The organism is Lysinibacillus sp. BS3 (assembly GCF_039614735.1).
Lineage (GTDB): Bacteria > Bacillota > Bacilli > Bacillales_A > Planococcaceae > Lysinibacillus > Lysinibacillus capsici.
In genome coordinates this window covers 4,478,251-4,535,921 of record NZ_CP154860.1, presented here as the reverse complement: position 1 = coordinate 4,535,921, position 57,671 = coordinate 4,478,251, and the positions used below count along the sequence as shown (strand labels likewise).

At 36.8% G+C, this 57,671-nt stretch carries 60 protein-coding genes and 2 riboswitches (2 of these 62 only partly in view); of the genes, 6 read left to right on the top strand and 54 right to left on the bottom strand.

Annotated elements, in window-relative coordinates:
• From dxs to nusB, 7 genes are all read right to left on the bottom strand, one after another.
• On the bottom strand, nt 1-1,202 hold the 5' portion of the coding sequence (dxs, locus tag AAJG31_RS22685) for a 1-deoxy-D-xylulose-5-phosphate synthase (protein ID WP_048392297.1). It extends 700 nt beyond the left edge of the window; only the first 1,202 of its 1,902 coding nucleotides appear in the window; it begins with the start codon at nt 1,200-1,202; its stop codon lies beyond the left edge, outside the window.
• Between the two features lie 163 nt (nt 1,203-1,365).
• The gene (locus AAJG31_RS22680; RefSeq protein ID WP_054549165.1) at nt 1,366-2,247 is read right to left on the bottom strand and encodes a polyprenyl synthetase family protein; all 882 of its coding nucleotides are present in this window, start codon (nt 2,245-2,247) and stop codon (nt 1,366-1,368) included.
• A gap of 3 nt (nt 2,248-2,250) precedes the next feature.
• The gene (gene xseB / locus AAJG31_RS22675) at nt 2,251-2,484 is read right to left on the bottom strand and encodes an exodeoxyribonuclease VII small subunit (RefSeq protein ID WP_008179899.1); all 234 of its coding nucleotides are present in this window, start codon (nt 2,482-2,484) and stop codon (nt 2,251-2,253) included.
• Nucleotides 2,481-3,839 (bottom strand): exodeoxyribonuclease VII large subunit, encoded by a 1,359-nt coding sequence (gene xseA / locus AAJG31_RS22670; protein ID WP_279495476.1) that lies wholly within the window; start codon nt 3,837-3,839, stop codon nt 2,481-2,483. The genes xseB and xseA overlap by 4 nt, the downstream gene beginning before the upstream one ends.
• A 230-nt stretch (nt 3,840-4,069) precedes the next feature.
• Nucleotides 4,070-4,885, bottom strand: coding sequence for an undecaprenyl-diphosphate phosphatase (locus tag AAJG31_RS22665; RefSeq protein WP_048392294.1), 816 nt, complete (start codon nt 4,883-4,885; stop codon nt 4,070-4,072).
• 129 nt (nt 4,886-5,014) lie between these two features.
• Nucleotides 5,015-5,869, bottom strand: coding sequence for a bifunctional methylenetetrahydrofolate dehydrogenase/methenyltetrahydrofolate cyclohydrolase FolD (gene folD / locus AAJG31_RS22660; RefSeq protein ID WP_054549163.1), 855 nt, complete (start codon nt 5,867-5,869; stop codon nt 5,015-5,017).
• A gap of 31 nt (nt 5,870-5,900) precedes the next feature.
• Nucleotides 5,901-6,284, bottom strand: coding sequence for a transcription antitermination factor NusB (gene nusB, locus AAJG31_RS22655; protein ID WP_004231146.1), 384 nt, complete (start codon nt 6,282-6,284; stop codon nt 5,901-5,903).
• 385 nt (nt 6,285-6,669) lie between these two features.
• Between nusB and AAJG31_RS22650 the strand changes: the two genes are divergently transcribed.
• Together AAJG31_RS22650 and AAJG31_RS22645 are read left to right on the top strand one after the other, a co-directional pair.
• Nucleotides 6,670-7,572, top strand: a complete 903-nt coding sequence (locus AAJG31_RS22650) for a MerR family transcriptional regulator (RefSeq protein WP_115673384.1) — start codon at nt 6,670-6,672, stop codon at nt 7,570-7,572.
• 124 nt (nt 7,573-7,696) lie between these two features.
• Nucleotides 7,697-8,866, top strand: coding sequence for an MFS transporter (locus AAJG31_RS22645; RefSeq protein WP_048392291.1), 1,170 nt, complete (start codon nt 7,697-7,699; stop codon nt 8,864-8,866).
• Between the two features lie 95 nt (nt 8,867-8,961).
• Here AAJG31_RS22645 and AAJG31_RS22640 read toward each other — a convergent pair whose 3' ends face one another.
• Both AAJG31_RS22640 and AAJG31_RS22635 read right to left on the bottom strand, forming a co-directional pair.
• Nucleotides 8,962-9,372, bottom strand: a complete 411-nt coding sequence (locus AAJG31_RS22640; protein WP_004231142.1) for an Asp23/Gls24 family envelope stress response protein — start codon at nt 9,370-9,372, stop codon at nt 8,962-8,964.
• Between the two features lie 111 nt (nt 9,373-9,483).
• On the bottom strand, nt 9,484-9,732 hold the full coding sequence (locus AAJG31_RS22635; RefSeq protein WP_279496363.1) for a nucleoside triphosphate pyrophosphohydrolase: 249 nt from the start codon (nt 9,730-9,732) through the stop codon (nt 9,484-9,486).
• A gap of 124 nt (nt 9,733-9,856) precedes the next feature.
• On the opposite strand from AAJG31_RS22635, the gene AAJG31_RS22630 reads away from it, so the two are divergent.
• Nucleotides 9,857-10,264 (top strand): hypothetical protein, encoded by a 408-nt coding sequence (locus AAJG31_RS22630; RefSeq protein ID WP_279495483.1) that lies wholly within the window; start codon nt 9,857-9,859, stop codon nt 10,262-10,264.
• Between the two features lie 172 nt (nt 10,265-10,436).
• Here AAJG31_RS22630 and accC read toward each other — a convergent pair whose 3' ends face one another.
• The 13 genes from accC to AAJG31_RS22565 all read right to left on the bottom strand — a co-directional run bounded on the left by accC (nt 10,437) and on the right by AAJG31_RS22565 (nt 19,138).
• A complete protein-coding gene (accC, locus tag AAJG31_RS22625) occupies nt 10,437-11,804 on the bottom strand; it encodes an acetyl-CoA carboxylase biotin carboxylase subunit (RefSeq protein WP_004231135.1) in 1,368 nt (455 codons plus the stop codon).
• Between the two features lie 14 nt (nt 11,805-11,818).
• Complete coding sequence (accB, locus tag AAJG31_RS22620; RefSeq protein WP_279495485.1) at nt 11,819-12,325, bottom strand: acetyl-CoA carboxylase biotin carboxyl carrier protein; 507 nt, start codon at nt 12,323-12,325, stop codon at nt 11,819-11,821.
• A gap of 200 nt (nt 12,326-12,525) precedes the next feature.
• On the bottom strand, nt 12,526-13,080 hold the full coding sequence (locus tag AAJG31_RS22615; RefSeq protein ID WP_004231131.1) for a SpoIIIAH-like family protein: 555 nt from the start codon (nt 13,078-13,080) through the stop codon (nt 12,526-12,528).
• The gene (locus AAJG31_RS22610; protein ID WP_048392288.1) at nt 13,081-13,500 is read right to left on the bottom strand and encodes a hypothetical protein; all 420 of its coding nucleotides are present in this window, start codon (nt 13,498-13,500) and stop codon (nt 13,081-13,083) included.
• Nucleotides 13,501-13,562: 62 nt separating this feature from the next.
• On the bottom strand, nt 13,563-13,706 hold the full coding sequence (locus AAJG31_RS22605; protein ID WP_004231124.1) for a hypothetical protein: 144 nt from the start codon (nt 13,704-13,706) through the stop codon (nt 13,563-13,565).
• Between the two features lies 1 nt (nt 13,707).
• On the bottom strand, nt 13,708-14,619 hold the full coding sequence (locus AAJG31_RS22600) for a stage III sporulation protein AE (protein ID WP_004231121.1): 912 nt from the start codon (nt 14,617-14,619) through the stop codon (nt 13,708-13,710).
• A 12-nt stretch (nt 14,620-14,631) separates the two neighbouring features.
• Nucleotides 14,632-15,009: a hypothetical protein gene (locus tag AAJG31_RS22595; protein WP_016994741.1), complete on the bottom strand. Its 378-nt coding sequence runs from the start codon at nt 15,007-15,009 to the stop codon at nt 14,632-14,634.
• A 5-nt stretch (nt 15,010-15,014) separates the two neighbouring features.
• Nucleotides 15,015-15,224, bottom strand: coding sequence for a hypothetical protein (locus AAJG31_RS22590; RefSeq protein WP_012295089.1), 210 nt, complete (start codon nt 15,222-15,224; stop codon nt 15,015-15,017).
• 90 nt (nt 15,225-15,314) lie between these two features.
• Nucleotides 15,315-16,322 carry a nitronate monooxygenase gene (locus AAJG31_RS22585; RefSeq protein ID WP_048392287.1) on the bottom strand — a complete coding sequence of 336 codons (1,008 nt, stop codon included), beginning with the start codon at nt 16,320-16,322 and terminating at the stop codon, nt 15,315-15,317.
• A 194-nt stretch (nt 16,323-16,516) separates the two neighbouring features.
• The gene (efp, locus tag AAJG31_RS22580; RefSeq protein WP_004231115.1) at nt 16,517-17,074 is read right to left on the bottom strand and encodes an elongation factor P; all 558 of its coding nucleotides are present in this window, start codon (nt 17,072-17,074) and stop codon (nt 16,517-16,519) included.
• A 17-nt stretch (nt 17,075-17,091) separates the two neighbouring features.
• Nucleotides 17,092-18,153 carry a Xaa-Pro peptidase family protein gene (locus AAJG31_RS22575; protein WP_279495491.1) on the bottom strand — a complete coding sequence of 354 codons (1,062 nt, stop codon included), beginning with the start codon at nt 18,151-18,153 and terminating at the stop codon, nt 17,092-17,094.
• A gap of 2 nt (nt 18,154-18,155) precedes the next feature.
• Nucleotides 18,156-18,590: a type II 3-dehydroquinate dehydratase gene (gene aroQ / locus AAJG31_RS22570; RefSeq protein WP_004231111.1), complete on the bottom strand. Its 435-nt coding sequence runs from the start codon at nt 18,588-18,590 to the stop codon at nt 18,156-18,158.
• 122 nt (nt 18,591-18,712) lie between these two features.
• Entirely contained in the window at nt 18,713-19,138 is a 426-nt protein-coding gene (locus AAJG31_RS22565) for a hypothetical protein (RefSeq protein ID WP_048392286.1), read from the bottom strand.
• Nucleotides 19,139-19,289: 151 nt separating this feature from the next.
• On the opposite strand from AAJG31_RS22565, the gene AAJG31_RS22560 reads away from it, so the two are divergent.
• Complete coding sequence (locus AAJG31_RS22560) at nt 19,290-20,222, top strand: DUF1385 domain-containing protein (RefSeq protein ID WP_016994746.1); 933 nt, start codon at nt 19,290-19,292, stop codon at nt 20,220-20,222.
• 36 nt (nt 20,223-20,258) lie between these two features.
• Here AAJG31_RS22560 and AAJG31_RS22555 read toward each other — a convergent pair whose 3' ends face one another.
• The 9 genes from AAJG31_RS22555 to AAJG31_RS22515 form a co-directional block, all read right to left on the bottom strand.
• Nucleotides 20,259-20,993, bottom strand: coding sequence for an ABC transporter permease (locus AAJG31_RS22555; protein WP_279495495.1), 735 nt, complete (start codon nt 20,991-20,993; stop codon nt 20,259-20,261).
• Nucleotides 20,990-21,712, bottom strand: coding sequence for an ABC transporter A family member (locus AAJG31_RS22550; protein ID WP_066036343.1), 723 nt, complete (start codon nt 21,710-21,712; stop codon nt 20,990-20,992). The genes AAJG31_RS22555 and AAJG31_RS22550 overlap by 4 nt, the downstream gene beginning before the upstream one ends.
• Nucleotides 21,705-22,172 (bottom strand): DUF3021 domain-containing protein, encoded by a 468-nt coding sequence (locus AAJG31_RS22545; RefSeq protein ID WP_048392282.1) that lies wholly within the window; start codon nt 22,170-22,172, stop codon nt 21,705-21,707. Before AAJG31_RS22545 ends, AAJG31_RS22550 begins: the two co-directional genes overlap by 8 nt.
• 10 nt (nt 22,173-22,182) lie before the next feature.
• Nucleotides 22,183-22,623: a LytTR family DNA-binding domain-containing protein gene (locus tag AAJG31_RS22540; protein WP_048392281.1), complete on the bottom strand. Its 441-nt coding sequence runs from the start codon at nt 22,621-22,623 to the stop codon at nt 22,183-22,185.
• Nucleotides 22,624-23,047: 424 nt separating this feature from the next.
• Nucleotides 23,048-23,974, bottom strand: a complete 927-nt coding sequence (locus AAJG31_RS22535) for an alpha/beta hydrolase (RefSeq protein WP_048392280.1) — start codon at nt 23,972-23,974, stop codon at nt 23,048-23,050.
• A 1,111-nt stretch (nt 23,975-25,085) separates the two neighbouring features.
• Nucleotides 25,086-25,562, bottom strand: coding sequence for a hypothetical protein (locus AAJG31_RS22530; RefSeq protein ID WP_279495498.1), 477 nt, complete (start codon nt 25,560-25,562; stop codon nt 25,086-25,088).
• Complete coding sequence (locus tag AAJG31_RS22525; RefSeq protein ID WP_279495501.1) at nt 25,559-26,344, bottom strand: Nif3-like dinuclear metal center hexameric protein; 786 nt, start codon at nt 26,342-26,344, stop codon at nt 25,559-25,561. Before AAJG31_RS22525 ends, AAJG31_RS22530 begins: the two co-directional genes overlap by 4 nt.
• Before the next feature lie 144 nt (nt 26,345-26,488).
• Complete coding sequence (locus AAJG31_RS22520) at nt 26,489-29,059, bottom strand: vitamin B12-dependent ribonucleotide reductase (RefSeq protein ID WP_259950873.1); 2,571 nt, start codon at nt 29,057-29,059, stop codon at nt 26,489-26,491.
• 200 nt (nt 29,060-29,259) lie between these two features.
• Entirely contained in the window at nt 29,260-30,039 is a 780-nt protein-coding gene (locus AAJG31_RS22515; RefSeq protein WP_279496366.1) for a biotin/lipoate A/B protein ligase family protein, read from the bottom strand.
• 263 nt (nt 30,040-30,302) lie between these two features.
• On the opposite strand from AAJG31_RS22515, the gene AAJG31_RS22510 reads away from it, so the two are divergent.
• Nucleotides 30,303-30,689, top strand: a complete 387-nt coding sequence (locus AAJG31_RS22510; protein ID WP_004231073.1) for a rhodanese-like domain-containing protein — start codon at nt 30,303-30,305, stop codon at nt 30,687-30,689.
• A 523-nt stretch (nt 30,690-31,212) separates the two neighbouring features.
• A riboswitch (glycine riboswitch) is annotated at nt 31,213-31,289 on the top strand.
• 152 nt (nt 31,290-31,441) lie between these two features.
• On the top strand, nt 31,442-32,779 hold the full coding sequence (locus AAJG31_RS22505; RefSeq protein ID WP_279495503.1) for an amino acid permease: 1,338 nt from the start codon (nt 31,442-31,444) through the stop codon (nt 32,777-32,779).
• Between the two features lie 34 nt (nt 32,780-32,813).
• Here the strand turns inward: AAJG31_RS22505 and AAJG31_RS22500 are convergent, their stop codons facing one another.
• From AAJG31_RS22500 to AAJG31_RS22390, 23 genes are all read right to left on the bottom strand, one after another.
• Nucleotides 32,814-33,779: a glutaminase gene (locus tag AAJG31_RS22500; RefSeq protein ID WP_048392274.1), complete on the bottom strand. Its 966-nt coding sequence runs from the start codon at nt 33,777-33,779 to the stop codon at nt 32,814-32,816.
• Between the two features lie 69 nt (nt 33,780-33,848).
• On the bottom strand, nt 33,849-35,264 hold the full coding sequence (locus tag AAJG31_RS22495) for a M20 family metallopeptidase (protein WP_279495504.1): 1,416 nt from the start codon (nt 35,262-35,264) through the stop codon (nt 33,849-33,851).
• A gap of 19 nt (nt 35,265-35,283) precedes the next feature.
• Nucleotides 35,284-36,504, bottom strand: a complete 1,221-nt coding sequence (locus AAJG31_RS22490; RefSeq protein ID WP_054549150.1) for an MFS transporter — start codon at nt 36,502-36,504, stop codon at nt 35,284-35,286.
• A 298-nt stretch (nt 36,505-36,802) separates the two neighbouring features.
• Nucleotides 36,803-38,104: a hypothetical protein gene (locus AAJG31_RS22485; protein WP_279495505.1), complete on the bottom strand. Its 1,302-nt coding sequence runs from the start codon at nt 38,102-38,104 to the stop codon at nt 36,803-36,805.
• 153 nt (nt 38,105-38,257) lie between these two features.
• Nucleotides 38,258-41,107: a hypothetical protein gene (locus AAJG31_RS22480; RefSeq protein ID WP_279495506.1), complete on the bottom strand. Its 2,850-nt coding sequence runs from the start codon at nt 41,105-41,107 to the stop codon at nt 38,258-38,260.
• 264 nt (nt 41,108-41,371) lie between these two features.
• Nucleotides 41,372-43,726, bottom strand: a complete 2,355-nt coding sequence (locus AAJG31_RS22475) for an ATP-binding protein (RefSeq protein ID WP_279495507.1) — start codon at nt 43,724-43,726, stop codon at nt 41,372-41,374.
• Nucleotides 43,699-43,857: a competence pheromone ComX gene (comX, locus tag AAJG31_RS22470; RefSeq protein ID WP_131522431.1), complete on the bottom strand. Its 159-nt coding sequence runs from the start codon at nt 43,855-43,857 to the stop codon at nt 43,699-43,701. The genes AAJG31_RS22475 and comX overlap by 28 nt, the downstream gene beginning before the upstream one ends.
• Before the next feature lie 276 nt (nt 43,858-44,133).
• Nucleotides 44,134-44,517, bottom strand: a complete 384-nt coding sequence (locus AAJG31_RS22465; RefSeq protein WP_054549147.1) for an SMI1/KNR4 family protein — start codon at nt 44,515-44,517, stop codon at nt 44,134-44,136.
• A 29-nt stretch (nt 44,518-44,546) separates the two neighbouring features.
• Nucleotides 44,547-45,494, bottom strand: coding sequence for an ADP-ribosylglycohydrolase family protein (locus tag AAJG31_RS22460; protein ID WP_048392267.1), 948 nt, complete (start codon nt 45,492-45,494; stop codon nt 44,547-44,549).
• Nucleotides 45,495-45,524: 30 nt separating this feature from the next.
• A complete protein-coding gene (locus AAJG31_RS22455; RefSeq protein WP_048392266.1) occupies nt 45,525-46,292 on the bottom strand; it encodes a macro domain-containing protein in 768 nt (255 codons plus the stop codon).
• A 397-nt stretch (nt 46,293-46,689) separates the two neighbouring features.
• Nucleotides 46,690-48,153 carry an aminomethyl-transferring glycine dehydrogenase subunit GcvPB gene (gene gcvPB, locus AAJG31_RS22450; RefSeq protein ID WP_279495513.1) on the bottom strand — a complete coding sequence of 488 codons (1,464 nt, stop codon included), beginning with the start codon at nt 48,151-48,153 and terminating at the stop codon, nt 46,690-46,692.
• Nucleotides 48,146-49,492 (bottom strand): aminomethyl-transferring glycine dehydrogenase subunit GcvPA, encoded by a 1,347-nt coding sequence (gcvPA, locus tag AAJG31_RS22445; protein WP_004231057.1) that lies wholly within the window; start codon nt 49,490-49,492, stop codon nt 48,146-48,148. Before gcvPA ends, gcvPB begins: the two co-directional genes overlap by 8 nt.
• Nucleotides 49,493-49,517: 25 nt before the next feature.
• Complete coding sequence (gcvT, locus tag AAJG31_RS22440; RefSeq protein ID WP_279495515.1) at nt 49,518-50,621, bottom strand: glycine cleavage system aminomethyltransferase GcvT; 1,104 nt, start codon at nt 50,619-50,621, stop codon at nt 49,518-49,520.
• A 248-nt stretch (nt 50,622-50,869) separates the two neighbouring features.
• Nucleotides 50,870-50,962, bottom strand: a riboswitch (glycine riboswitch).
• Nucleotides 50,963-51,106: 144 nt separating this feature from the next.
• On the bottom strand, nt 51,107-51,622 hold the full coding sequence (locus AAJG31_RS22435; protein WP_004231053.1) for a shikimate kinase: 516 nt from the start codon (nt 51,620-51,622) through the stop codon (nt 51,107-51,109).
• A 20-nt stretch (nt 51,623-51,642) separates the two neighbouring features.
• Nucleotides 51,643-51,804 carry a hypothetical protein gene (locus tag AAJG31_RS22430; protein WP_225340350.1) on the bottom strand — a complete coding sequence of 54 codons (162 nt, stop codon included), beginning with the start codon at nt 51,802-51,804 and terminating at the stop codon, nt 51,643-51,645.
• Between the two features lie 16 nt (nt 51,805-51,820).
• The gene (comGF, locus tag AAJG31_RS22425) at nt 51,821-52,246 is read right to left on the bottom strand and encodes a competence type IV pilus minor pilin ComGF (protein WP_048392263.1); all 426 of its coding nucleotides are present in this window, start codon (nt 52,244-52,246) and stop codon (nt 51,821-51,823) included.
• Nucleotides 52,239-52,556, bottom strand: coding sequence for a hypothetical protein (locus AAJG31_RS22420; RefSeq protein ID WP_112118304.1), 318 nt, complete (start codon nt 52,554-52,556; stop codon nt 52,239-52,241). Before AAJG31_RS22420 ends, comGF begins: the two co-directional genes overlap by 8 nt.
• Complete coding sequence (comGD, locus tag AAJG31_RS22415) at nt 52,549-52,986, bottom strand: competence type IV pilus minor pilin ComGD (protein WP_048392261.1); 438 nt, start codon at nt 52,984-52,986, stop codon at nt 52,549-52,551. Before comGD ends, AAJG31_RS22420 begins: the two co-directional genes overlap by 8 nt.
• Nucleotides 52,986-53,306, bottom strand: coding sequence for a competence protein ComG (locus AAJG31_RS22410; protein WP_279496367.1), 321 nt, complete (start codon nt 53,304-53,306; stop codon nt 52,986-52,988). Before AAJG31_RS22410 ends, comGD begins: the two co-directional genes overlap by 1 nt.
• Before the next feature lie 117 nt (nt 53,307-53,423).
• Entirely contained in the window at nt 53,424-54,677 is a 1,254-nt protein-coding gene (locus AAJG31_RS22405; RefSeq protein ID WP_279495520.1) for a hypothetical protein, read from the bottom strand.
• 1 nt (nt 54,678) lies between these two features.
• A complete protein-coding gene (locus AAJG31_RS22400) occupies nt 54,679-56,307 on the bottom strand; it encodes an AAA family ATPase (protein WP_279495522.1) in 1,629 nt (542 codons plus the stop codon).
• 86 nt (nt 56,308-56,393) lie between these two features.
• Nucleotides 56,394-57,446, bottom strand: a complete 1,053-nt coding sequence (locus AAJG31_RS22395) for a GTP-binding protein (RefSeq protein WP_279495523.1) — start codon at nt 57,444-57,446, stop codon at nt 56,394-56,396.
• 136 nt (nt 57,447-57,582) lie between these two features.
• Nucleotides 57,583-57,671, bottom strand: the 3' portion of a protein-coding gene (locus AAJG31_RS22390) for an HNH endonuclease (protein ID WP_279495524.1). The gene runs 883 nt beyond the window's last position; 89 of the gene's 972 nt are visible here — the last part of the coding sequence; its start codon lies beyond the right edge, outside the window; its stop codon occupies nt 57,583-57,585.

The following is a 57,671-nucleotide window of genomic DNA, read 5'->3' as shown; positions in this document are numbered from 1 at the left end:
AATACTTGGTCATATGCACGTTGCAGGAACGTAGAATAAATCGCTAAAAATGGCTTCATCTTTTGCGTAGCTAATCCTGCAGCCATCGTTGCCGCATGCTGCTCCGCAATCCCTACATCAAAGAAACGATTTGGGAAGTCCTTTTGAATACCTTGTAGCTTTGAACCTACAGGCATGGCAGGTGTAATCGTTACCACTCGCTCATTTTCATGAGCAATTTTACGAACCGTCTCAGCAATTAAACTACTCCAAGCTGGTCCAGTAGTCTCAGACTTCACAAAGGCACCATTTTCAATTTTATAAGGACCTGTTCCATGCCAATTTCCGATTGTATCATCCTCGGCTGGTTTATAGCCCTTTCCTTTTTTCGTAATAACATGAACAAGGACTGGCCCTTTTACTTTTTTCGCATGTGATAATGTCATTTCAAGCGCTTCAAAATCATGTCCATCAATTGGACCAAGATATTTAAAACCTAGCTCCTCAAAAAACACACCAGATACTACTAAATATTTTAAGCTATCCTTTACGCGTTCAACAGTAGAGGCAAGCTTTCCACCTAATACTGGAATCTTATTAATAAGTGATTCCAGCTCTTCCTTGGCTTTTGAATACTCCTTGGCTGTACGTAGACGACCTAAAACATTGTGTAATGCGCCAACATTTGGTGCAATCGACATTTCATTATCATTGAGGATGACAATCATATTTGTTTTTGCATGGCCAATATGATTTAATGCCTCAAGTGCCATACCACCTGTTAAAGCCCCATCACCAATAATAGGGATAACAAAGTTGTTTTCTTTTTTTATATCACGTGCTGCTGCCATACCCATGGCTGCTGATAAAGATGTCGAGCTATGACCTGTTTCCCACTCATCATGTTCACTCTCCACGCGCTTCGGAAATCCACAAAGCCCTTTGAACTGACGTAGTGTGTCAAATTGACTCGCACGACCTGTTAAAATTTTATGCACGTAAGCTTGGTGGCCAACATCCCACAAAAACTTATCTTTAGGACTGTCAAACATTTTATGCAGCATCATCGTTAACTCAACTACGCCTAAATTTGGCCCGATATGCCCACCTGTGACAGAACATTTTTCGATTAAGAAGGTACGAATTTCTTGGGCAAGCTGCTCAAGCTCCTTCTTATTTAAGTTTTTTAAAAAGGATGGACTAGTTATTTTATTTAAATCCACCTTTCTCACACACCTTTTCAATAAAATATTCACCGCAATTGTGTTTCCACCATTATAGCAGTGTTATCAATATGCTAAAAGTACGAGCACTTCATTGTTTACATATTGCAAACGTTCCCACCTATTCTAGCATATTCTTTTCCTTCAACGCCTTGATTTTCTCTTAGTTTTTACGATGAACTATATAAGCAGCAAAGTCACGTAATAGGCTGACATCTATTGGTAATTGATCGAGTGCGTTAATGGCATGTTGATAATGCTCAGCAAGCTTTTCTTTTGCTCCCTCTAGGGTTAAGAGTGCTGGATAAGTGCTTTTATCACTAGCGACATCTTTTCCAGCTGTTTTTCCTAGTTCTTCAGTCGTTCCCTCAATATCTAAAATATCGTCTTGAATTTGGAAAGCTAAACCAATATGGTGCGCATATTCTTTCAATGTAGCACGGTCTTGTGCTGATACATCTGCAAGTACGGCTCCCGCTTCAATACTAAAACGCAATAAAGCACCTGTTTTATTGACATGGACTTGTTCCAATTCAGCTAAATTAAGCTGACGTTGCTCCCCTTCCATATCTAGTACTTGACCACCAACCATGCCTTCTGCACCTGCTGCAACGCTTAGCAACTGGACAAGCTCAATACGCTTTTCAGCAGAGATATCCATGCGTGCTAAAATGCCAAATGCCAGTGTGTTTAATGCATCACCAGCAAGCGTAGCCAGCGCTTCTCCATAAACTTTATGATTTGTTGGCTTGCCTCTTCTAAAATCATCATTATCCATGCTTGGTAGATCATCATGGATTAAAGAATATGTGTGAATGATTTCAATAACCGAACCGACAATCAAACCGTCCTGAAGATTTTTACGGTAAAGCTCTAGTACCGCTAACACAAAAAGCGGACGAATTCGTTTACCCCCTGCCTTTAATGAATAAAGCATGGATTCCTTTAAATCTGCTGGTGCATCAATTTGTTCAACAAGTGCAAACATCATCTCTTCAATTTGTGGTGTATTGCTTTCAATAAAGTACTTTAATGGCTCATTCATTTCCTAATTCTCTCCCTTTAGTGGATCAAATGCTGTTGTTTCACCAGTCTCTTGGACAATTGATACAAGCTGCTCCTCAGCATGTTGCAGCTTACTATGGCAAAACTTTGATAGCTCCATTCCTTGCTTGTATAAATCAATCGCATTTTCCAATGGCACATCACCCTGTTCTAACTGGCGAACGATTTCTTCTAGTGCCGTCATGGCTTCTGCAAATGTTTGTTGTTTTTCAGTCACAACAATTCCCCCTCATTCTTTGGCAAGATATTCGTCACGTTAGCCACAACCTTTCCATCATGGAAAGTCAGTGTCAGTTGATCTTGCTTTTGCACCTCAGTGGATGATTTGATCATTTGCTGATCTTTATATGCTACTGTAAATCCTCTTGTTAGAATGGACAGTGGATTTAAAGCTTCTAATGTTCTAACGGTTGACTCAAATTGTTGTTGCTTTTTTGCCACATAATACGTTGTAGCACGTGATAATTGTTGAACGCGCGCTTCAAGCTCTCTCTGATGAAAAGCAAGTGCCTTTTTGGGTGAATGTTGCTCCACCGTACTATGTAATTGTTGAAGTTGGGCAGCTTTTTTCATCAAGCTCACTTGCATTGCTGCCTGTAATCCTGACTCAAGCTGTGCCAATCTTTCTGTAAAAGGTCGATAAAGTCTTTCTGGCATTGACAATGGATAAGACTGCTGGAGCTTATTTAGACGTTGTCGCTCTGCCATAAGTTGCGACCTAACCATTTGATGTAGCTGTGATTTCTGCGTAAGCACGCGTTGGTAGAGATCCGCTTGATCGGGCACAGCCAACTCAGCAGCAGCTGTTGGAGTAGGTGCACGTAAATCGGCTACATAATCGGCAATCGTTGTATCTGTTTCATGGCCAACCGCACTAATAATAGGAATTCGGCTTTCAAAAATAGCTCTTGCCACAATTTCTTCATTAAAAGCCCATAAATCCTCGATGGAGCCTCCTCCTCGCCCGACAATCAACACATCACAGCTTGCCTCTTGATTAGCACGTTGAATATTTTGCACAATATTCGGTGCAGCCTGAGCTCCTTGTACAAGGGTTGGATAAATCAAAATTTCAGCAAGTGGGTAACGCCTCTTTAAGGTTGAACAAATATCCCGTATAGCTGCACCAGTTGTTGACGTGAGCACACCAATTTTTTCAGGAAATTTTGGTATCGGTTGCTTCCACTCAGGTTTAAAAAGACCTTCTTTTTGTAATTGCTCTTTTAATTGATTGAAGGCAACAAATAAGCTACCAATGCCATCTGGTTGCATTTCCTGTACATATAGCTGATAGGTTCCATAGCCTTCGTAAACGTTTACATCCCCTCGGATAAATACTTGCATACCTTCCTTTGGTTCAAACGCTAATTTGGTAGCCGCTGCTTTAAACATCGTCGCAGCTATTCGGGCACCATCATCCTTTAATGTAAAGTAAATATGGCAGGATTGATGAATTTTCACATTTGATAATTCACCTTTTACATACACTTCACGCAAATGTGGATCTGCATCGAATTTTCGTTTAATATATTTTGTTAACGCTTTTACTGTTAAATAAGAAGCAGAGGACATGTTTTCGGCTCCTTTACTAAAATCAAGTTTTTCACAAAACTACACCTATCATAACATTTTTTGCAGTCGTTGACGTGCCAAAATGCAGTTTCGATAGAAAAAATGACTGTCTTTCTTCTATCGAAAAACAACTATAACACATTCCTACACGTTCTCACTATTAGAAATCGTATATTATGACAAATAACAAACAAAGCCCCATAACTTCATACGTTATGAGACTTTATATTTTAATAAAATAGTAATAAAAGAGTTCCTACAATAAAACAATAATACGTAAAGTAGCTAAGTTTACCACTTTTCATAATGCCCATAAACCAACGCATCGCAAAATAAGTCATAATGAGTGTTGCCAAGAAAGTGGCGGCATATGGAAGAGCTAAGGCACCTTTATTCGGCTCGTCTAAAAAATCTGTAATGCCAAGGACTACCCCACCCAAACTTACAGGAATATAAAGCATAAAGGAAAAACGTAAGGCTGTATCCTGCTTCATCCCTACTGCTATGGCGGAAATAATCGTAGCTCCTGAACGGCTAATGCCTGGCGTTAAAGCAACTGCTTGCCCCAGCCCTACAATGATGGCATCTTTAGCACGTAAATCTGCATCTTTCTTCTTGCCACGCATATTACGAATTAACCATAATGCAGTCCCTGTCACAAATAGCATGAGCGCAATCGTTGTCATACTTACGTTATCTGCAATAACATCACTTAATAACACCCCTAAAACGCCAGCAGGAATTGAACCGATGACAATATAGAGCGCAAAGCGAAAATCTGCGTTATACCGCTTTTCTCTAGTTTTCAAGTAAAGAAAAAAATGACTGATCAGACGAACAATATCCTCACGATAAATATACATAATAGCAAGTAACGAAGCTGTATTGGTTAAGATGGCAAAAGTAAAACCTTGTTCACCTAGTCCCAGCATTTCGCTAGCAATCATTACATGTCCACTCGACGATACAGGAATTGGCTCTGTAAAACCTTGGACAAGTCCAATAATGATATGCTTGACAATTAACATAATATCGATATTTTCCATAAAAACCTCCTCCTCAGTATGTATGTCCCAAACGTTACATTAGACGACATAATCGAAGAAAAGTTCTGAATTTACACAACAAAAAAGTCACCTCACACAATGTTGAGATGACTTTCTTCAAAAGGTTTTTTATTTTGCAAGCGTATTTTCAGCTGCTTGCACTGTGTTGAATAGTAACATTGTGATGGTCATTGGTCCTACACCACCTGGTACAGGCGTAATATGAGACGCAATTCCATCTACTTCTGCAAAGTTTACGTCACCGCATAATTTATTGTTGTCATCGCGATTAATGCCTACATCAATAACAACAGCCCCTTCTTTCACGTGCTCTTTCGTAATAAAGTTTGCACGTCCGACTGCGGCAATTAAAATATCTGCTTGTTTTGTAAATGAAGGTAAATCTGGCGTTTTAGAGTGTGTATAGGTTACCGTTGCATCCTTTTGTAAAAGTAGTTGTCCCATTGGTTTACCAACGATATGACTACGACCTACGATTACAGCATGCTTTCCTGCGATTTCAATTCCTGAATACTCAAGAAGCTTCATCACGCCAAACGGTGTACAAGGTAAAAATGTTTCTTGGCCAAGCATCATTTTCCCAACGCTTACAGGTGAGAATCCATCCACATCCTTCTCGACAGCAATCGTTGCAATGACTGTATCCTCATCAATATGTTTTGGGAGTGGTAATTGAACTAAAATACCATGAATATCCTCACGTTGATTTAAAAGCTCAATTTGTGCTAGTAATTCCTCTTGCGTTGTCTCTTCGGGTAATTTAATGAGTTCTGAAAACATACCAATCGCTTCACAAGATTTTTGTTTATTTCTCACATATGTAGCTGATGCCTGGTTGTCTCCAACTAACACAACCGCTAAACCAGGTGTCAATCCTCGCTCTTTTAAACGAATGACACGCTCTGCTACAGCATTACGAATTTCTTGACCAATCTCTTTACCATTAATAATTGCACTTGACATAAACCTTCGTTACTCCTTCCAATTCAACACATTATTCTTGTTCTGTAAATTTAGAAAGTACACCATTGACGAATTTAGATGAACTATCATCGCCAAATGTTTTACATAACTCGATTGCTTCGTTTAGTACTACTCTTTTTGGTGTTTCTGGCATGTATAACAATTCATATACAGCTAAACGTAAAACCGTTCTTTCAATTTTGGGTAGACGGGCAAGTGACCACTTTTCAAGATGCTGTTCTAATGTAGCATCGATTTCCTCCAAATGTTCAGCTGTTCCATTTACGATCTTTTCGTAGAAGGCATTGGTAGGTTGACCTTTAATATGGCCCATTGCTTCTTCAACTGTTAGATCCGTATTGTCTAGCTGAAACAAAACTTGCAACGCTTTTTCGCGTGCTTCATGTCGTTTCATGTAAAGCTCTCCTTCTTAAGTGGCATTAAGGTTTATAATAGCATAAAATCACATGAGAAACACGATTTCAAGCAAGTTTTCAATAATCTGAACCTTTTTCAAGGAACTTTTTGTTTAAGCCCACTTCTCATCGAAATAGTGGTATTCCAAAAATGAATGTTTCCTGTTCGTAATGGTATAATAAAGAAAAACGTTAGAGGTGTCACAATGCAAACTGAAGCTATATGTCTTAGCTGCAAAAAACATTTAAAATGGTTGACGGTGAAGAACAATATCAACAAATGAAGGAACGTACATCTCACCTATTTTACTGGGTGGATGCAAGCATAAAATTCGTTTTGATGCCATTCGAAACTTTTTTAGCTTTTATTAGTGGAGGCCATTTATGAAGGAACATTATTATACGATAGGTGAGGTTGCCAAACTTTCAAACTTATCGGTTCAGACATTACGTTATTATGATCAAATTGATTTATTTAAGCCTGCTTATATCGATACCTTCACCAATTATCGGTATTATAAAGGCAATCAGCTATTCTATTTAGACATTATAAAGTCCCTTAAATATATCGGCGTGACGCTCGATGATATAAAAAAAGCACTTAGATTAACCTCTGAGGAGTTGCTTGATTTTTTAGCTCAGCAGGAGCTACGCATCAATGAAAAAATTTCTCGTTTAAACGAAGCAAAAAATACTTTACTGAAAACAAAAAAGCAATTACAGGAGCAAATTGATATCCCAGTCTTCGGTGAGATTTATGTGCAAATAGAGGAAGCAATGCCCGTTCTTCAAGTAACCACTACTGAATTAACACCGACATCGAGCACCAGTACATACTATGCCACTTTAATTAAAATCATCGAAAAGGAAGGCAGTGTCTTAAACAGTCGTTATGGCTGTATTTATCCACTAGAGCCCTATAAAGATGTCAATGACATCATTTATGATGCTATTTTCACTCCCCTATTAACGGAGCGCACATTTTCGCAGCTTTCACCAAACATACAACAAACCATTATTCCTGGCGGTAAATATGTATGCATTGCCTTTATTTACGATCCTGATACTTATTTTTCATTCTATGAAAAGTTGAGAAATCATGTATTAGCTCAGGAGGAACTATTTGAGTCGCAAGTGTATGAGCTATACATGCCAGCAACGCTCACTATGGAACAAGAAAAGAAATTTATAGTAGAATTAAAGATTAGGCAAAAACAAGAGACACAAAATTCCTCCGAAAAAGTAGTGGCGCATTCGTATAACTCTCAGCCAGAACTCCCAAACTGATAAAAATTTTTAAAAATAAAAACAAATCTTTTGACCCTATAGTTACTATAGGGTTTATCGTATTACATGGAAATATTCTAGTAGATTGAAAACATGTATCGCGAACAATTAGAAGGAGAAGTTTATGAGCAAGAAACAAAATATAACCTTAGCTATTTTATTATCTAATCTTTTCATTGCCTTTTTAGGGATTGGTTTAGTCATCCCTGTTTTACCAACCATCATGAATGAGCTACATATTTCTGGCTCTGTTGTTGGTTATATGGTGGCAGCCTTTGCCATTACACAATTAATTGCATCACCAATTGCAGGTAAGCTTGTTGATAATATTGGCCGCAAAGTTATGATTGTTGCAGGTCTTTTTATTTTTGGACTTTCTGAGTTTTTATTTGGGTTTGGTCGTTCTGTTGAAATTCTTTTTGTCTCTCGTATGTTAGGTGGCGTGAGTGCCGCTTTCATTATGCCAGCTGTAACCGCCTATATAGCTGATATTACGACATTGGCACAGCGCCCTAAGGCACTTGGCTATATGAGTGCAGCCATTAGCACAGGTTTTATTATCGGCCCTGGGATCGGTGGTTTTTTAGCTGAAATTGGTACACGTGTCCCATTTTATGCAGCTGGGGTACTTGGTCTGTTTGCAGCTATCCTGTCATTGCTGTTTTTAAAAGAGCCAACACGTGCTACAGACAATGAAGAAGTAGCACAATCCATGTTAGGTAGTGTCAAGCGTGTGTTTAGTCCACTCTACTTCATACCATTCATTCTTATTTTCGTGTTATCATTTGGCCTCGCTGCATTCGAATCATTGTTTAGCTTATTCGTCGATCACAAATTTGCGTTTACGCCATCGGATATTGCCATAATTATTACAGGAAGTGGTATTGTTGGGGCACTAGCTCAATTAATACTATTTGATTGGCTGACAAAGAAAATGGGTGAGATTAATGTTATTCGTTACTCTCTAATCCTTTCAGCAGTATTAACATTTGCCATGACGATCGTGAGTCATTATTTTGCCATCTTATTCGTGACATTCTTTATTTTCGTAGGCTTCGATTTAATTCGACCTGCTGTTACTTCGTATTTATCGAAAATTGCCGGAAATGAACAAGGATTTGTTGGTGGCATGAACTCTATGTTTACAAGTCTTGGTAATATTTTTGGCCCAATTCTAGGTGGGGTATTGTTCGATATCAATCTGAACTATCCATACTACTTTGCTACAATCGTATTGGTGCTAGGCGTCATACTTGCGTTATTCTGGAGAAAGCCAAAGCATATAGAATTATAAAATAGCGATACATCCACATGAACATCCTAGAGAAATCCATATAAAAAGGACTGCCCTTTGATGAACGAATCATCATTGGGCAATCCTTTTCTTTTTTATTCATGCACTACTGTTTCTTCTTTTTCAAAGTGAATACCTGTAATATGCACATTTACTTCTGCTGTTTCTAGTGCCGTCATATTAAAAATAGCCTGACGGATTTGCGTTTGAACTTCTTTTGCTACTTTAGGAATGGCATATCCATATTTCACAGAGCAAAATACATCAATCGCAATTTCACCAGTTTCCGTTACACCTGATTTAATGCCTTTATTGTGTACTTTTTTACCGAAACGTTCCACGACACCCGTCGCAATATTCCCACGAGTTGCAGCAATGCCTTCTACTTCATTGACAGCAATCCCAGCCACAACCTCGATCACCTCTGCCGCTACCTCAATTTTTCCAAGCTCTTCTTTCCCAGAAGGTGTTGGTTGTACGAAAGATTGTCCTACTTTCTCTGCCATACAAATATCATCCTTTCCCTTACACATCACAAACAAGTGCTGTACTTACATTTATTATACTATAAAAAGGAAGGTTTGGCTGTCGAAAGCCGTTTTAATTTAAAACCGACTTTACTGATCCACTACATCGATTAAATAAATTCCCTTTTCAAATCCCCCACGAGCATTTCTCTTGTGTTCACGCGTCTCTTCTAGCTCCTCAAAGCTTACACCTAGCACACCGATAGCGATATGAAGGAGCTCCAGTATATCTGCAAGCTCTTCTACACTTTCTTCTCTACATTCGGCTTCGTAAAATTCTGTAGCTTCTTCTATTATTTTAGCTTTTATTGCCTTTATCAGTTCACTAGGTTCTAAAATGCGTGCATGATAGGATAAACCCTATTGTTTCACTCCTTTTCAGGGGGATGACTATTTCTTTCTTCTATTATATAGTATTCTTTCTATAATATAGAATTAATTTGAGATAAAGTAGAGGTAGAGTATGTTACAAAAATGGTTGTTTGGCATCGGTGGGGTTGTCCTCATGTTTACAATGTTTTTTTTATTTTTTGGGAATAGTGCTAGTGAAGATACATTGCTTGCGAAAAATATAATGGAAAAAGCAAATAATGGTACAACTGTAGTGTCACTAAATAAATTAACGGGTTTTGATTGGGAAAAAGCGCAAATTTTTGGACCTTATACAACGAAAGATGCGATTGAAGAAACAATGGACATTCAATTTAAAGGTAGTATTAGTGGATTAGATGTACGGGAAGATATTTTCCTTCTTGTATTTGCGAAAGAAGGCCATGCGATAAAGACAGCTGTGCTTTACAGAAACATAGGAGATTATTCAACAAAGAATGGTATGTTAACACCAGATAACGATCTTCTATCTATAAAATAGAACTTTTATAATCTTTTTCACACTTCAACTAGTACGGTTTAAGCTTCTATAACGGTCAATCTTTCTTCTATGATTGATCTTCCTACCTGCAAGTAAGTCTTCTATCTAGTTATGCTTAGACATAAAAAACCTCCTAACTAATAATAGCTAGGAGGTTTAAACTTGCGAACGCTTACTTCACTTTTTCTGCTACACCCAATACATCGTTCTCTTCTAGGAACTTCGTATTGAATTGCGCTGATTTGAAGACATCATTGTTCATTAGTGCTTGGTGGAATGGAATGGTTGTATTAATTCCAGGACCAGATACTTCGAATTCACTTAAGGCACGGTTCATTTTCGCAATCGCTTCTTCACGTGTATCCGCGTGAACAATTAGTTTTGCTACCATTGAATCGTAATATGGTGGGATTGTATAGCCTGCATAGACAGCAGAATCAATACGTACACCATAGCCACCTGGTGTTATATACGTATCAACAGTTCCTGCTGAAGGCATGAAGTTTTTATAGGCATTTTCTGCGTTAATACGGCATTCAATCGCCCAACCATTTAATTTTATATCATCTTGTGTGAATGGAAGCTTCTCACCAGATGCAATTTTTAATTGTTGTTGTACAAGATCTACACCAGAAATCATTTCTGTTACTGGGTGCTCAACCTGAATACGAGTGTTCATTTCCATGAAGTAGAACTTGTCCTCTTGATAGTCATAGATAAACTCGATTGTGCCAGCACCTTCATAGTTACATGCTTGTGCCGCTTTTACTGCAGCTGCACCCATTTCAGCACGACGCTCAGAAGATAGGGCTGGAGATGGAGCTTCCTCTACTAACTTCTGCATACGACGTTGAACCGTACAGTCACGTTCGCCTAAATGCACCACGTTACCGTAGCCATCTGCTAAAACTTGGATTTCACAGTGACGGAAGTACTCGATAAATTTCTCTAAATATACGCCAGGGTTACCGAATGCTGCAGCAGCCTCTTTTTGCGTAATTTCAATACCTTTTACAAGATCTTCTTCTGTACGTGCTACACGGATTCCTTTACCGCCACCACCAGCAGTTGCCTTGATGATGACAGGGTAACCAATTTTAGCAGCCCATTCTTTACCAGTTTCGATATCTGGTACAATACCAGTACCTGGAACAAGTGGAACGCCTGCTGCTTCCATTGTTGTACGTGCAACGTCCTTGATGCCCATAATTTTAATAGAATCAGATGATGGACCGATAAATTTAATGCCAGCGTTTTCACAAGCTTCAGCAAAATCAGCATTTTCTGATACGAAGCCATATCCTGGGTGGATGCCATCAGCACCTGTCTTTTCAGCTACGCTAAGTAGCGCTGGGAAGCTAAGATAAGAATCTTTTGATAGCTTTGGTCCGATGCAATAAGCTTCGTCTGCTAACTTCACATGTAATGCGTCAGCATCTGCTTCAGAGTAGACAGCAACCGATTGAATGCCTAACTCTTTACAAGCACGAATGATACGCACAGCGATTTCGCCGCGGTTTGCAATTAAAACTTTTTTCATTTGTTTTGCACTCCTTACTCAGCTTTTACAAGGAATAATGGTTGGCCGTACTCTACTAAGTCGCCATCTTTAACTAGAATTTCAACGATTTCCCCTTGCACTTCTGCTTCGATTTCGTTGAATAATTTCATTGCTTCTACGATACATACGATTGTTTCGTCCCCTACTTTGTCACCCACTTTTACGTAAGCAGGAGAATCTGGGTTTGGTGCTTGATAGAAAGTACCGACCATTGGAGATACAATTTTATGTAACGATGGGTCGTTAACTGATGGTGCCGCTGCAGCTGTTGCTGGCGCTTCTTCTTTCGCTGGTGCAGGTGTTACTGCTGGAGCTTCTGCTGGTGCAGATTGTTGTACAACAGGGGCTACTACTTCTTTTTTAGGTGCTACAGTTTCTGTAACAACAACATTATTCTTTTTAAGTTTTACTTTTGCGCCATCTACTTCGTACACAAACTCGTCAATTGAAGAAGAATCCACTAATTTAATAATTTCACGAATTTCTTGAATTTTGAACATTTCTAACTCTCCTTATGAATTAAAATCTACTACAATAACTATTCTATATTTTTTCGTATCAATTTGAAATAGTTAAATGAAAATTAAGTAAATATGAACAAAATAAAAGGCTTTCCTTTACTAAGCGAAAGCCTTTTCATGAAGCTGATATATAACAACCTTTTATAAATTAACTAAAAATTTATTTTTTTCTTTATTTTTTAATAATTATTTGCACTGAACTTAACTTGCACATCATTTGCGCCTTCCATCTCTGTTTTTACCAAATAAATAATTTCGTTTGCTTGGGCTTTTGACAATTCCTCTGCCATCACTGTCACCGACACTTTTTCTCCCTCAGCACGAACAAACGCATCAGAGTAGCCTAATGATTTTACGAGCATCTCAAGCATAGCTTCAGCTGATTCACGTTTAATAAGGCCATCCATTTCATTATATGCCTCATTTTTTTCTTCGGCAGAATATTCTTCTGAGGCAATCTTTTGTGTTAACTGCTCACGAAGCTGGCTTCTCTCATCACTAACCTGCATACGCATTTCTTCAAATAAGTGACTTGGTGAAGATACTTCTTGTGTTATATCATTTGTTGCCTCCTGATCTGTAACACCTGTGACAGCTGTTTGTTGCAGTGTATCATCTGTAAAAATAGTAAGACCATTGAATTGCTTTGCTGGATCTACCAAATAATACACTGAAATGACTGCTACTAAACTTAATAATGTCATAAACCAAACTGTTCTTCTACGTACGCGCATTTACTTTTCCTCCTTATTTTCCATTGGAACGATAATAATTCGATGAATCGGTAATTGCATCACTTGACTGACGACAGCACGAATTTCATTTTTCACAAAGATATCGGAAGCACCCTCTGAAACAACGAGCATTCCTGTCACGTTTTTCGTGCCTTGTTCAGTCCCTCGAAAATATTGGCTGAATAGTTTATTGGCATTCTGATCATCTGTCATCTCTCCATAATAAAAGTAGACTTTAACCTTCCCAACACCTTCCATTGCCTTCAGGGTTTGCTCAAGTTTTTCTTCATTCGTGAGCGGTGAACCATTGTCGCTTGTTGAATTCGTTTGATACATAGGTAAAATGATGAAAATTCCCACGGAGGCAGCTATCAAAATTAAAACCATCAATGACGTTGTTTTTTTTCGTGTCTTTTCCACATCACTTGTACATTGCCTCCTTTCATCTTCTCTTTTTCAAGTGTATGTACGCTTGTTTCTTCCTATGAATTGATAAATGGAATCTTTAATAGCAATTGCAAAAATACTAACGTGATGACCAACTTTGTCAGTGAAATTATTTCCTTATCATCCGTTAGAAACACAAAAATCTGACAGACAAACAGCAATGCCAATAAAAGAATCAATCTATCTCCCCCCTGCCATGACTTGTACGAACACAATGAGGAAAAAACAAGAAAACATAAATGAAAAAGCAATTAAAAATGATACAGCACATAAAGTAAATAGTGATTTGCTAACTTGATCTAGTAGTCTACAAATATCATCAAAGGCAATCGGTTCTAAAATAGCAGCGAGCATTTTCAAAGAATAGGCACTAACTACAAGCTGCACGGTTGGGATAAAAGACACCGTAATGACGGCGATAAAGGCGCTAATACTTGTAAGAGAAGATGTAAATTGAGTCATATGCTGAAACATCGAAAAACTATCCACAATAAAAGAACCAACAACTGGAATATTTTCTTCAATTAGCTTTTTCACGGGCTCCGCTACAGCCGCATTGACACTAAATGCTGCTACACCGCTTGCGGTCATCAGTAAGACATAGCAAATAACTGAGGCCGACACGATGCTCATAATTGTAAAGCGAATCAATTCAGCTATTCGAGTAAAGGATATTTCCTTTACGATGACACTGCATACATCAAAGACAATGGCCAAAAGCACGCCAGGAATAAGCCACTTACTACTGATAATGGTGAGGACTTGTACAAAAAACAGTAAAAAAGGCTGCCAGGAAGCAATCGCTGTAATACTACTGGATAATAAAAAGCTTGATGTAAGAATCGGATAAAATGCCGTAAATAGATGGGCTAGTCCTTGTGCAATTTCATCAATTAATGTAAAGGAGTTGACAACAACAGGACCGATTGTTGCTAAAACGATAAGAAAAAAAAGTATCCTTGTCCCTTTTTCAAACTCTGGTAATAGCATGTTCACAATCAAAATGATGATGACGTAGCTGCAAAGCATGAGCGTCATCTTGAGCAAGAGAAAGAATGGGTCGATTAAAAAAGATAATATTTGCTCCTGCAATGGCTTCGCTCCTTAGTTTAGCCTTTTTAAAATGGCCGACACCTCCTGTAGAACAGCCAGAAATTCTTTAAACCAATACAGCAAAATCACAATTTTCACCGCAGCAAAAACGATGTTCCCGAGCACTTTATAATTATGTTCTGCCAAAAGCAATGCCACCCACTGCCCGACATAGAACATACTTGCACTGATTAAAATAGCCTTCGCATAAGGTAAAAACGCAAGTGTTTCTAACAATTGTTTGGCGAAAGGCAATAAAAGCGTCGAGAACAACATGCCAAAAAGCAAAAAAGAAAACATCACACTGATTAGCGCATGGAGTGGCTGTATAACTTCTTTTATCAGCAATAATAAAAGCAGCATGACAACAGCGACGATAACAATTTCCATTCACATTACCCGGATGAGGTAAGCCATTGGAAGAAGGTTAAAATCTCATTAAAGAATAGACGTAAAAATCGAAGTAATTCTGCTGTCATATATAAGTAAGCAATGAAAAAGAGGAAAAATGAAAACTCCTTCTTCCCTGTTTGATCAAAGAAAACATGAAGAAGCGCAACGACTAGTCCCACTCCAGCAACTCTTAATACGTCTTGTAATTCCATTCCTACGCCCCCTCGTGTACAGCAATATATGTCGCTCTTCAAAAAAAAAGACCTCTATACAGATGTATAGAGATCTTCTACGATAAAAAATTATAATAGTTTGCTCACAATGTTTTTCACCGTATCCGTTTGCTGTATGAGGTGACTATTTTCACCCATCCACATGGATAAATATTCTGCATTACCTTGCTCAGCACTTTCCTTACGAATGGTAGTCGTTAGATAATTTTGTAGTGGATAGGGTGCTACTGTCGCATCTTCCATACGTTTCGTGAAATCATTTGCTAAACCTCTTGCTGGTTTACCAGTAAATGCAAGCGTAATCGTCGTTTGTTGTTCTTTTGATGCCAATACAGCATTTTTATAGAGTGGCGAAATTTCGCATTCATCTGCCACTAGTAAAGCTGTCCCAATTTGAACTGCCTGTGCCCCACTTTCAAGTGCCTTTTGAATATCCTCTTTGGTTACAAGGCCTCCCGCAGCTATAATTGGAATCGCAACTTTTCCCACTACTTGTTGTAGTAAGTCATGCAATGGAATTAATTGCAGAGGGTCAGTAAAAGAGCCTCGATGACCGCCAGCCTCTCCCCCTTGTAATACAACCGCATCCATTCCTGCTTGCTCCACCAGTATGGCTTCCTCTAATGTGGTAGCAGTACCAATCGTATAGACGCCATGATCTTTTAATTGTTTAAGAACAGCTGGAGATGGCAACCCAAATGTAAATGAACAAACTGCTACCTTTTCTTCAATCACAGCTTGAACCTGTCCTGCAAAAACTTCCTTTGATGTTACGCTCTGTACAGGGGATAATCCTAATTCATCGTAAAAAGGTTGCAGTGCCATTCTGGCTTGTTGTAAAACCTCGACATCAATTTTGGGTTCTTCTTGCACAAATAAATTGACCGCAAAGGGCTTTGTCGTTAATTTCTTCACTTCTTGAATAAACTGCTTTGTTTGTTCACCATCTAAGTAACCTGCACCAATTGAACCTAATAGGCCTGCCTCAGCACAAGCCGCCACAAATTTAGGTGATGTCACGCCTGCCATTGGTGCTTGTATAATTGGATATCGCATATCAAATGTTGTTTGTAGCATACCTTTCACTCCTTACTCTGATTGTAAACAATTCTACCAGTAATGACCATCTATCTGATGATAGAAACTTGATAGTACCTCAATAAAAATTAAATAGTGCTTCTATCTATTATCACATTAAATGAACGATTTGACAGTATATGTATAAGAAAAAAATAAAAACCTACTCTTTAATGAAAAGAGTAGGCTGATCATTATGCACGTGAAACGTAAGAACCCTCATCCGTGTTAATGATTAAAACGTCACCTTGGTTAACGAAGAATGGTACTTGTACGATTAGACCTGTTTCAAGAGTAGCAGGTTTTGTACCACCAGAAGCTGTATCACCTTTGATTCCTGGTTCTGTTTCTGTTACTTCTAATTGAACAGTGTTTGGTAATTCAACACCTAACATTTCACCTTGGTAAGATTGAATATGCACTTCCATGTTTTCTTTTAGGAATTTTAATTCATACTCAATAGCAGATGAAGCTAGTTCAGTTTGCTCATATGATTCCAAGTCCATAAATACATGCTCGTCACCTTGTGCATATAAATATTGCATTTTACGATTATCGATTTGTGCCTTTTCAACTTTTTCACCAGCGCGGAATGTTTTTTCATTCACTGAGCCGTTACGTAGGTTACGTAATTTAGAACGTACGAACGCAGCACCTTTACCTGGTTTTACGTGTTGGAAATCTAACACGCGGTATAATTGGCCATCAACAATAATTGTTAGACCTGTACGGAAATCGTTTACTGAGATCATTTGTGTTCCTCCAAAGTTTATAAAATAATGAGTTCTTTTGACGAATGTGTTAGTAGTTCATTACCCGTTTCTGTGATTAAAATATCATCCTCGATACGGACACCACCGATTCCAGGTAAGTAAACACCTGGTTCAATCGTCACGGCCATACCTGGCTCTAGCACTGTATCAGAACGCATCGATAAGCCAGGGCCTTCATGTACTTCAAGACCAATACCGTGTCCTAAAGAATGACCAAATGCTTCGCCATATCCTTTTTCTTTTAAGTAGTCACGTGCAATCGCGTCCGCTTGAATACCTGTTAATCCAGGACCCACTTTTTCAAGTGCTAACAGTTGAGAAGCAAGGACTGTATTGTACATATCTACCAATTTTTCAGATGGTTCTCCCACAGCCACAGTACGTGTAATATCCGAAATATAGCCATTATAAAGCGCACCAAAGTCTAATGTAACAAAGTCGCCTTTTTCAATCACTTTATTCGTTGCAACGCCGTGTGGTAATGCTGAACGAAGACCAGACGCAACAATCGTGTCAAACGAAGACTGAGTTGCTCCTTGTTTACGCATGAAAAATTCTAATTCATTCGAAACTTCAAGCTCGGTTTTACCAGGCTTGATGAAGCCTAAAATATGTGTAAATGCGTGATCTGCAATTTCACACGCAGCCTTAATAATATTAATCTCTTGTTCCGTCTTAATCAAGCGAATTTTTTCAATTAGCCCAGAAATCGGCACTAAATCTGCTTGAATCTTCGATTTATACAGTTCATAAGTGCCATAGCTTACAGTATCTTTCTCAAAGCCCAATAATTTGATACCCATTTTATTTACTTGAGTAGCAATTTCTTCAATAATTGTGGCTTCATGCTTGACAATACGGAAGTCCTGAATTTGTGCAGCAGCCTGCTCTGTATAACGGAAATCTGTAATAAATACAGCATCATTTTGAGACACAATTGCTACGCCTGCTGTCCCTGTAAAACCTGTCATATAGCGACGGTTGTACCCATTCGTAATTAAAATACCATCGATGCTTTGTTCTTGAAGTGCTTTACGTAGCTTTTGTAATTTCAACATAATCAATTCTCCCTCTCGATAAATGTACGTAGTGCCAGTTCATAGCCTTTCGTACCTAGTCCACAAATTTGACCAAGGCAGGCCGGAGCAAGATAGGAATGATGTCGGAAAGCCTCACGTTTGTGGATATTGGAAATATGTACTTCGATAACTGGCACAGAAATACCTGCTATCGCATCATGCAATGCGATGCTTGTATGGGTATATGCACCAGGATTAAAGATAATACCATCATATTTTTCGTCCTCTGCTTCATGCACCCAATCTACTAGTACCCCTTCATGATTGGATTGACGAAATTCAACTGTAGCACCTAAAGAAGCCGCAAGATTTTGAACATTTTCTCGAACATCATCCAATGTTTCATGTCCATAAATATGTGGCTCTCGTTTACCAAGTCGATTTAAGTTCGGTCCATTCAAACATAATAACTTCACGCTTCTATTCGCCTCTTTCTATGTACTTGCCATTTATTTTATCATACACCGTGCATTCAGCAACTAATTTCAACTAGTGGTGCCATAAATATCCCCTTAAACGAAGGGGATATTTTGTACCTTCAACTTTGTTTTTGTGCTGTATGTTCCTTCTGATGGAAATTGGCGGTTTCAAGCAAGAAACGTAATAAACAAATAACGGTCACCATAAAGGGAATCGACAGTTTTTTAAAAGACGTAAGCTGTAATGGTAAATCTAAAGCAATCCATTCCAATGAGATGGTCACCAAAAGACCTAATAAAAGGGAAGAAAAAACAGCTGGGATGATATATACATAGCGCATAGTCATGTATAAAAATAAGCCGATAATAAATAGTAGAAAAATAAAAAAGGTCCATTGAAATAATTTGGAGCTTTCTTCAAACCAATTCCATTTTTTATAAAACCCTATCGGATGCCATTTAATGAGATGGAAATAATGTAAACCTTTTAAGCACAGCGCTAAAACAAGCGCATTGACAAGTGCTGTAATTGTCGCTACTTTCACCCTATACCTCTCCTTTATGCACACTAATTATTTCCTAAAATGTACGATTAGTGTAGCCATATAGAAAATTTACTATGCGTAACGGTAGAGGTTTTTCACTAAATTTAGTACAATGGTACAGTTGAAATATATAAAGAGAGTGGTGTTAGCCTTGAGCAATTCACCTGTATACGGGGGACAAGCACAATTAGAGGGTGTGATGTTCGGAGGAAAGGAACATACTGTTACAGCCATTCGTCGTAACGATGATTCCATTGATTATTATCATTTCAAAAAAGTACAAAAACCTTTGTTACAAAAGCTTAAAAAAATCCCATTTGTACGAGGCGTTGTCGCGCTAATTGAATCCGCTGGCTTAGGTTCTCGTCACATGCAATTTGCTGGGGATCGCTATGATGTGACACCTGGTGAAGAGGAAGATCATAAAGAAGAAGGCTCTAAACTTCAAATGATACTGGGCGTTGCTGTAGTAGGTATTCTTTCCTTTCTATTTGGAAAATTTGCCTTTACATTAATTCCTGTTTTTATAGCTGATTTTTTCTCAAAATGGATTGAAGGAAAAACGGGACAAATTTTACTGGAAAGCGGTATTAAATTATTGTTACTGCTAGCCTATTTATATTTTATCTCGTTAACACCCCTCATTAAACGAGTATTTCAGTACCATGGTGCAGAGCACAAGGTGATAAATTGCTATGAAGCTGGATTAGACATTACCGTAAAAAATGTTCAAGCTCAATCACGCCTACACTATCGTTGCGGCAGTAGCTTCATATTATTCACAGTGTTCGTTGGGATGTTTTTATATTTCTTTGTGCCTACAGATCCACTGTGGCTTCGTATTTTAGATCGTATTCTATTAATTCCTGTTGTTCTGGGGATCTCATTTGAAGTCTTACAAGCGACAAATGCCTGCCGTAATATTCCAGTGTTACGCTTCCTTGGCTACCCTGGCTTATGGCTCCAATTACTAACAACTCGTGAACCGAAGGACGATCAAGTAGAAGTAGCGATTGCTTCCTTTAATATGCTACGCCAAGTAGAGCAGCAACCTGAAATCGCTGCGACATTAAATCATGATTAATAAAAAAGGCAGCCCAACGTCGGAGCTGCCTTTTTTTCATTTTGTACTGCCTTGCATTTTCTGCTTAAACATAAAGATAGCGAGAATTGTCATAATTATTGTATAACCAATGACAACAATAAGTGAATAAAACACATTCGCATACTCTGCATGTAAGATAGCCCTAGCTGCATTGACTGCGTGCATGAAAGGTAAAAGTTGCGCAATCTTTTGAAATGTTCCACCAATCATATCTAATTCGAACCATGTTCCACTTAACCAAGTTGTCACATTAACAAAGATGGCAAATATCCCTCCTACCTGCTTATCTGTAAATAATGTCCCAAATAATAATCCACAACTAATATAGAGTGGTGAAATTATTAGAAGTGCAAGAATCATAAAGAGGATAGACTTATTAAATGGCAACCCTAAAAACATGGCGGTAGCTAAACAAACAAAAATTTGTAGCAGAGCTATTGGTAGTAAAGGTATCATATACCCTAAAATGTAATCAGCGGCAGACAAAGGAGAAACAAAAATCCTCATTAAAAAGGATGAACTTTTATCTTTTCCTAGTAACATTCCTGAAAACAGTGTGAGAAAAGAAAAACTAAATACAATGACGCCCGGTGTTAGGTTATTCATTTCATATAAAGCAAATGGCATATTTTTTTGCATAACAGAAAATAAGCCCAATAAAAGAATTGGTAAGCCTATACCAAATAATAAAGTGATTGGATCACGGACAATCTCTTTATGATTCCTTGTTGCAAACGCAGCTACCCTCACAATAACGCCTCCTCTGTTTTTTCCAAGAATACCTCTTCTAAAGAATGCTTGCCTGTTTCACTGATCAATTGTTGGATCGTGCCTAGTGCACATATTTGCCCATGATGCATAATTCCTACACGATCAGCTAAAGCCTCTATCTCTTCTAAATAATGGGAGGTCAAAATAATCGTGACATGTCCTTTTAAGTGCTTCAATATGTTCCATACATCATTCCTTGCCCGTATGTCCATCCCTAAAGTCGGTTCATCGAGGAACAATACCTTTGGGTTTGACATTAAAGCCATTGCTACACTTAAACGACGCTGGTAGCCGCCAGATAGTGTCTTAGCCTTGTCATGCTGATGTGGTGTCAGTCCGAATAAGGCCATTTTGTCATATACTTGTTGTTGTGCTTTTTCTTTTTCGTAGCCATAAATCTGACTGAATAATAATAGATTTTCATATACCGTTAAATTAGGCGCAACGGCCGTTTCTTGAGGAGAAATATTAATAACTTGTTTTACAGCCTGTGTATTTTGCACAATGCTTTTTCCATCTATTGTGGCATCCCCCTCTGTAGGTGAAAGGAGCCCGCACAACATTTTGATTGTGGTTGTTTTGCCAGCACCATTTTGTCCTAAAAGAGCGAAAAGTTCACCTTGATGGATTTGTAAATTTAATTGATTAACGACTACACGCTCTTTATAAAGCTTTGTTAAATCTCTTATGTTAATCATCCTGCTCTTCACCTCGATTGGTAAGAATCGCATTAATTTTTTCTATGTCACGTTGTGAAAATCTATATTGTAAAACCCATGTCACAATATAAGTTCCGAGAAAGCTGGCTACGAGAGAAAAAATATTAGCCATCGTTTTTGGCATCCATAGTAGCGTTACAATCGGTATCCAAATCATTGCCGTTATGAAAAAGTGGACGAAATATTGCTTCAACATTCCCCAGCTAGCCATTTCAAAAATAAGTGCAGCAAGAGCAAAGGTAATGCCAATAACACCCGTTAATAGAATTTGAGTAATTATTGCACTTATTTCATCTGTAAAGTAAGCACGAAATTCTGGCACCACCCAAACATATTTTCCTTGCCCTATGCCCATTGATACAAAGAATTGCACAATTTGTCCCATTACTATACCGATCAAAAATCCACCAATAATACGTGTTAAAATGTCTTTTCGCATATTTATCACCTCAGATTCCTAATTGCTTCTTAATTTTGCTTACATAACGCCTAGAAGCGTATGTTTTCGTGCCATTCTTCAATTCAACTCCGATTGTACCTGTTCTACTAATGTCCATATGCTTGATCATGTAGCGATTGACTATTTCAGCATTTGAAATACGGAGAAACATTTGAGGATTGAGCTTTTCCTCCAGCTCATAAAGACGCAAACGTACCGTATAAACACCGTGAATGCTTTGGACACAGACCTTTTTTTGCTCTGTATAAATACGCACGATCTCCTTACTATCGATCAATTCAACACCTTTATGGGAGAAAGCTAATAAAGTGCTTTCTGCTGTCGTAGTAATAATTTGCATAAGATGCTCAATGTCATCAGTCATTTTATCTGTGAGAATGATTACTTTGGGTTCTTTATATGTAGGGTCAATCGATATTTCCACCTTCATATGATCACTGTCCTTTCTACGCCTCACTATAAATTTTTCCATACATGTTGTAAATGGATTATCGACAACTGGTCGTTATCAAGGAATAAGTGGTAATCTCAAAGATTCTGGCGAACAATAAAAACACCCTTTAGATAGGCCTATCCAAAGGGGTTAAACGTACAACTTAGCTTACTTAGAATCTTTTTTTACTTACTAGTAGGGCTGTAAAAACACCCATCATATTCAGGAGCTTTTAAAATATTGGGGGTAAGCTCTAATGATTGATTGTTTTGAAACACCAACTAATTTTGACAAATCCTTCTGCGATTTCTGCAATTCACAAATTTTATTTTTCAAACATCTACAGATAAATAAACCTTGCTAAAAATGTACATAGAAAAAAAACGTATTTTGAATGGCTCAAAACACGTTTTTCTGTGAATTATTTACTTAGGATATTGATAATCTTCTGTTGCGCATCCACTGCCTCAGGGATTGGCATCACAACAAACACATGATTCATCTTAGGATAAACAAAGGTATTGATTGCAACGCCTTGTTCTGTTAGCTTTTCATCAAACTGTATTGCATCTGGATATAAGCTTTCGTGGGACCCAATAAAATGAGTTATCTTGCCAACTCCTTGAAAATCGCCATAAATTGGACTAATTATTGGATCCTTTAGAGCTTTATCAGCTGCCCATATTTTTGTTATGACTTCCATTCCTTCACTAGCTAACATGGGATCGTTTTCTTCATATTCCTGAATAAGTGGATTTTCTAAACTCATATCAACACATGCCGACAATAACATAATATCTTGTGGTTGAGGCAGACCGTCTCGCTTCAACAGTTGAATTAGACCAAGTGCTATATTTCCACCTGCTGAGTCTCCTATAATGGTTAATTGATTGGAGCTTTCAATAGATACTAGAATCTCTTTATATAAGCTGAGCATCTTTGGGTAAGTATCTTGATAGCTAAAATGAGGGACTTTTGGATAGATAGGCGCAATAACTTTTGCATTTAAGGCTTGTGCCATTTTATCCATGAACAACCAGTGTAAATTTAAAGGTTGATTCGTCCAAGCTCCACCATGAATATAAAGAATCACCATTTGTGATGAAGACTTTTGGTCATTTAAAATAAAAACCTGCATATCCTCGAATGTTTGCTCCTTCAAAGCGCTTAAAAGATTGACATCCTCCCCAATCACATAGGGGTGAATATTTTCTGTTCCTCTTTGCTTAATAAATTGTTGAGCATTTTCAATACTAGAAAAGCTCTTTTTATTACTTTGTGAAAACAATAATTTTTCAAATTGCACACTCTCTACAGATCGTTCTCCATTAAAAATTTCTATACTCATGTTTTTCTCTCCTTTTATTGTTCATTCTGTTTCCAAACATGTAATGATTAATAAAGTGATGTGCCAAACCACTAAAACTGAGTCTCGACGATGGTAAAATGCATCTTTTTAGCGAACTTTATTTTAATTCCATATTTTGAAGAATACTCCTTCTAAAATCTATCATCAAATAAAAAAACCTTCCTGATGTAATCCCTAAATGTAAAGAGCATTGATTGTGCTGTATATAAAAAGCTGCCATTTTGAAACAAAATGACAGCTTTGTTGTTGAAAAAAGATGATGTCAACAGCAGAAAAAGTAACTTTGCAAGGTGAGAGGTTGATTTCCGTTCCGCCAGTGTCCTTTCCAGGGGGCGTCCGATGAGCCGCTTCACTCACTTACGTTCGCTCTAGGGTCTCATCTGTGACGCTGGCTCCACTCCAATCAACTATTCTGCAAAATGTCTTTACTTTTTTCATAGTAGTGGAGCGATCAAATCGCCCATTATCTATATTCTTAGAGGGTTATTTTCAATGTGGAGATGTGATGCTTAACAACACCACTTCATAAAGAGTAGTGAACACCTTCAATTTACTAAAAAACTTTCTCTAAAAAGGTAACACTTTGGTGGGTTGGAGTGGAAGGCTACTTGACTCCCGTGGGATAGAGAGACAGGCGAGCCACTAAACGGAGCGGTAGCGGAGGAAGCGGCTTGGCGGTCGCCCACAGGAAAGCAAGTAGCTTGCAACGGAAATCCATTTCTACCTTTCAATTGACTGTTTTATTTTTCAACACTAAGAAAGCTGCCGTTTTGAAACAAAATGACAGCTTTCGATTGGGTATCTATCCCCTCCAAACTACCGCTATATTATTGGAGGTGGATTTGATAATGGCGAGTAACTATACCTATCCCATTTTCTAACCTCTTCCACTCTGTGAATGAGGTTAATCAATTTTGTCTTGCTAACATGTAGATAGTGAAGATTAATTATCCTGAAATAATTCATCTACTTCTTTTGATAAAATTTCTACCTCATCTTCTAAATTTGGAAATAGGGCTTGATTTGCCTTTTCATCTATTGCTTTATGTTTTTGCTTTTTATTATGTGGAGTTCCATCATTCAGAGGTAGCTATACAAAAGTGACACGTATGTATTCCTCGTTCTTTAAGCTTTCAAGGTGATGCAATTCAAGGTCTTCCATCGTAATACGACGGCTTTTTAGTTTTTTATCATAATCCCCTGCCCAGAACCTAATTAATTCAGCACCTTGCTCAGTTTGTATATGTTCCTTCAAATAACTTAAAAAATCTTCTAAAAATTGAGGACCCCAATTTCCCTCGATGCCGTATACAAAGGATTTTTCATTATAAAGCCCTAAGTCGTAAGGTGGATTATTCCATTCGAATATATTCAAATTTTCAAAAGCTGATTCATCTGCTGCATGTAAAACTCGTGCATCATCATCCATCAAATGCCACGACTGTGTTGGTGTACTCTCTGTAATTGGATATAATTTTTTTAATTCTCTTACTGTTATTTCAGCAATTCCTGTACAATCAACTGTTTGTAAAGCACTGTTCGCCACTAGGACAGAATATAACGTCATATGCTTGTCTCCTTAAGCTTTATTCTAATATTCGCTTCATAATGTTCTTCATTTAGTCTCACTACTTCAAGTTCTTTTTTATTGTCATTCAATTTTAATGCTAAACTTTGAATGCCAAAGAATTCTGTGAAGGTATGGCTTCCAATGATAAGATTTATTCCTATAAATTGAGCATATTGAATTGTATATAAATTACATTCTCCTGTAATGTATACATCACATTTATTTTCAACCGCTTCCTTCAGGCAAGCTGTTGTGCCTCCATTTCCACAGACTAAGCCTACTCGATTCACCATTTTGTCATTGAACTGCCAAAATCTAACGGGTTCTTCAAGTAAAAATTCAAGTTTTGTTACGAAATCTTTAAATTCAATTTCTTTCTCATATTGAGCAATTCTACCGAAGAATAGTCCTTCCCATTCATGGGTTCTTTTAATAATCTCTAAATTCAATTTTTTTATTAAGCTATCATTTGTGCCAAAGTTACAGTCATCAAGTGGTAAGTGATTATAGTAATGGCTTATACCATACGCTGCTAGTTTTTCAGTGCATGCCTCTTTTAATCCATAGATTTCATCCCATGCATCATGGTGTGTTATCATCATGTCCACTCCATGAATTCTTGCTTCCTCTATCGTTTCAAGCGTTAGGTTAACACAGTATCCTATTTTCTTCACTTCTTTATCTGCATGGTATGTAACCCCAGACTCATTAGCATAGATTTCCTTATTTGTTACATTAAAAAGTTCATCAATTCTTTCAACTATTTGTGAAACATCCATACTTCCATCCCCCCTAAACATCTATTCTCGATTTAACACTTCGTACCCAAATTAATAGGTATTTATTTCCATTTATACAAAAAATACCCCTTTATATTATCTTATCTAAAGGGGTAAAAAGTTACAACTGTTATTAAATTTAATTTATAGACCGCATTTCAACTGTGCGCCACAGTTTGTACATGTATTACAGCCGCCCATTTCTTCGACTGTGCCTTTACGGCATACTGGGCATGTATTCCCAACGTCTGAGCCAATAACAGTTGTTGACTCTAACGCTTGTATCGTATCTACTAATACGACTGGACGTTTTGTATGTTCTTCAACCAATTCCTCTTCAAATGAAAGTTGATCCATATCATTTTCTTCTGCTTTTAGTGTAAGTACTTGTGAATCACGGCTACCGTCAACATAAACCGTACCACCCTTAGCGCCACCTTTATATAGTCGCTCGTACACTTTTTCAACTTGCTGTACTGTATAGCCTTTTGGTGCGTTTACAGTTTTAGAAATAGATGAATCGATCCATTTTTGAATAATACATTGCACATCCGCATGCGCTTCTGGTTTTAGCTCCATTGCTGTAACGAACCATTCTGGAAGCTCTTGCTCATTTACTTCTGGATGATGGTTCAGATATTCTTGGACAATTTCAGCTTTTACTTCAATGAATTTACCTAGACGACCAGAACGATAGTACGTGAAGGAGAAGTATGGCTCAAGACCTGTTGCTACCCCTACCATTGTTCCTGTTGACCCTGTTGGTGCAACCGTTAATAAATGTGAGTTACGGATTCCAGTCGCTAAGATTTGCTCTTTGATATGAGCAGGCATTTTTTGCATAAAGCCTGTCTCTGTAAAGGCTTTACGTAAACGAGCTGTTTCTTCGTCTGTAGCACCTACTAAGAATGGGAAGCTACCACGCTCTTTCGCAAGCTCTGTAGACGCCTCATACGCAGTTTCAGCGATTGTTTTAAAGATTTCATCGACTAACGCATTACCTGCTTCTGAACCGTATTCTTTTTCACAGTAAATCAGCAAATCGGCTAAGCCCATAACGCCTAATCCAACACGACGTTCACCAAGAGCTTGTACACGGTTTTCTTCTAAGAAGTAAGGTGTCGCATCAATCACATTATCCTGCATACGAACACCAACACGAACTGTTTCACGTAGTGCTTCGTAATCAACTGATTGATTTTCTTTATTCGCAAACTGTGCTAAATTCACAGCAGCTAAGTTACACACAGAATATGGTGCAAGTGGTTGCTCGCCACATGGGTTCGTCGCTACAACACTTTGACCGTATGCCTTTGCATTTGTCATGTCATTGGCGTTGTCAATGAAGAAAATACCTGGCTCTGCCGAGTATGTTGCACATACATTAATTAAATTCCATAACTCTTTTGCTTTAATTGTACGGTATGTGCGGACTTTATAGCCCATTTTCTCCCATTCACGAACATCACCAACTTCATGCCATTTCGTGTTGTAAACGCTCATTTCTTCCTTTGTATATTCTTCAACGGCTGGGAAACGAAGCTCGAAGTCAGCATCTTTTTCAACTGCTTCCATAAATTCTTTTGTTAATGTCACAGAAATGTTGGCACCTGTTAAAAACTCTGGGTTATGAACAGTGTACGTGCCACCATCACGTAATTTATTTTCAGCCTCACGAATGATAGCTGTATCAAATCCACCTAAGCCTTCAATGTTTTTATAATTCACGATGCCTTGATACATCGCTTCTTCTTGCATAGAAAGTGGCTTGAAGTTTAATTTTTCTTTGGCTAGACGGATGATTGTTTCATCCGTTGTATTTTCGATCAGGTAACGCAGAATACGTGGATTTTGCATTTTGGAAATAATAAACTCCACAATATCTGGATGCCAATCTGCTAGCATAATCATTTGTGCGCCACGACGTGATCCACCTTGCTCCACAAGATGTGTCAATTTAGCAATATCATCTAACCAGGAAACAGAACCAGATGATTTACCGTTTACACCACGAGCTAATGTGTTGCGTGGACGTAATGTTGAACCATTTGTTCCTACACCGCCACCACGGCTCATAATCTCCATAACTTGCTTACGGTGATCACTAATCCCTTCACGAGAGTCAGCGACAAATGGCATCACGTAACAGTTAAAGAAAGTTACATCTGTTTCAGAACCAGCTCCATAAATCACTCGTCCAGCTGGAATGAATTTCAAGGATACTAATTGCTCATAAAATTTTTCAAACCACTCTTGACGTTTTTCTGGTGTTTTTTCAACAGCAGCAAGGCCTGTTGCGTTTCGTTTTGCAATTTGTTCATAAAATATCTCAAGAGGCTTTTCTAACACGTCAATTGAACGCGTAATCACACCCGTTTCTTGCTCTTGCGGATCGTCTAATGCGCTACGATAATCCTCTTCAATCAAAATCTCTGCTGTTTTTGTAGACATGTCCAATTTTTGAATTGTCCCTAAACCACGTGCAGGAAATTTCGGATCAGCTTTTACCGTTAATACAACAAAGTCGCCGGCTTTCAATGTTTTCTTTTCTGTGTCTTTAAACGAATAGCGATCGATCATGACAAGTCTTGATACACCTTTGTGTGTAATATGCATATCAGATGTTACGGGGTGTACCTGCGGGAATTGTTCAATATCTTTGTTTAACTGTTCAAATTGATTGTTTACTTCGGGTTGATGATTTGTGAGTACCATCGTTTAGCCTCCCTTGTTCTCTTCATTACAAAATAAATACACAATATCTTGTGTCGTTAAACACTACATATTGTGTATATGTCTTTAAAAAAGATACTATATATAGTTTTTTAATTCAACTCTTGCTTTTTTTAATAGATTCAGAACTACTTGTTATGACTAGGATTGAACGTTAAAAAATATTTTTTTCATACCATTTTTTACTTTTTAAAGTTCCACTCATCTGAAGCATATTTTTTTTCTTCTAAAGCTTGCACATATTCTAATTGCTCCTCAGAAAGTGTAAATGGTTTTAATTCAATTTGCAACGATTTTGCAAAGCCATCTCTAAAAGCTGTCACACATTGTTCAACTGTCACTGGCTCTTTTACAAGACTGTTGATGGCAACAGCCTTTTCTGGTAGCTTTTTACGCATACGATTCTTCGCTTCTTCACTGGAGAAATTAAATACGGATAATAATTTCTCTTGATCCAAATCTAATAAAATGGCGCCATGCTGTAAAATGACACCCTTTTGACGTGTTTGAGCACTTCCAGCTATTTTTTTCCCTTCTACGACAAGTTCATACCAACTTGGTGCATCAAAGCAAACAGCACTTTTTGGACTCTTCAGGTCCGCTCTTTTCTCCTCTGTATCAGGTACACTAAAATAGGCATCCATACCTAGGTTATGGAAACCTTGCAAGATTCCCTCACTTAACACACGATATGCCTCTGTCACAGATTCTGGCATATTCGGATAGCTTTCCGTCACAATGACACTATAAGTTAGCTCATGTTCATGTAGGACAGCTCGTCCACCAGTTGGTCGACGTACAAAACCTAAGCCTTGTTCACGCACAGCATCTAAATTAATATCTCTCTTAGCTTGTTGAAAATAACCAATGGATAATGTCGCAGGCTCCCACTCGTAGAAACGAATTACTGGTGGAATTAACCCCTCACTATGCCAATCAAGTAAGGCTTCATCTAGTGCCATATTAAAAGAAGGACTACATTTCCCTGAATTTAAAAAATACCAAGTTGTCATATGCTCATCTCCTACAAATATAAAATGATCCATCAGGCCCCACCTGTGGGTCAACTTTAACGAATATTATACTACAGTTCAAATTGCGAACGATTGCTTGTGTAACGAAAAAAGCGATTTCGCTACAACCTAGTTAATTTTATCAAACTCATTGGACTATCGCTAGCGCATCTTTTATAATAATAGAGAAGATAGAAAGGGGTAAGAAAATCTTGGACATACTTATCACAATCGGTGTCGTTTTAGTAGTCACAATTGCATATATCGGAATTAATGCACTACGACTCAAAAAAGCCGTAACCAACCTAACACAAGAGCAATTCATAGAAGGCTATCGTAAAGCCCAGCTGATCGATGTTCGTGAGCAAAAAGAATTTGATGCTGGTCACATTCTTGGTGCACGAAATGTGCCTTCGACAACACTACGTCAACGTTATAAAGAAATCCGCCCAGATTTACCAGTATATCTATACTGTCAAAATACAGGCCGTAGCTCACGTGCTGCACTATTTCTTAAAAAACGTGGGTACAACCAAATTTACCAACTTCAAGGTGGTTTCAAAACTTGGACAGGTAAAATAAAAGCAAAAAAATATTAATGCTCTCATCAAAAAAAGTCGTCTCAAAGTACTATGAGACGACTTCTTTTTTAAAAAATTCAGAGTTTCTACTATATTATATCTATTTCAAATGATGCTGTACAAGCTTCATGTCATTAAAATAAAAAAGAAAAGCAACAAAACGCATTATAGTCCCCTTATTTGATACAAAATCTACTTTGAACGAGTTCGCTACTTAGTCGGGTCCTCATAAAAATGAGCGCTTTGATGTCTTTTTGGAGCGGTTTTCACTTATGTTTGAGCACTTCGAAAGCTACGTTGAGCAATCTTCCAATAAACCACCTCATATTTAAAAACTCCTTCACGAAACACTTTGTATGACCAAAAATACTATTTTTCGTTAGAGATATGCCAGTTACGAACCCTATTCTTCTATTTTTCTGAAAATAGTTAAAATTTATTGTTGAATAATTTTAGAAGCACTGTTAGGATGTATAATATCTTACAATAATAATTGATTATCAAGTTAATAAGCTATGAATGCTATGGATCAAACTATAGCAGGAGCAGTTCTGGAGAGAGCGCACATTGCGTCGCCGAAGGGTTCACTATCTCAGGCAAAAGGACAGAGGAGTAATACAGCTTTTATAAGCGATGCTACACTATTTCATGTAGACATCTGCGAATAAATGGTATTTGTTATTCTGACGTTTTTCCGAGACTAGTGTCACAACTAGTCTCTTTTTATTTTTCCAGTCATAGTTTTTTATGCATCTTTGAGGGGGATTAACGTGGAACAGCAACAATTAAAACGAGATTTAAAAAATCGCCATGTACAGCTTATTGCCATTGGTGGAACAATTGGGACTGGTTTATTTTTAGGCTCTGGAAAAGCTATTGCCTTAGCAGGGCCTTCGATCATCCTAGCCTACTTAATTGTAGGGACAGCGCTATTTTTTGTGATGCGTGCCTTAGGTGAATTGTTACTATCCAATGCAGGCTACACTTCATTTACGGATTTTGCATCCGAATACATAGGGCCTTGGGCAGGTTATATCACAGGTTGGACATACTGGTTCTGTTGGATTATGACGGCGATGGCAGACATTATTGCGGTGGGGGTTTATACACAATATTGGTTTGATATCCCACAATGGGTGCCAGCCATTGGTTGCCTCGTATTGTTATTACTACTAAATCTATTAACTGTTAAGCTTTTTGGTGAGCTAGAATTTTGGTTCGCTATTATTAAAGTTATTACAATTGTAGCACTTATTATTATTGGTCTTATTATGCTAGTAACTGGCTTCCAAACTAGCTCAGGAGCAGTATCAGTTGAAAATCTATGGGCACATGGAGGCATGTTCCCAAATGGAATATACGGCTTTTTAATGGCCTTCCAAATGGTTGTCTTTGCATTTGTTGGTGTGGAATTAGTGGGGGTTTCAGCAGCTGAAACAGCAGATCCTCAAAAAAATATTCCTTCCGCCATTAATAAAATTCCATTTCGCATTTTACTTTTCTATGTAGGGGCATTATTTGTTATTTTATGTATTAACCCATGGTATGAAATGTCTGCTTCAAGCAGTCCCTTTGTCCAAGTGTTTACATTAGCAGGTATACCGATTGCTGCTGGTATTATAAATTTTGTTGTGCTTACTTCAGCGGCTTCAGCAGGTAACAGTGGGTTATTCTCCACAAGTCGGATGCTCTATAATCTTGGTAACAATAAACAGGCATCTCCAGCATTCGCCAAACTCAACAAAAACAGTGTACCAAGTAATGCACTCGTTATTTCTACTATTGTTGTATCAGCTGGTGCTCTGTTAAGTAAGTTGATGCCAGAGAACGCCTTTAGTGTTGTGACGACGATTAGTGCAATTTGTTTTATCTGGGTGTGGAGCATTATCATCATTTCGCACATTATCTACAAACGAAAAAAACGTGCTTTACATGAAGCTTCAATCTTCAAAGCACCACTGACACCTTTTATCAACTACGTCGTGCTTGCGTTTTTCGCCTTTTTATTAATGGTGATGTTTATTTCTGAGGCTACGCGTACGGCACTGCTGTTAACACCAATTTGGTTTATCGTTTTATTTAGTATTTATAAAATGAAAAAAAGATGACTTCAGACTAAGCGCTGAAATCATCTTCCACTTATTAAAAAATAGTCATATCCCATTCTGTTGCTAGCTGTTTCAGCAACTGTACACCTGCCACACTGTTTCCTATTGGATCAATCGCTGGTCCGTAAATTCCGATACCACAGCCAGTAGGAAACGGCGAGTGTAGGCCTGCATGTCCTGGAACAGCCGCAAGAATCGCACCTGATACACCACTTTTGGCAGGGAGACCAATAAATGCCGCAAACTTCCCTGAGGCATTGTACATACCACACGTTACCATCAAAGCCTTCGCTAATTTTGCCACTTGTTTTGGGAATAGCTGTTTCTTTAACAGTGGGTGATAGCCATCATTCGCAATAACTAGGCCAATCATGGCTAAATCTGATACATTGACTTCAATTGCACATTGCTTCAAATAAACCTCAAGCGCCGCCTCTACTGGACAATCTAAAAACCCTGAATCCATTAAGTAATAGGCCAATGCTCGATTACGATTAGCCGTTTGCCACTCTGACTGGAATACTTCTTCATTGATACTCAATTGCTTGCCTATGATTTGTTCTAAAAATTGTAGAATCTTTGTGACCTTCTCTTGTGGAGAATGACCAGCCAACATGGAGGATACCGTAATAGCCCCAGCATTAATCATCGGGTTAAAGGGTTTACCTGGCTGATGACTTTCTAAGCGAATAATTGAGTTAAAGGTATCTCCTGTTGGTTCAACATCTACTCTTTCTAAAACATATGGTAAGCCTCGATCCATACAGGCTAAAATAAAGGTAATAACCTTGGAAACGCTTTGAAGGGTAAATAGTTCTTCGGTATCTCCCGCTTTGATTTCGTGGCCTTCAGTCCCAACAATCGCAACAGCTAATTGATTAGGATCTTTTTTGGCTAAAGCAGGGATATAATTAGCACATTGCCCTTCTTTGGTAGCTGCACGATACTGTGATACCCACTGTGCTAGAAGATGATGCTGATGATTGGGTTGTGTTGACATGTCGCGTTCTCCTTTCAAAATGAGGCAAAAACAGAGCCTTCATAGTTCTCCTATGAAGACTCTATCCTGTTAGCGCTTAGGTGGCTGTGTTCCCTCTGGAATTAAAGATTGATATGTTTCACCATCTAGACGTTCTTGCCATTCCTTTTTCGCTTTTTCAATGTATAGAGGATTATCCAGCAACGCTATGGCTGTACAAGCCATAATTTTAGCAGCCTGTAGCATTCCTTTATGCGCTATTGGGGTCACTCCCTGAGACACTACCTGCCATGTATGTAATGGTGTCCCTAATGCCATGCATACAGTTGTACACTGTACGGTTGGTACGTTCCAGCTAACATCTCCAACATCTGTAGAGCCACCCATAATAAATTCAGGTAGCATGCCTGGAACATGATTAGCAATCACTTTTCCTTGTAATAGCTTGGCATCTTCTTTACGCAAGCCCACTAATGAAGCTGCTTGTACTTCTGGTGTAAACGTATTGAAAATAGCCTGCGCATACTGTTCATCCTCTATTGTATAGTCTGGCATACCAATTTCAAGTATTTGTTGATACATCACATCATAAAGTGTTTTATTTGTTATAAGATTCGAAGCAGCACCTTCAAACTCGATGTCCACTGACGTCCCTGTCATCATTGTGGCACCCTTTGCAATGTTCTCAACGCGTTGATAAATTTCCTGTACTTGCTGCTTTTTAGGTGCCCTAACTAGATACGTTACCTCTGCATATGGTTGAACTACATTTGGCGAAGTTCCGCCAGAATTAGTAATGGCATAATGCACACGTGCTTCTGGAATGATGTGTTCTCGTAAGTAGTTTACCCCAACATTCATAAGCTCAACAGCATCTAAAGCACTTCGTCCAAGATGTGGTGCAGCTGCGGCATGAGCACTTTTGCCCGTAAACTTAAACGTTGCGGCATAGTTTGCTAGAGAACTACACGTCATCACAGTCGAAAACGTACCTGGATGCCAAGAGATCGCGATATCAACATCATCAAAAAGGCCAGCCTTTGCCATATAAGCTTTACCAGATCCATTCTCCTCTGCAGGGCAACCGTAAAAACGGATTGTTGCTGACTGATGATTTTGCTCTAAATAATCCTTTACAGCAACAGCAGCTGCGAATGCGCCAGTACCTAATAAGTTATGACCACAGCCATGTCCGCTTCCACCATCCACAAGAGGCTCATGTTGTGTCGCCCCACCTTTTTGACTCAAGCCTGGAAGCGCATCATATTCACCTAAAAAGGCAATTACAGGCTTGCCAGAACCATAAGTTCCAACAAGCGCTGTTTCAAGACCCGCAACACCGACTTGTGTTTGAAAACCCTCTTTTTCTAGTGCCTGTTTCATATATTCCATCGATTTCTTTTCTTGAAAATGAAGTTCGGGTACAGCCCAAATCGCATCGCTTAATGCTACTGTAGCTTGCTGTTTTGCTTCAATTAACATTGAAATTTTCTCATGATAACTCATATTTGTCCCTCCAATTTCATTATGCTTTTAACAATGTTCCTTTTTGGTCGTTTAGTGTGACAAGCGATACAATACAGATAAGCGCAAAGCCAATTAACATCCAAAAGGCTGCATCAAAGGAGCCATTAAAGGCATCCACCATAAATCCAATTGCCATCGGTGTAACAAACCCTGCTAATTGTCCCCCTGTATTGGCAATTCCCATTGCAGAACCTGTAATAGAAGAAGGTAATTTCTTGAGTACAATAACAGGTAGTAATGTAATGACAAACGCAATAAATATCGAAACGACTGTTTGGTAACCAATAAATAACGTCACTGTTTTGGCAGTAAACATTAAATACAATAAAAGACCAATGACTGCGCAGGAGATGGAGCCTAACACTTTCTCCATACCTTTTGGTAGCTTATCAATGATATAGCCACTACCATATACACCAATTATCGTTGTAATGGCAGGTATTGTTTGCGCCCAACCAATGGACATTAAATCCAAGCCTCGATTTTTTTGAAGATATGTTGGAATCCAAGAAACTAATCCCCAGTTCACTGCATAAATACAAAAATAAGCAATGATTAAATTCCACATTAGGGGTGTTTTCAGTAACTCTTTAAAATTCACTTTGTTCGTAGTATTTTCTGTTCCAGCAGTAGCTGCCTCATCTTGCGGGAGTTGAATGTATTTCCAATATAAAAAGGCAATTATTGCCCCAATTGCCCCAATGATGATAAACATCATGCGCCAGCCAATCGTTCCTAATAAATAAGCAGCTAGCAAAGGGACGATGAGTGAAACAATGCCACCAGAAGTAAGCATGATGGACATCGCTCTACCTCTTTCCTCTTTTGGGAAAATCGTAGCAATAATTTTAGAGCTTGATGGCTGAAAACCACCCTCACCAATGCCAAATAAAAAACGAATCACAATCATCGCTGTTAAAGACCAAGCAATAGCTGTTAGGCCAGTAAAAATAGACCACGTGATAACAGCCATCAATAAAACTCGTTTTGCGCCAAACTTATCGGCAAGCCAGCCACCCGGTATTTGCATAATGGCATAGCCTAAAAAGAAAGCGCTTAAAATAATACCCGTTGAAGATGCATCCAGTTGCAAATCCCCTGTAATCGAAACTACTGCGTAGTTCATAATATAGCGATCTAAATTCCCTAAAGACCAACCTAAAAATAAAAGTGCAAGGATGACATTTCTAGATTTCTTCGTTATTTCATTTGTTGTCATTCATATCCCTCCCATATATAGAAATCCTCTCTTTATTGCCACGACTATTCTTGAATATGCTTGCCCCCTTGTCCGTAAATCCCCTTTTATATACCGACATTTTCGTTATATATTCGTATAATAATCAAAGTTCAATAAAAAGACAATATTTTTTTGAAAATTTCTAATAGATAATCGTCTTCGTAAATCCATATTATTTACCTAAATAACTGCTAAATTCATTAATTTATCAGTATTTAAGGCTTCAAAAAGCATAAAAATGTCCCACACCATTTATTGGTTTGGGACATTTTTGTTTTTAGACAAGTTGATACATTTTAATAGGTCTGCCTCGAGTATGCTGTAATTCTTCCCCACAAATTCTCGCTAAATCTACATTACATAAATCTGCTACGATTCGTTGGGCATTTCTCTCGCTCATTTGCAGTTGTGTCGCTAAATCCTTTGTCGTAAAATGCTTCCAATGCATTTTTTGTACAAGTGCATGGATTTTCATATAGGTTTTAATACTAATATTCCCTTTTTTTAGTTTTTCTAAAATATAAGGGTCTTCTGCTCGGTAGGAATAGGATAGCTCTTCTACATTCCCTACCGATTCAATAATGGTGCCATCATCCTGTATCATCACGATGTCAATAGCCTCGTTTTCCTTCGTCTGTCTTAGTCCTCGGTGAGCATGTAACTCAGCATTGAACACTGTTTGAGCAAAGCCAATGCCTGCTGTCACCTTCGTCTCCATTTCAATCGACAACTGATACATTTTTTCCTGTAAAAATCGTATTTGCCCTTCAATCGCACCTCTTGTACTAAAGATCGTATATTTACCATTCCCCTCTTCAATAAGAGAGCCATCAATCTGTTCACAGAGCTGTAGTAGATTTTCCTTCGTACGCAATTCTAAATATTGAATACGATAGCCTTGCTTCATGCGCTCTTTTAATGAATCGAAGTCCTTAATTTCAAGCATGACTGCACCAATTTGTGTCTCTTTATAGTAGGACGTTTTGATCTTCTCTGTAAAAAGCTGAACTGTATGATAAATTTCTGTTTTTGTCGGGGAAACCCAATAAGATGGAACGCCTCGTTTCTTCAGCTCTTCATCAACAGAGGGATAACAAGTAATCGCAAAATCAATTTTGCCCGCCTGCCAAAGACTATAATGGAAATCAAATAGCTCTTGTGGATCAATAGCGACATCAAATTCCTTTAAATACATATGATGGACATTATGCTGAATCTCTGCAAGACTTTCTGAAGCCATTTGAGAAGGCGAAGGAATAATATCGATACTAACATTTTCTATAAACTTTTTTTGCTGATAGGATTGCTCTAAAAAACCCCGATAAATAGCCGCTTCTGAAAAAATAATATGGGTCAATTTATCTTTGGATACATTCGTTTGACTGGCAAGCTTATAAGGGATGTAACCAGAAAACAACCAGAAATCGACAGCCTGATTATGTGTCTCCACAAGATCCTTTGTTTCCGTCGCCATTTCATATACATACGGAATAAATTCCATATCCTGTTCGATTTCTCGTGCTAAGGCAATAATTCTTTCAACGGATTGAATGGGACCAACAACACCTATTTTATACATCTTTTGTTCCTACCTTCTTTGTGAAACTACAATCTTTATGTAAAAAATTTATTCCTTTGTTGTACATAGTATAGCGGACAATCAAATTACTAAACAAATCTTATGTATAAAGAAAAGCCTCGAAAACTATTCGAGGCCATCTGGAAGTAACAATTATTGCTCGGTTGGATACATGTTTGTATAGAGTAACTCTAATCTTTTAGAGAGCTTTCCATAGGCTGTTTGCCATGCTTTACGTGCAGCATCATTACTGCTCCCTGCTGGTTCGTATATAGCATGCACCTCTTCAACCTTCTTCAAATCACCCTCTGCTTGCGTGAGCTTCGAATAATTTTTAACAACCTTCTTATCAGCATCACTCAGAGCATCATAGGCTTTACGGATTTCACTTACTTTCTCCTGTAAACCATTGATATATTCACCTTTTACAAGAAGTGAATTGATGGATTCAATTAATGACAATGCATTTTCATTCGTTTGCTGTTGTCCTTTTTGCTTATCAATGATCAATTGTCTAGTTCCTGCATCAATCAGGCTCACTTGTTTAGATGTAAGCTTTTCATATGCCTTGATCACAGTGCTTGGATTTGAAGCAAAGGATTTCTCATAGGTCTTCATAAAGCTTTCCACTTTTTTCACGTCTGCAAGCGCAGTTTTTAAAATATCATAGTTCGTAATCAGTTTTTTCTCACTTGAACTAAGGCTACTATATTGTGTAGAAAGATTTTTAATACGTTCAATCGTTACGACATAGAGATTATTGGAAACAATTGTGGCAATATCATTATTTAGCTGTGTAATTTTCGATGCATTTTCATCAATATTTTGATTTTTTAATAAAGCTTCATATTGTTCTTTTGCTAAATGCTGCTGATTCGCAGGTAATTTCGCATAAGCTTTTTGCACTGTTTCAATTTTTTTAGCCTTTTTCGCAGCATCTGTTTCTTCTCTAGCAGTCTGTATTTTTTTATAGAATGATTTTACTCCTGTAATATCCTTATTTGCTGCTGTTAATAAATAATAATTTGTCACGTATTTTCTTGCAGCTGAAGACAATTTTTTATAGGAATCAGAAGCTGTATTAACAGCGGTTTCTAATTGATTGAATGAATATTTCGTAACATCCGCAAATTTGGCAATATCCGCCTTTAACGCCTCTGCTGCTGCTTTATCAGTAGGCACTTTACCATTGCCATCAACTGAAATCTTTGGCGTGTTTAGTAAAAATTCTTCAGCATTATATACAAGTGATTGCTGTAAATTTGTAAGATTATTATAAGCTTTTAAAGTACTTGTATAGCTTGAATTAAGTTTACTTTCCGTTACACCAGTTGTTGCAGATAATTTTTGATAGGCATCCATATCTTTAATTACTTTTTCAGCTGCTTTTAAATCTTTCTGTAAGGTAACAAGACTATCGTAGCCAATAATTTGTGCTGCGGAGGCTTTTGTTAAGCTCTTATATTCCTTGATCATTTGATTAACATTATTGACATGACTTTGCCATGAACCAGCAGACGGATTGAACGGATAAACATCATCGCTAATATAGCTATCTATAACATTATTTAAATTTATAATTTGGCTTTCTTCTGCACGTTCTGCTGTAGTCAAACGCTGCACATACACATCTGGCACTAATTTTAATTGTTTATACGTTAATTTTTCATAGGCTGTACGGATTGATTTAGCAGTCGTCACTTGTTTATTAGGCGTACTATTTGTAGCTAATTTATCAAATGATTTAATGAATTGCTCCACCTTTTTAATATCCGATTTAGCCTCAGACAAAATTGCTTGGTTTTGAACAGCGGCTCGGTAGCTTTGTGATAATTTCTCAATATCTGCTTCGATTGTCTTTACGCTCGCTTGTAAGGAATCAACATCCGAAGCTACATATTTCACAAGTGAATTCTCATAAGATAATAAATTAATAATAGCTTGATTGAGTTTTCTGACTTCTTTTATCTCTTCAAGATCATTTGGCTCGTTTAATAGATTTTTAATGCTCGTATATAGGGTCTCATCTACATCTAAGCTACGCTGTAACAGATCTAGCTTATTATAAGCCTCTTCTAGTTCCTTTATTTCTTTTTCATTACTAGTCTCTATTTTGCTCCATTTTTCATTTAACTTAGTTATTAATTCAACATCAGCAAGTGCTCGCTTTAAGACATCATAATTAGACACATTACCTTTAGCTGCCGCTGATAAGGATTGATAGTTTTTTTCTAGTTCCGCAACTTTAGCACTAAATTCTGCTAAGCTTGATACATTGTATTTATTATCATTGACCAGTAAAGCTTTAATCTCTTTCGTTAAAGTATCAGTGGGTTGTTTAGAGACTGTGATGGTATCAGATAGTTTAGATTCCGCAAAAGAAAGACCCACTTTTGCTTTGACAGTGACAGCAATATTTTTGATATCCTTTTCAATGGCATCCTTCGGAATCGTATATGTACTACCTGCAGCTCCCTCTATGATAGTAAAGGAGTTATCGCCTAATTTATAAAACCATTGATAACTATATGTAATTTGATCACTTTGCAATTTTGCACCATTCTTATCGGTTACAGTAATACCAGCTACTTTCACTGTTTCTCCAGGTGCTACAAAACCAGAGGATTGACCTTCTAACGTTGGAATGGTGATATCGAGCTCTAATGGCTGAATAGTGCGGGGTGCACTTTTAAATTTTTTACCGTCTGTCGTAGTTGCTTCCACAAAAATGCTTTTTCCAGCTGCTTCAACAGGCACTTTTAAGGAAATAGATGTTGCTCCCGAGATGGGCTTATTTGTTGAACCCTCTTCACCAGTAATTTCCTCTAGATAATACCATTGATAGGCATTGACGATTGTATCATTTGGTAATTTTTCTACTTTTAATGTTGCATTGACAATATTTTCTCCAGTGACTGAAACTGTTTCGGCCGCACCTGCTACAGTGGGAACGATAAGTGCAACAGGAATAGCTGCTGCTGTTAAAAATAATTTTTTATTCAAATCTATTGACCTCCTCAATCCTTCTCCTGAATTATATCGGTCATATGGCCATAATTTCCTTGAATATTAGGTAAATACTCTAAAAAGTGTATTTTTTCCTGATTTACTATTTATCAAATAATATTTTTTTGATAACGTTTTATTATTTTTGATTATAAATAAATACTTTTCAAACAAAAGCCTTCTAACCCACATTCGTAGCCTCTACGAAGAGATTAAAAGGTGTTAAAAAAATAAATGCACTTATGCTTCCGCTTCATCTGGTTATCCTCGTATCATATAAGTTGGTTGGATCAGGGTCTTATAGGTATAGGGATTCGTATGTTGGGTTTCACTTACTTGGATACGAATCGTCATCCCTTCTCCTACTTTGCTATCTAATGCGAATTTCCCATTAAAAGCTTGAACGCGCTCCTGCATGCCTTGTATGCCCATAGAATCGGCAAGTAGAATATCATCTATATTACAACCAACACCATCATCGCTATACAAAATTTGGAATCCCTCTTCGGTGCCCAATAAATGTATTTCAACTGTATTAGCATAGGAATGTTTTAACGCATTGTTTAATAATTCTTGAAACAGTCGATAAATCATTAAGTTTAAACGCTCATCCTCTAAATAGAGGCGGTCAATCGTATATATCAAAACAAAATTAGCCCGTTTATGAATTTTCTGTATTAGTTTTTCAAGGGCTGCATTTAAGCCCAATGTATCTAATAGAGGTGGCTTTAAGTTTTCGCAGTAGCCCCTCAAATCATTCAGAGAGATAATCATATGTTCATGAAGCTTTATAAGTTTAGATGGGATCTCCTCTTTTTCTTTGGTATGCATGAGGACATCCATTTCCCTTGCAATGTGCAGTTGTTCTTGTAAAATCGTATCATGAAGTTCCCGTGCTAACTGATATTTTTCTTCCTCGAACCTTAGCCAGAGTAATTTATTGAGCCATGGTAGCTGTCGATTATCAGCTTCTTTCATATGCTTTAACTGATTTAAAAGCTCCTCAACCATTTTTGTGTTTTCGATAAAATTATTTAAATAGAGCAGTAATAATTCTAGCCATAGCAGTTCCTCGTCCTTGAGATAAATCGTTTTATTATGATCCACAACAAGGATTCGTTTATAGTTCACATCCTGATGAATAAAGGCGATATAGAAATGATCTGTCTTCTTTATATCTCCCAAGCCTAATCGTTCGACTAGTACCTCATCTATTTGATGCTGCGTGTATTCTTTTGATTTATTTGTTAAGGTAACTTGATGTGTTTGAAAATCATATGTGAGCACATACACACTTTCCATTTCAAGCTGAACCACAACCTCTTGTACAAATTTCTCCAATAAGTCCTCAATCTTCACCACTCTACCAATACTCTCAACGGTCGTATACAAGCGGTGGATGTAGTCGCCTTTTGTAGAAAATAAAATTTTCCGCTTACGATAATCAATCCGCTCTTTAATGTAGAACAACGCCATTAACGATAGAAAGGCAAAAAAGAAAATCTCTGTCATGCGCGAAACTGATAAATCTGCAAATAAATATAAACCGATTAACAGCCATATCGTAAAGCCAAATGAGAAATTAAAATAATAACGCAATCGAGAAATGAAATACTCCATATCAAAAATACGTTCAGTGAGTTGTGTGAAAATGAAGCTGAATGGAATTAGTAAAAGAAATAATGAACAAATATCAGCAGAAAGTAGTTGTTCATTGACAAAAATTTGAGGTAAAGCGTATAAAAATAAAAAAGGCAGAAATGGGATAATTATACTCATTAATAAAAGCTTTAGATGGGAAGATTTATACTTAAAAAAACCTACAATTAAAATTCCAAGATTCAATAATATTAATAGAAAAAATAGCCATAGTATCAATTCAGATAATATCGGATTAATTGATGGATAAAAAATACTAAAAACACTCATGGCAACAGCCAAAAAAGGTAAAACAAAGAAATTTCTTATATTTTTTAAGAATAACCACTTTATATCTAAAAACAAAAAATATTCTTTTAAAAAGAGCAATAAAATGACTAAACACAGAAGTAAACTACTACGATTAATAATCATACCTATATTATCTAAACGTCCTGAAGCACCAATACTTACATAGGCTAAAGAAATACTTAGAATAAATAATATAAGTAAATTAGTAAGTTTTTGGTTAATTCTTTTAGAATATAAGTATATTGTAATGAATAATGTTAGAAAATAATAACAAGCTGGTATTATCAATAAATAGTAAAATTGTTGAGGAATATCTAGATTTTTTATCTGTATAGAGACTATCCTTCCATCCGACTTTTGAATTGTAATTTCTTTCGCTGCTCTTATGGCAGAATCAAAGGATATATAAGATAAATTACTTATTTTAACATTATCAACGTATAAAACAATATCTCCAGGAACAATTTTATGCTTAGACGCCCAATTTTTATAGTAAGAATCCGTTATTGTCCAATTATCATTTATTTTTTCTAATTCTATATTTAAAAAGGGCGTGCTATAAGTAATATAAAGTAAATAAATACCTGAAATTAAATAGAATCCTATAGCAAGCCCAAACCATTTATTTTTTAAATATTTTAGTACCAAACGCGATTTTCTAAACATACATCTTCATCAAACGAATCCAATATTGCCTTTTGTTCTAATGCTGTTACACCAATGAGAGAAGCTTTTTTTTCTTTTAACAATGTCACTAACGTCGGATTTTGCTCTAAATACTGAATCATGTTAATCATTAAAATCGCCTCATTTCTTCATTTTTTTAGTTTATAGTCACTATTTTTTGCCAATAATTCCTCTTAATAAGGAATTATTAACCATTTATGTAACTATATTTTCATTATACTACCTCTCTCCAATAATTCAACATAATTTTCTAAAAAATTCAAAAAATAATAGATTACGTAATAATTTTGCTTTATTTTCAATTATTTTTCTCCAATAATAGACATAAAAACAAATGAAAAGCTCCTTCCTTCTAGTAGGAAGAAGCTTTTCATTTTTCTCTTTTGCTAATACTGACACCCTTCTTGTAGCCACTTGTAGAAATCACAAGTAATCAATGTTGCATGCTTTGGGTTCATATCACCACTATCTACTGCTAAAACACGATAATCCTCTGCCTTTATGTCCATTAAAAAGACCATTCCTCCACTATCATCACCAATTGCAATATAGCCTTTTGCATATTCTTCCACTTCCCAAGTCTGGTTTCTTTCTATTACTTCCTCTGTACCATAAATAAACACGCCATTCGTAAACGATAAACCGTTACTTTCCTTTAATACAAGTGTATACGCACTCGGAAGTTGACAATTCAGCCTATGTTCTATGTGTACAATTTGGTGATCTGTTGCTGGTGGATTAGCTGTATAGCTATTATGTATAGGTAACATGTCGTCACCGTCCTTTCCAATAAACTTTTTTACGTCTGCGCTGCACAAAATTCATAAAACGCCAGGATTAAGGCATCAACCTTTTGTTTACTGACAATTTTACCTAACCATTCTTCTGGAATATTGTCCAACTGTTTATACATTCCCGCGATCGATCCTGTAATTGCTGCAACGGTGTCCGTATCTTCTCCTAAATTAACTGCCATCAGAATCGCTTCTTTAAATGTTGTAGAATTACCTACACACCAAATAGCCGCTTCTAACGAATGAACAATATAGCCACTCGATTGAATCTCGTCTTCAGGCGTATTTAAAAAGTTTTCATGAAAAATCCTTGCATAAGCATTTAACTCTGCTTTCATTTCATTTTGTAAATTATTTTGGAGTAGTTCAAAGACCTCTTTTAAGGCCACTTCTAGTGAATTATTTCGGTATAAGCTTAATAATAGTTCAATGTAAATGATGGACCCTACTATGGAACGCGGATGACCATGAGTAATCTCTGTATACTGATGAACTAATTCTTTTCTTTTAATAAAATCTAACTCATGCATTACCACGAATACTAAAGGAGCAATTCTCATTAACGTACCATTGCCATTATCAAATTCGCCCGTTTTACCACATTTTGCTGGCGGAACACCTTTTTTATAGTTCGAAACGGCTTCAGCTGTAGTAATTCCAATATCAAACATTTCGCCAAATGGTGTGAGATAGCCCTGCTCCATGTATTGTACAAATTTATTCATTAATGTTTTGGTATTCCCATTTTCAATAATGTTCTCGACCAGGCAGAGTGTTAAAGAAGTATCATCAGACCAAGTACCAGGTGGCTGATTGTAAGTACCGTACCCCATCACATCTTGCACATGGAAAGTCCCTCTTTGTTTAAACTCAACAGGTACGCCCATTAGATCACCGATAATCCCACCGTATAAAGTGTCAAACACCCGCTCCCTCAATTTTGTATCTACCATAGATGCCACCCCTAACTTTAATTTAATTTATCACAATTCAAAAACAGTACATTTAATTTTATAATAAATCAATTCCTCATTTATTATTTTTTCGATCTCTCTCCAATCTCCTCCAGCTAAACCTGAACCAATTTTAGGCATCTGTATCGATAATCTATTTTTTAAGGCAAACCTCGCAACTTTTCTTAAACATAAACGAAGCACATCATAATCAATATAGGTTGTACGATCTTTATCATTTTTCCTCACACCATGCTGTGCAAGCATATTGGCAACAAAAGTAGCTTTCTGCTGGTCTACACATACAAACTGAACCTCTCCTAACCCAAAAGTTTCTTTATCCTTCGACCATTTTACATAATCATTTTTAGCAATAGGGAATTGCTTTGATAAAGATAAAACAAAGCCTTTTCCCCATTTTCCTAAAATATTGACTACATGAATAATGAGTGTATGTTCTTCTAAAGGAAGAGATGCATCGCCCTTTAAGTAGTTTATTGGAGATTTGTTAGCTACAATTCCCTCCTGCCATTTTTTCTCAAAATCTAATCTTGTAATAGGTACACTATCGCTTACATCTAAACTATCGATATGTCCGTCATACAATAAAAATCCAATATCTTCGTTCCAATCGTGCAATGATGAAGAACAGTACATATCATTTTTTATTATATTGATCTGCCTAGTTGCAACGCCATCATCAAATTCTGTATATAATTGACCATAACCTTTTAAAAATTCAATATTATCACATTTATAGTATAATAGACTATTACCAAACTTGATATCTTCTTCCATCACTTTCCCCCCTTAATAGAACCAACCTAACCCTATCTTGTGCTTAATAAGGTGCAAAGATTTTATTAATTATACTTTCGATTGTAGATAGTTAGGCACTACCTCTAAGTCCTTAAATTGAATCCCTTTAAGATGGAATTTTTCACAGATTTAAATTTTTCTGAACAAAACAGGTATCTACCCAGTTTAAATCGTTTAATGGAAATAAATCAAGATCAGAGTCTTTTAACACCAATCTTATATACTTATCAACGAAACTTCCATCAACTTTTAATTTTGCATTACTTGGCACTTCTCTTGTAAGATACTCAGATTTTCATAATCAATTGAAGATTCGTTTAGCCTGTAATTTAAGGTGCAAAAAAACCGCTCACATAAACGTGAACGGTTTTGGAAACTATGCTTTTTGATAACGAAGCACTGGTGTACGAGCAGCGCGTGTTTCGTCTAGACGAGATACGACTGTTGTATGAGGTGCTTCTTGAACGATTGATGGATTTTCTTCTGCTTCTTTCGCAATTTGAATCATTACATCACAGAATGCATCTAACGTTTCTTTTGATTCTGTTTCAGTTGGCTCAATCATCAATGCCTCTTCCACATTTAATGGGAAGTATGTTGTTGGTGGATGGTAGCCAAAGTCTAACAGACGTTTTGCGATGTCTAATGTACGAACGCCTAGTTTCTTCTGACGACGACCCGATAAGACAAATTCATGTTTACAGTGACGGTTATATGGTAGATCATAGAATGGCTCTAAGCGACGCATCATGTAGTTGGCGTTTAATACAGCATATTCTGTAACAGCTTTTAAGCCATCAGGACCCATTGTACGAATGTACGTATAAGCACGAACATTGATACCAAAGTTACCATAGTAAGGTTTTACGCGTCCGATTGATTGTGGACGATTGTAGTCAAAGTGGTATGTGCCTTCTTCAGTTCTTACTAATACTGGTTTTGGTAGGAATGGAATTAAATCTGCTTTTACACCTACTGGACCAGAACCTGGACCACCGCCACCATGTGGGCCTGTAAATGTTTTGTGTAGATTTAAATGCACACAGTCAAAGCCCATATCGCCAGGACGTGCTTTACTCATTACAGCATTGAGGTTCGCACCATCATAGTACACTTTACCGCCTACAGAGTGAATTAGCTCTGCCATTTCGATAATGTTTTCTTCAAATAACCCTAGTGTATTCGGGTTCGTTAACATTAGTGCTGCTGTATCAGAACCTACTACTTTGCGAAGGTCTTCGATATCAACTAAGCCATTTTCATCTGATTTAACAGTGATTGTTTCAAAGCCTGCTACTGTCGCAGATGCTGGGTTTGTACCGTGAGCTGAATCAGGAACGATTACCTTGTTACGGTGTCCTTCACCATTTGCTTCATGGAAGGCACGAATCATCATTAACGCTGTCCATTCACCATGAGCACCTGCTGCTGGTTGTAATGTAACTTCATCCATCCCAGTAATTTCCACTAAAGAAGTTTGAAGATCATAAAGAAGCTCCATTGCCCCTTGTGCTGTTGATTCATCCTGTAATGGGTGAACATTTGCAAAGCCAGAAAGACGTGCAACTGTTTCGTTAATTTTCGGATTATATTTCATCGTACAAGAGCCAAGCGGATAGAAGCCAGAGTCTACTCCATGGTTTCTACGAGAAAGTGCTGTATAATGACGCATAATATCAAGCTCAGACACTTCAGGTAGTTCTGCTGCCTCTGAACGTACTAAGTTTGCAGGTAATAAATCTGCTAGGTCTACCTCAGGCACATCTAGTGCTTCTAAACTATAGCCAACGCGACCTTCTTTTGAAATTTCAAAAATGAGTGATTGATTTTCGTTATGCATTAAGAGCCCCCATTTCTGCAACAAGTGCATCAATTTCTTCTTTCGTGCGTAATTCAGTTACTGCGATTAGCACATGATTTTTAAGAGAGTCATAATTTTGACCTAAAGGATAGCCACCGATAATACCCTTTTCGATTAAGCCTTTATTGATTTCCTTCACACATTTATTCGTTTTCACAACGATTTCATTGAAGTGTGCGCCTTGGAATGCTACTGTAAAGCCTGCTGCTTCAAAGGCATTTTTTGCATAACGTGTTTTGGCGATATTTTGAGTAGCCATTTCACGAATTCCTTGTTTCCCAAGAGCTGTCATCGCTACAGAAGCTGCAAGTGCAAGTAGTGCTTGGTTCGAGCAAATATTGGAAGTTGCTTTATCACGACGGATATGTTGTTCACGTGCTTGTAGTGTTAATACGTATCCACGACGGCCTTCACCATCCACTGTTTCACCAACAAGACGTCCTGGAACCTTACGCATCAATTTTGTTGTCACTGCAAAGAAACCACAGTGTGGGCCACCGAAGGCTTCAGAAATACCAAATACTTGCGCATCACCTACACAAATATCAGCACCAAGCTTGCCAGGAGGCGTTAAAATTCCTAATGCCAATGGGTTAGAAGATACAACGAGTAAGCTTTTTGCAGCATGTGCAATATCCCCGATCACTTGGATATCTTCCACTTGGCCAAAGAAGTTTGGATATTGGGCAATAACAGCTGCTGTGTTGTCATCGATTAACTCTTTTAATGCATCCACATCTGTCACACCATCTTTTTGCGGGATAGTCACGATATCAATGGATTGACCATATGCATATGTAGCAACAACATCGCGATATTCTGGGTGCACTGCTTCTGACACTAAAATTTTCTTGCGACGCGTATGACCAGCTGCCAACATACCCGCTTCTGCCAATGCTGTACCACCGTCATACATAGAAGAGTTAGCAAGATCCATTCCCGTTAGCTCAGCAATCATCGTTTGGAATTCAAAGATGGCTTGTAGCTCACCTTGTGAAATCTCTGGCTGATATGGTGTATAAGCTGTATAGAATTCTGAACGAGAAATAACATGGTCTACGATCACTGGTTTATAGTGGTTATAAACACCTGCACCTAAAAATGATACGTTGGCATTTGTGTCCTTATTTTTAGCAGCAAGTGCCGTTAACTCTTTTAATAACGCAGATTCTGATTTTGCTTCTTTAATATCATAAAGGCCTTTAAAACGGACTTTCTCAGGAATATCCTCAAATAACTCATCGACTGAGGATACACCGATTACGTCTAACATTTCTTTTTGATCTTGCTCCGTCATAGGTAAATAACGATGTTTCATAAATGTAGGTCCCTCTTTTCAACTATTATTTTGAACGCTTGTAAAACGGTGTTTCTACTGTTATTACCTTTAAGTGTTTACCGCGAATTTCAATTTCTAGCTCAGTTCCGATTGTTGCGAATTGACTGTCAATTAATGCGTGACCAACATTACGTTTTGATGAAGGAAGCTGTGTACCAGTTGTCACTTCACCGATTTCTTGACCATCCTTAAACACTTTGTAGCCATGGCGTGGAATGCCTTTATCAATCATTTCAATGCCTACAAGTTTGCGTGGTAGACCATTTTCCTTTTGAGCTACTAATGCTTCATGACCAATGAAGCCTTCTTTATTTAATTTCACAGCGAAGCCAATACCAGCCTCTAGAGGAGAAATTGTTGCTGATAGCTCTTGACCATATAGTGGTAGCCCCGCTTCAAAACGAAGTGTATCACGACATCCTAGTCCAGCTGGAACCACACCTTTTTCTCGACCTGCCTCTAAAATTTTACCCCAAAGCGCTTTGATGTCTTCTGGAGCGCCATATAATTCAAAGCCATCTTCACCTGTGTAGCCACTGCGAGAAACTAATACTTTATGTCCTGCAACCTCCACATTCTCTTGGAAGCGGAAAAATTTAATGGCACTTACATCAGTCGAAGTAAGGGATTGAAGAACTTCTTCTGCTAGTGGTCCTTGAAGAGCAATTTGTGCGTAGGCATCCGATTGGTTATCAATCGTCACATCATATTGATGTTGATTTTCCATCATCCAATCATAGTCTTTTTCAATGTTAGCTGCATTGACACATAATAAATAGTGATTGTCAGCTAATTTATATGTTAATAAATCATCAACAACGCCACCATCTTCGTAGCACATTGCCGTGTACTGCGCTTGACCGTCAACAATTTTTGATACATCATTTGATAAAAGATTTTGTAAAAAACCTAATGCATCGGGACCTGTTACTAAAATCTCTCCCATATGTGATACATCAAATAAGCCTGCACGATTACGTACTGCATCATGTTCTTCTTTAATAGAAGAGAATTGAACAGGTAATTCCCATCCACCGAAGTCAACTGTTTTTGCACCATATTTCGCGTATTCTTCAAATAGAGGTGTACGTTTTAATTCATTCGACATTCTTTTTTGCCCCCTTATTGTTAGTTACATTTTTACTGGTAGTAGTTCGTCTGCTTTTTGTATTCCTACAGTCAATTAAGTAAAACGGGCTATAGACATAAAAAAAGACAGACGAACCCCTTTTCGGGATTCTCTGTCCTTGCACCTGAAAGTTACACCAGACTGGCTCGCAAGCTTTACCGTTGCCAATCAGTCGGCTTTCCCCTTTGGTGGCTGTTATTGTTATACTACAGCTCTCTCCAGAGTTGCGTCTTGTACGAGTCCTTTTACCTGAGAGATTCATAGCCCATTGCTACTTGCTCCTTCGGTGACGTCTACACGCTCTCTCCCCGCACAATCATCCGCCCAAGATAAATCTTGGTACTATTTAGTATTCAATGAACATTTAGTTACTTATTTGTCTATATCCTAACATTAAATGCATTGGAAAGGCAATCATTTTTTAAAAGATAATAAAACACGAACATTAAATAAATATACGCTATTCATCGTTCGTTTTTCAATCTTTTCACTTGAAATACTAAATACTCTAGAATTTGGCGAATCGTCCTACCTTCTGTCAGTACCTGAATATGGCCTGCATCACGGTAAAACTTCCTTCTGTAGTGATACAGACTTTCTAGCTCCTCTTTTGTAGAGCTCTGTACAATGGGTCTATTTGGATCATGCTGAACTCGTTTATAAATATCCTCAAACGACGCATCTAAAAAAAACACCAGTCCACTGCGCCTCATAATTTTTCGATTTTCAGCATTGATGGCAACGCCACCACCAGTCGAAATAATACAGGCCTCGTCCCTAAAATTTTTCAAAAATTCTGTTTCTATTTCTCGAAAGTGGGCCTCACCGTATTTTTCAAAAATCTGTGGAATTGTCATCCCCTGCTGACGCACAATCTCATGATCCATATCATAATATGGCATCTTCAATAAATAGCTTAAACGTCTTCCTAATGCACTTTTTCCACTACCCATAAAACCAACTAAATATATTTTTCGCAATTCGATTCACCTTCTTATAACTACGATTCTACACTGTCTGACAAAATTTGTCCCAATAAATTTATCGTAGCTCGAACATTCAATTTTTCTAGCCCATCATATGTTCGATACTGCATTTCATAAGACATATAATACGCAAGAACAAAAGTAGTTACAAAAAATAATAATGCAATTGCGATCAAAAAAATAGCCCCTCTGTCATTTTTCAATAATTGGCACATAAAAGGTTCGCTCCTTTTGAATACCACTAGCCATTTCAACAGCTACCGTCAGCTTATTTTCGGAATAGCTAAATTGACATTTATTGATTCCTATTAGCATAGGAACATGTCCACCCTTTACCTGCTCACGAATAATATTCGAGTAGCAATCAATATGATGGAGCGTATTAGCTGTTTGGAAAGTTATTCTTTTTTGATCTTCACGAATGGAAAAGGTGGAAATATCTTTTAGAGAGAGGTTCAAGTCAGAAACAAATAGTTCCCACTTTGTTTGTTCATCTATTAGCATAGTTGATTTCATTTCAGCAAACCAAAGTATTATAAGGACAAAAAAATGAGAAATAAGCACAAAAACGACTAATTGAAACATAGCTTCTATTAATGTATAGCCTTTCTCATTCATGCACTTCACCTGTCACTTGGATACATTTTTGGCGTGACTCCTGTAAATTTTGAAATTGGACACAAACTTGTTGTTCGTCAACTATCCAATGATAAGCAACCTGTTCAATGGTCCGAGAGCCCTCTGTTACTTGAATCGCATGGTACTGTTTTAAACCTTCGTATGCTGTTTCAGCTGCAATTAGCTCCATTTTTTTATTAGCAAGATTTGTTTTCATCGTATAGGTAATGGGGATTAACGAGGTACAAAGCAGCATCAAAATACCCACACCTAAAATAGTTTCTACAAAAGAATAGCCTGACTCATTCAATCCTAGCTCTCCCTCGCCCTAATGTTATGATTACTTTTTTCTTGCCCTGTGGTGTTTTAAATGCCATGGTGCCTGCTGTCATCACATTGCCGCTATAGTTATAGACAAGTGTTTGAATTGAACTCTCAGCTGGCAAAAATTCAACCCCCTTTGGAAAAGAGCGTTCATATAAATGAGTATAAATATCTTTTTGAATAGTATAACGATTTGTTGAACCTTCCATTTTCAGGGCTATATATTGTCGTTGGCTCATACTATAGGTTTGAATATATTGAATATCCAGTTGTAATTGCGTAAAAAATCGTTCTAATTCCTTGGTTTCTGCTATTTTCAATGAGAATTTACTAACAATCGCTGTTAAACTCATAACAAGAAATAAGACAACCAGCATTTCAAGAATTGTAAAACCACCGTTTTTATGAACATTCATTAGCTATCCGTACCTGTTTCCAAGTTGACATTGGCTGGACGTACCTCTCCCTCATTAGTAATCACTATTTCTTCTTTATTTGGGCAGGTTGTTTCATTTTCCTTTAAATAGCCCTTTGCCACTAAATCCTCTAAGGTAGGATAAGCCATATAATCTACACGATACGCCTCTACTTGACCTTGTACCATGGATATATAAGCCGTACAGCCTTTCTTATCTATTGTGGCGAAATGCTTTGTAACATTTGGGATTGTAATTAAAATAAGAATAGAAATTATATAAGTTTTTCTTCTAAAACATCTCAATGAATGTTTATTAATTTAATAACATAGGAGTACAACCTTAATCTAGGTTGTACTCCTATGTTTATAGATCCCTAAAAAATATACTCTCTACTTAAATAATAAGTAATTCTTATATTTTTAAAATATATGTAGTTAAAATTTAGGTTTGGCTAGTCCCCATTCTTTAATTTGGGTTCCCAATATTGTTAAATACTTTTTCTGCGAATCCAACAAATATAAAGGTAGATTCCTTATCATCTCAATTTTTTCTTCTATTTCAGAAATAACATTACTAGGGGTGTTAGGATGGGCTTCGTTTAGTTTTGTAATCAACTTCTCTTCTAATCCGTCAAAATCAAAATTTCCTAGAGGATTTGATCCTATTGGATTTATTAAATATTTCTTTGTTCTTTCCCTTTTTTCTAAAGTTAATTGCTCATTATAATAATGAATAAAATCCCGTTTTGTCCCTATATATTCATTATGAAAGCCCCTGCATTCCTCTTGATTCTGTGGTATTAGATTAGGTATATCAAATAAACTTTCAAAATGAGAAAAATAGTTACTAGAACTTATTCCTTCTTTAACATCAATATATGGGATAAAGCAGAAATTCTCATCGTAATTTTCAATTAATTTAAATTGATCAACCGCATACTCACAAATATTAACTCCAAGTTTTTCATAAACGGTTGCTGAAAAAAGGTTTTCCTTTTCGTGAAACGGTAAAATTTCACAGTAAGAAATAGTATTTTGTTTATAACCATCATATAAATTAGAAACCTGTAGACTAGTATTACCTAAATTCATAGAAGGTTCTTTTTTATCGCTGTCCACAATCGCAAAAACCATATTATTCTGCTCTATTTTATCTTTAAATGTCTTATAGGTATCATTTCCCCCTCCAGTGTCAGGTTCGATGTTTATTTTGCAAGGTAGATTGTTTGAAGAAAATTTATTACCAATATATTCATAGAAATAACAATCATCTATATTTTCTGAAACTAATCTAGTTTTAACCAATATTTCAGGATTTAAAAAATGCCATAGAGGAACTTTAAAGATCGAAGTTGTGTATTGGTACCCTTGAATTAAATTATCCTCCTTCAAAGTATCTATTCGTGCGAACTCCTGATTTGATGGTATAACTTCAATTTTATTTGACACGCTCATCGGAAGCATAGAAAATGTAGTGTAATCATTACTTAGTAATTTTAGTTGTTTTTTATTAAACGTACCTAAATCTCTCAATTCACTTAGATATTCTAATGTTTTTCTATTTGAAAAAACAAAATGAAATCCGTTTCTATGGCTGGTAATTATATTATCTAATGCTTCTAAATCTGCTTCACATAGTTCATTTGATTTAAAATAATCTATTAATAATGGATCTAAATAAATTAACATACTATACCTCCGGATAAAAGAAACCTAGAGGCCAATTTTCAATTGCCCCTTCCTCATTGTAAGAAACAGTGTTTATTGATGATTCAGAAGGATTAGTACCATTTTCCAAATCCCCGAATATTAATACATTAACTTTTTCATTACCAATTTTCTCTTGATAAATTAATTGCCCTACACGATTAACAATTGTTTCACTATGAGTTTCAAGAACAACGGTTAAATTAATTCCACGTTTATTAGTAACATCAATACACTTAACTAATGCATCGGTTAAACGAGCTTGAAGTGCTGGATGCAAATGTAGTTCAGGTTGTTCAATAACAATTGTATGTGTATTAATGTTTATTGAACGGCGTAAACTTTTTTTATTAGTTTTCTCATTCTCAACTCTCCAAACCAATAATAAAATTGGTAATATTTGAGAAAAACCAAACCCGGTATCTGCTAAATTTAATTTTTCATTGGTACCGAATGAAATATTTAAGGATACATGTCCACCTACAGTATTAGTATCTATTTCAAATCCAAAGTTTTGCTTCATCCATTTTTTAAAATTATTTTTATCTTGCCAATTAAGGTGAGTAATAGCCATAGGAATATTTTCACCTTGCGGATCTATTTCATCAACAGCAAGCCCTTGTATTCTATAGTATCTTTGAGCACTGGCTCTTAATGGTGCAATATAATGAACTTTTGAAAAATAAGTAGTTAAATACTCATTACACATATTTAAAATATTTCCCAAATAGACACCATAAAGTAAATTATTCAATCGCTCTATTTCTACCTCACTAGCTTCTTGTAGAACGTTCACAATTACTTTATTTAAAGAATCACTTTTTAAGTCATATTCCTCTAGAAAAGAATCTCCAAAATAATAACTATTTTTAGTAAATTCTCTATTTATCGCTTTATTAAGTTGTCGAATAGTTTTCTCAATACCTTCATTAATTAGTTCTAAATTAACAAGATGTATTTTACTTACAATTTTTTTTAATTCTAAATCTAGCTCTGAATTATTTATTTTTAATTTTTGATTTTTTACTATTTTTGATAATTCACCGTATAAAATTTCTCTGAAATACTCAACTAAAGAAATTTTTCTTTTTTCTTGATTATCATTCACTTTTAATATAAAACTTGGTAAGAATTTATCAAACACTTCTGAGTTTAATATAATGAATGGATCATTAAATTTTTGATTATTTATATAAACGAAATACTCATCACCTACTTCTATGAATTTAATGATGGTATCAAACATAGTAATAGTAATTTTTCCTAAATTTTTTTCTTTTAGGTCTACACTCAAAAAAATCTCCATAGGTTTTGCTTCAATAGTACCATCATTTAGTTCACTAACAGTGAAATTAAAATCAAATCCTATATGTTCTGTCACACTATTTCTATTTAAACTTTCGTAAAAACTACCAAAGTCTACATTTTCTTTACTGTACCAAAGAATTGGCTCATTTTTCTTTATTGATAATGTCTGCTTCATAAGTGGAAAAAATCTAAGAAATGTACTTTTTCCTGAACTATTTTTTCCAACTAAAATAGTTAAAGGTTTTATATCTATATCGTTAGTATCTTTTAGACTTCTTAGATTCCTAATTCTAATTTTGTCCAATAGCCTCACTCCAATTATCTAAAATTTAATCATAGTAATTATATTGATTGAATATATAAAATATTCATTTTCTTATGCAGTGTCTATCATTTAACAAAAGTAATATCTTCGTCGTCATCCCCCTCATATTTTTCTTGTTTCTCTTTTTCTTTTTTTAATAACATCTCATAAATCGATTTTAATTGCGCAGCTTGTAAATCAATATTATTCTCATGCATATATTTTATGGCGTAACCTAGAGCTACTGTTGTTGCACCAGCTACACTAGCTCCTATTATAGAACCAGCACCAGGAACAAATTTCACAATTTGTCTGAATATAGTTTTACCCACATTACCAACAACTGTTACTATCAGTAGTTCTTTAGCGTTTTCTTTTGAAATAGGCTTTTCGTATAGTGTAGATAATTTAAGCATTAATCCAACTTGGATACCTGTTAATGGAATAAAATCTGATCCTGGAATAGGTGATGCCCCAACTGTAGCCGATGATACCCCTGCTGCAAGAATCCAGCGATTAGCAGTCGTGCTTTTTTCCTTTAAGTTCATGGCAAACATTATATCTTTGGACTTTTTTTCTAAAATATCAAGTAACTTATTTTGTAGCATTGATATATTCTCACCAGTTCGTGAAGAAATAGGGACTACAGGATATTTAAAATTAGTGTGATCTTGAATATATTTAACTAATTCAGGAATATCGTCTGCAGCATCAATTTTATTTAATACGATTATAATATCCCGGTTAACTTTCTCTATATCTTTTAAATTTTTCAGTTCATTTTCAGAGAGAACTGTCCCAGCAGCATTTAAGAAAAACAAAATAACATCTGAGTTTTTGTAGTAACCTAAAGTAATTTCAGAATTTACTTTAACAACATCATCTAAACCAGGAGTATCAACGAAAATAATGTTATCTTTATATGGGATTTCTCTAATTTCAACAGTTTCTCCTGGTTTTGACCCTACGCTTGCAATGTCTTCTTTCATTAGTTTGTTAATTGTAGAAGATTTACCGCAGTTTACATCTCCTACCATGGCAATTAAAACCTCTCTATTTAACTGACTATTTATTTCTTCACTCTTTTGCTCAAATGCTTCATCAAATGTCTTTTCAAATTCTTCATTATTAATTTCCACTATTAACACTCCTTATTTCTATATTAAAATATGGTTCTTGTTCTCATAAGCCCAAACATCCCCATCATGATTATGCTGCATGAGTAGATGTAACAATCCCACTAAATTATCAAATAAAAATCACAATTGTTACCTATCACTTAAATCCATGGTATTTTTGATGCCATTGAAAATACAACTTACTATTTTCATTCCAAAAATCACAATGGTTCCCTTCTAATTTAC

Excerpts from the sequence above, each read along its gene's own strand:
- AAJG31_RS22650 (WP_115673384.1), top strand. The coding sequence starts at position 6,670 with ATGAAGGAACATTATTATACGATAGGTGAGGTTGCCAAACTTTCAAAC.
- comGF (WP_048392263.1), bottom strand. The coding sequence starts at position 52,246 with ATGAATGAGAAAGGCTATACATTAATAGAAGCTATGTTTCAATTAGTC.
- AAJG31_RS22520 (WP_259950873.1), bottom strand. The coding sequence starts at position 29,059 with ATGGTACTCACAAATCATCAACCCGAAGTAAACAATCAATTTGAACAG.
- AAJG31_RS22530 (WP_279495498.1), bottom strand. The coding sequence starts at position 25,562 with ATGACGTTATATTCTGTCCTAGTGGCGAACAGTGCTTTACAAACAGTT.
- accB (WP_279495485.1), bottom strand. The coding sequence starts at position 12,325 with ATGTTCAAAATTCAAGAAATTCGTGAAATTATTAAATTAGTGGATTCT.
- AAJG31_RS22490 (WP_054549150.1), bottom strand. The coding sequence starts at position 36,504 with ATGACAACAAATGAAATAACGAAGAAATCTAGAAATGTCATCCTTGCA.
- AAJG31_RS22585 (WP_048392287.1), bottom strand. The coding sequence starts at position 16,322 with ATGCTACAAACAACATTTGATATGCGATATCCAATTATACAAGCACCA.
- AAJG31_RS22515 (WP_279496366.1), bottom strand. The coding sequence starts at position 30,039 with ATGGCACTAGATGAAGCCTTACTTGATTGGCATAGTGAGGGGTTAATT.
- AAJG31_RS22550 (WP_066036343.1), bottom strand. The coding sequence starts at position 21,712 with ATGATTAACATAAGAGATTTAACAAAGCTTTATAAAGAGCGTGTAGTC.
- folD (WP_054549163.1), bottom strand. The coding sequence starts at position 5,869 with ATGTCAAGTGCAATTATTAATGGTAAAGAGATTGGTCAAGAAATTCGT.
- AAJG31_RS22460 (WP_048392267.1), bottom strand. The coding sequence starts at position 45,494 with ATGGTAGATACAAAATTGAGGGAGCGGGTGTTTGACACTTTATACGGT.
- AAJG31_RS22525 (WP_279495501.1), bottom strand. The coding sequence starts at position 26,344 with ATGGATGTTTCACAAATAGTTGAAAGAATTGATGAACTTTTTAATGTA.
- efp (WP_004231115.1), bottom strand. The coding sequence starts at position 17,074 with ATGATCTCAGTAAACGATTTCCGTACAGGTCTAACAATTATTGTTGAT.
- AAJG31_RS22455 (WP_048392266.1), bottom strand. The coding sequence starts at position 46,292 with ATGGAAGAAGATATCAAGTTTGGTAATAGTCTATTATACTATAAATGT.
- gcvPB (WP_279495513.1), bottom strand. The coding sequence starts at position 48,153 with ATGCATAACGAAAATCAATCACTCATTTTTGAAATTTCAAAAGAAGGT.
- AAJG31_RS22500 (WP_048392274.1), bottom strand. The coding sequence starts at position 33,779 with ATGTCAACACAACCCAATCATCAGCATCATCTTCTAGCACAGTGGGTA.
- nusB (WP_004231146.1), bottom strand. The coding sequence starts at position 6,284 with ATGAAACGACATGAAGCACGCGAAAAAGCGTTGCAAGTTTTGTTTCAG.
- AAJG31_RS22405 (WP_279495520.1), bottom strand. The coding sequence starts at position 54,677 with ATGTTAATTTATTTAGATCCATTATTAATAGATTATTTTAAATCAAAT.
- AAJG31_RS22680 (WP_054549165.1), bottom strand. The coding sequence starts at position 2,247 with ATGAATGAGCCATTAAAGTACTTTATTGAAAGCAATACACCACAAATT.
- xseA (WP_279495476.1), bottom strand. The coding sequence starts at position 3,839 with ATGTCCTCTGCTTCTTATTTAACAGTAAAAGCGTTAACAAAATATATT.
- AAJG31_RS22645 (WP_048392291.1), top strand. The coding sequence starts at position 7,697 with ATGAGCAAGAAACAAAATATAACCTTAGCTATTTTATTATCTAATCTT.
- accC (WP_004231135.1), bottom strand. The coding sequence starts at position 11,804 with ATGAAAAAAGTTTTAATTGCAAACCGCGGCGAAATCGCTGTGCGTATC.
- AAJG31_RS22465 (WP_054549147.1), bottom strand. The coding sequence starts at position 44,517 with ATGTTACCTATACATAATAGCTATACAGCTAATCCACCAGCAACAGAT.
- AAJG31_RS22640 (WP_004231142.1), bottom strand. The coding sequence starts at position 9,372 with ATGGCAGAGAAAGTAGGACAATCTTTCGTACAACCAACACCTTCTGGG.
- AAJG31_RS22495 (WP_279495504.1), bottom strand. The coding sequence starts at position 35,264 with ATGAGTTATCATGAGAAAATTTCAATGTTAATTGAAGCAAAACAGCAA.
- AAJG31_RS22630 (WP_279495483.1), top strand. The coding sequence starts at position 9,857 with ATGTTACAAAAATGGTTGTTTGGCATCGGTGGGGTTGTCCTCATGTTT.
- AAJG31_RS22575 (WP_279495491.1), bottom strand. The coding sequence starts at position 18,153 with ATGTTGAAATTACAAAAGCTACGTAAAGCACTTCAAGAACAAAGCATC.
- AAJG31_RS22535 (WP_048392280.1), bottom strand. The coding sequence starts at position 23,974 with ATGAGTATAGAAATTTTTAATGGAGAACGATCTGTAGAGAGTGTGCAA.
- AAJG31_RS22595 (WP_016994741.1), bottom strand. The coding sequence starts at position 15,009 with ATGGAAATTGTTATCGTCGCTGTTGTCATGCTGCTTTTATTATTGCTG.
- AAJG31_RS22485 (WP_279495505.1), bottom strand. The coding sequence starts at position 38,104 with ATGTATAAAATAGGTGTTGTTGGTCCCATTCAATCCGTTGAAAGAATT.
- comGD (WP_048392261.1), bottom strand. The coding sequence starts at position 52,986 with ATGAATGTTCATAAAAACGGTGGTTTTACAATTCTTGAAATGCTGGTT.
- gcvPA (WP_004231057.1), bottom strand. The coding sequence starts at position 49,492 with ATGAAACATCGTTATTTACCTATGACGGAGCAAGATCAAAAAGAAATG.
- AAJG31_RS22590 (WP_012295089.1), bottom strand. The coding sequence starts at position 15,224 with ATGGAATTACAAGACGTATTAAGAGTTGCTGGAGTGGGACTAGTCGTT.
- AAJG31_RS22475 (WP_279495507.1), bottom strand. The coding sequence starts at position 43,726 with ATGTTTAGAAAATCGCGTTTGGTACTAAAATATTTAAAAAATAAATGG.
- AAJG31_RS22540 (WP_048392281.1), bottom strand. The coding sequence starts at position 22,623 with ATGAAGGTGGAAATATCGATTGACCCTACATATAAAGAACCCAAAGTA.
- AAJG31_RS22615 (WP_004231131.1), bottom strand. The coding sequence starts at position 13,080 with ATGCGCGTACGTAGAAGAACAGTTTGGTTTATGACATTATTAAGTTTA.
- comX (WP_131522431.1), bottom strand. The coding sequence starts at position 43,857 with ATGATTAACATGATTCAGTATTTAGAGCAAAATCCGACGTTAGTGACA.
- gcvT (WP_279495515.1), bottom strand. The coding sequence starts at position 50,621 with ATGTCGAATGAATTAAAACGTACACCTCTATTTGAAGAATACGCGAAA.
- AAJG31_RS22665 (WP_048392294.1), bottom strand. The coding sequence starts at position 4,885 with ATGGAAAATATCGATATTATGTTAATTGTCAAGCATATCATTATTGGA.
- AAJG31_RS22545 (WP_048392282.1), bottom strand. The coding sequence starts at position 22,172 with ATGCGAAAAGACATTTTAACACGTATTATTGGTGGATTTTTGATCGGT.